Here is a 57,671-nt window from a genome sequence, read left to right as displayed (position 1 = left end):
CGGTAATAGTTGCACCAAAATCTAAGAGGTGTAATTGTTTTCCAGCAGCTTTAAATTTTTGTATGGCAAGTTTATGATCAATCTCTATAAATCCAAAAGTATCAAAATGATACCCCAATACCGTATCACAGGCTACAAAATTAGAGGCTATAATAGCATCGTCAACACCCATTGTAAAATTATCGCCAATAGGTAAAATTGCCAAATCTAATTTTGCAAACATAGGAATCAATTTCATATCCATTGTCAGCGCCGTATCCCCTGCTATATAGATACTTTTCTCTTTTGTGGAAAGTACAAAACCACCAGGGACACCACCATTTGAACCATCGGCAAAAGTAGAGGTATGAATTGCATTTACGTATTTCACCACTCCAAAATCGAATGCCCAGCTGCCCCCGTGATTCATTGGGTGCACTGTAAGTCCTTTATTTTCATAATGAGTTGCGATTTCATAATTACTAACAATGGTTGCCTTTGTCCTTTTCGCAATGTCTTCTACATCTAAAACATGGTCTTGATGGGCGTGGGTAATTAAAATGTAGTCAGGATGCAAAGTGTCTTTGTCAATTTTACCATTATTTTTTGGATTACCAGAAATAAATGGATCCACTAAGATAACTTTATCATTGATTTCTAACAGTAATGAAGCGTGACCAAGAAATGTAATTTTCATAATAAGTTGTTTTAATTCAAATTTATTTAAAATTGAACCAAAAACGAACTCCTTCCGTAGTTTTATCTATATTTAATGTGGATTGTAATTGATTAACCAAACGATTCATTAAACGTATGCCCATTGAAGAATTGGTTCTTTCGTCGGTGTCATCGGGTAAACCAACACCATTGTCCGTATATTCAAAAAAACCGCCAGTTTCTGTATTTCTCAAATGAATGTAAATTTTCCCATCGTCATCATTATCTGGAAAAGCATACTTAAAAGAATTGGATACTAATTCATTTAGAATTAATCCAAAAGGAATGGCTCTATCAATATCCAATTCAACCGCCTCAGCATCTATGGTAATTGTTATATTATGACCTCCCTTTTTAAACACGGATTGCACACTATTGACCAAACTTTCAATATACCCTTGCATTTCAATAACAGAAAGGTCATCATTCTGATACAGTTTTTGATGAATTAACGCCATAGCCTTAACCCTACTCTTACCCTCTTCTAAGGCCATAATAGCTGCTTTACTTTTGGTATTCTTAGTTTGTAAACTTAATAAACTAGAAACCATTTGAAGATTGTTTTTTACCCGGTGGTGAATCTCTTTTAATAAGGAATCTTTTTCTGTTAATTGGCTCTCTATTATAAGGTTCTGTTTTGTAATAACTCTCTGGTTATTAATACTTTTAATATAAGCAAATACAAGTCCACCTAAACCTAACAAAGTAAAAATTAAGGATATTAAAATTAAGCTCATTCGCTCATCTTTTGCCTGACCCTCTACCCTAGCATTTTCTAGTTCAATAAGTTTTTCATCAAGCATACCTTCAGAATTTTCTAACTCTTTTTCAAATACTGTAGCTATTTGCTGTTGCTTAATTAATGTCTCATTAACCTTTATAGAATCATTGAATCTTTCATTCTTTTTAAGATAAAAATTGGCAGTTTCGAAATCACCTTTTTTTTCATAATAAACGGCTAAAAGTTGATTTTTACGTAAGGTGTTTGATGCCTTTACAGTTCTAAAATCATTACCGATGAGCTTTATCACTTCATCAAAGTTACCTATCTGTAGATGACAATTGGCGAGGTCCAAAGAATTTTCTACGGCATCCTGAGAATATTTACCAACATTGTACTTTTTTATTTTGACCAGGCTAGAATCAAGAAGTGATATAGCATCTTCATATCTTTTTAGGATCATATAACTTTTACCAATATTTCCTTCAATAATCCCCAATAAGAGTATGCCTTTAATTAATTCATCTTGAGTTTTGGGTCTTGTAATTGTATCCAAATAGGTGTTAATGTATTTCCTTGCAACGGTATATTGCTCTATGGCCACCTGAATAGATTTATCTAGTCGCAAGAAATTACCAATATTATTATTGTATAATGCTTGACCGTAATAATCTTGTTCATTTATAGAATTATTCTTTTCATGAATATATTCACTTCTAGCTTTTTGGTAAAGGCCTTGATCTGCATAAATATCATAAAAAGAAACATTACTTGTTAAGCCAAGTTCCTTTTTCTCTTTCCGAATATCTATTTGTTTTTCATATAATTTTAATTGTGAATAATTTTCATCCATTATATCCAACAATGTACTTTTAAGCGTATCATCCAATTCCTTCTTTTCGATATAAAGCTCGTTTGTAATTGCGATACTTTTGTCGTATTCTACAAAATCTTGATAAATATTGGCCTTAAGCAGTTTATAGTATTGTATAGAAACATTGTCTTGTGACGACTTTGCTTTAACAATCATAGAGTCAATGTTTTTTAACCATTCAAAGTTTGAATTTTCTTTGTACCTATTGGAGGTTTTAAAAAAGTATTCAAACTTCTCTTCTGCAGTGGGTATTTTAACAAAACTATCCAACGCACTTTCTTGAAGAACTATATCTTGTGCATTAACATTGTTGGCTGTTATGAGAAAAACCACAACAAAAATTTTATAGAACATCTTGTTTCTTAAATTACCCAAAATGAAATGAAGTTTATTTTTCATATAATTTTATTCCCTATTCTTTTCGCAATTGTGCTATTAATCTTGTAAAAGTAGTCTACGCTATAGTCTATTGACTTAAAATTTAAACTAAAGAAGCATTCCTTTTATCGTATCACTTAAATCTAGGGGCAAGTTATGATTTTATTGATAATTATATATTTTAATTCTTGTTTTTTAGAATTAAAATATAAGAATTAAAATTGAACCAAATAAACAAAACCCTTTGAAAGTTATACTTGCAGAGGGTTTTGTTACGAGAACACTATATGAAAATGAAAAAATTTAATTCTTATTATACCTCTAAAATAGATCATAGTCCCAAATCCATAAAATAAATGTTGCCAAACTCAACAAAAACGATGTAAAGCCCTTCTATCTGTATATGTAAAAATGCCTTGCCCCCAAATAAAGCAGGGCAAGGCATTAAAAGTTGTGTAATTAGACCGGTGTTTATGAATTCATGGATGAAATAATAAATTCTTTAAATTCTTTAGAAATTGGAATTAATTTATTGTTGATCATCACGTCCTTAGAATTAACAGCGCCAATATGGTCCACATTAACAATATATGATTTATGAGCTCTGTAAAACTTATCTCTAGGGAGCTTCTCCAAATAATCTTTTAAAGGAGATCTTACAAGGTACTTTTTATCCACCGTATTTACCTCTAAATAAACATTGTCTGCCTTAATAAATTGAATGTCTGTAAAGTTAATTCTGTAGTACAAATGCTGCTTCTTCACAAATATGGAATCCTTTAACACCGAACTAGCCATAGGTGCTTCTACATCATCTTCAGAAAGACCTTGCTTATCTAAATAATTAAAATTAGATAAGGCAATTTCTATCGAAGTGTATAAATCCTGTTGTTCAAAAGGTTTTACCAAATAACCATTTGGTTTTACAACTTTAGCTTTTTCAACCGTTGCTCTATCAGAGTTAGAGGTTACAAATATAAATGGAATGTTATAGTTCTTTCTAATATGCTTTCCTAAATCTATACCTGTCTTATCTGAAGCTAAAATAATGTCTATAAGAACCAAATCTACATCGGTAGTTCTTAAAACTTCCTCCGCTTGCTCGTAAACAATTACATTACCGACTATTTCATAGCCTATTTCTTCTAGCATAGATTGCATATCATCCGCTATGATTACGTTGTCTTCTACTATTAGTATTTTGATGGGTTTTTCCAATTTGTTGGTTTTAGGATGGACTTAATATACGCTAAATTACGAAAAATTATTAAAACTAAAATAAAAGAAAATAGCAAATAAAAATGTGCTTAAGGCTACTACTTTTAACTCTGGATCTACCGAAGTTGAATTTTTAATTTTTAAAATTCGTTTTACATGTAATACTACGGGTATATAAGCCAATAACCAAATAAAACTATAGCCATTTTGGTAGTTAAAACTTGTATAAACAAGAGTACTAACCAAGCTGAAAAACAATAATAAATAATGATATTTTTTACCATTTGCAAAACCCATTTTTACGATAATGGTGTTCTTTCCAGAGGATCTATCAGACTCTATATCCCTTAAGTTATTTAGGTTTAGCACGGCTACACTAAGTAAACCTACAGTAACCGCTGGCAAAACAGCTAAAATAGTAAGTTGTTTTGTAAACAAAAACAGAGATCCTACAACGCTGATTAATCCAAAAAACACAAAGACAAAAATATCTCCCAAACCCTTGTAGCCATAGGCAGATTTACCTACAGTATATTTAATTGCTGCCCAAATAGAAAAAACACCTAGGCTTAAAAATAATAAAATATGGAGTAGATTGTTGGTGCCAAAGGCATAGAAAATTAACAATAGTACAAGCAACAAACAAACTAGTATTGAAAGTACAATCCCCTTCTTCAGCTCTTTTCTCGTTAGAATTCCGCTTTGGTATGCCCTTTTAGGTCCTATTCTAGCATCATTGTCTGTTCCCTTAACACCGTCTCCATAATCATTCGCAAAATTAGAGGTAACTTGTAATGCTATTGTGGTGCATAAGGCAAGAATAAAAACACAACTATTCGCAAACCCTAACCTAGACGCCAGCGCAAAGCCAACTATAATTCCAGAAATAGATAAAGGCAGTGTTCTTAACCTGGCAGCGTTAATCCAAGCTTTTAACTTCATTCTTAATAAGGATCTTCTATTTGTATACGTTTACCATCTTGATAAGAGGCAACAAAGGCATCATCAAAGCCCATTTTAACCAATTGATACCTAAATGATCTAGCTTCTTCTATGGTTTCAAAATTACCTATAGAATAGGAATAAAATGGATTGTTTTTAACAAATAGCGTATTTGCGAGAGATTCAGATGACAAGGTAATATTGTTATCTACAAAAGTTTTAATCTGAACAGAATATATTTTCTCTTTATTTAAAATACTCTTTGCCAAATAAAACTCACTAACTAAACTTAATTCCTGATTTTGTTCCTTTAAATTATTGATACGCGACTTAATTACATCTAAGCTATCTATAGAAACCAGTAAATTAGTGTTCGTACTTGAGTCAAATGCTTTGGATTTACTTAACCCTAAAGTGAACGAAGTCAATGCAATGGTCCCCAATAAGAAAACCCCCGTTATTAAACCTAAAATATTACGTTGTGTTTTTTTATTTTTTAATTCCTTGTTCTTTATTTTCACCTGATCCAATAAACGCTCATTCATTTGCTGAGCTTTATCAATATCTTTATGAAGTTCTAAGAGATCTGATTCTTCTATAAATGGCATAATCTTATATTTTAGGAGGCATTATAATACTCAGTTAAGGAATAGAGTGCAATGTAAACTTTTTTATACTAAAAAAAAACGATACAAAGGGAATATTCTCTAATAAATTACTTCCCTTTTAAAAAAAGAATAATCAACGCTTTAAATTAAATAAATGCCATCATCCTTGATTTCAATTTTACGTTCCCTATACAATGTTCCTACTCCTTTTTTAAAGGCTTTTTTACTTATTTTTAGCTTGGCTTTAATGTCCTCCGGATTCGACTTATCATGAAGATCTAAATATCCACCAGCTAATTTTAACTCATCGTAGATAAGATTAGCATTGGGCTCCAAGCTTAAGAAGCCTAAAGGTTGTAAAGAAACATCTATTTTATTGTCTGGTCTAATATTCTTAATATATCCAATTTGCTTATCTCCAATAGAAACTTCCTTAAATACTTCATTAGCATATACAAGTCCCTTGTGCAAATTATTTATGATTACCTCCCAACCTAGATCTGTTTTCCGTGTAAAAATAAGGTTTACCTCATCATTATTATCCACTGTTAATTCTTCATTATCCAAGAACCTATCTAACTTATTAGAGGCCACCAAACGATCTGTTTTTTCGTCCAAATAACAAAATACAATATACCATTGCCCATCTACCATTTTGGTACGTTGCTCTCTAAATGGAACCAACAAATGCTTTTCTAAACCCCACTCCATAAAAGCACCAAAGTTATTAACCTCAGCTACCCTTAACAAATGAAAATCATCTCGTACAATATATGGTTTTAAGGTTGTTGCAACTGGTCTTTCATCATAATCTAAATAGCAGAAAACAGTTAACATATCTCCTATTTCAAAATTCTCAGGCACATACTTATTTGGCAACAAGACATCATTACCTTCTACATCGCCCAAAAATAAGCCGACGCTAGTATCTCTTAATATTTCTAATGTATTATACTTACCTAATTCCATTTTTTTAATTATAAAGCACAAAAATACAGTAAAAAAAAGAGGCTACCCTAGTTAAGGCAGCCTCTTTTTTATTTTTCTTATGAAAGATTCTATTTGTATACAGACTCTTTTCCAAAGTGTTGCGTTAATTTATAATAAACAACAGCTCTATGTTTATTTTTATTTGATGAACCATAAGCATCCATAACCTTTTTAACGCCTTCCATTAGTTTTGGGCTATCGCTCATTCCTAATTTTTTAAGTAAAAAATTCTTCTTTACTGTTTCTAATTCTTTTTCATCAGAACCAGATACCAATGAAGAATCTTTGTTATAAATTGAAGGGCCTAAACCAATAGTAACTTTCGTTAATAAATCCATATTTGCAGACTCTCCAAATTTATCTTTTATGTCAGCTGCATATTTTGCAATTAAATCGTCTCTTTGGCTCATAATTTTAGTTTTGTAATTGATAGTTAATGTTAATAATGCTTCTAAGATATAAAATCAAAATAACTAAGCAAAATTTTATTGTTTATAATTCGCGGTGTTTTTATTTCCAATAACCTAGGCATCTGAGAATTTTCGTAAAAACTTTCTAATTGTGTATTTAGGGTATTTTCATCTTCGGCTAACCTATATTCCATACCATACATAGCACATAAATTGGAAATCTCTAAATTGTGCGTTGTTTCAAAATAAGTCTGATAGTTTTCTGTCTCCTCTTGCCCAGGAAGTATTCTAAAAATGCCACCTCCACTATTATTTAGCACTACAATCCTAAAATTAGAATTTACATAATTGTTCCACAAGGCGTTACTGTCATATAAAAAGCTTAAATCTCCTGTAATTAATAGGGTTGGTTCTGTATTGTATATAGATGCCCCTATGGCTGTAGATGTACTTCCGTCTATACCACTGGTACCTCGATTACAAAACACCTTTACACCACTTTTAAGCGGAAATAATTGTGCATAACGAACCGTAGAACTGTTCGATAAATGCAATTGATACCCTTCTGGGATACTTGGCAATAGCTTAGAAAAAGCGTACATGTCTGAAAAGGGAATCTCCTTTACATACGCGGCTCGCTTTTTCTCATACCCTAATTTTACAGCTGACCAATAGTTGCGGTACGAACTTTTAATTGACTTTGTTTCTTTTAAAAATGTATTAAAAAAAGCGTTAACATTACATTTAAAATGATGCGTTAGACAGAAAAATGTATCATTAGCCTTTGTAGCGTCTATGTGCCAATGATGCTTTGGTTGGTAATTACGTAAAAAACTTTTAATTTTTTTTGAAACAACCAAGCCACCGAAAGTTACTAAAATATCAGGTTGCAAGTCACTAAACAGAGCCTCTTTGTTCACTGATTTTTCAATAGGTGCTAAAATGCTATCTATACTATTGAAAAATTTAACATGATGTATATTGGAAGTAGTCTCTGTAAAAACAAGGACAGAATCGTCTTCTGCTATTTTCTCCAAAAATTGTTGCTCCAAAGCATCTGGCTTGTTTACCCCTACCAAAATCATTTTCTTATTGGACTTGTTCCAAATTGAACTAAATTCCTCTAACCCCAGGCATGGTACTGTTCCAGAATCTTTACTTTTCTTCTTTAACTCCGGAAACACATAGGCTTGTTCCTGGGTAGTGTACAAAGGTTCTTCTAAGGGAACGTTAATATGAACGGGAGTACGCTCTTCTAAGGCATAATCAATACCTTTCTGAAGGACAAGGCTATTGTGTGCGTCAATGCTGGCTTGTTGCGCCTCTATATGCATTTGAGTAGACAATAATGAATTGGCAAACTTTTGAATAGTCTGGGTTGCATGTGAAACGTCTTGCTTCAGATTTGCTTCATAACCAATATGATTTTTAAAAACTCCCTGTTGACGAATGGTTTGTCCGTCACCGATATCTATGCTGTACTTTGGTCTATCTGCCGAAATTACAAGAAGTGGAATATCACTGTAAAACGCTTCGGCAACTGCAGGGTAATAATTGAGCAATGCACTCCCCGAAGTGCAAAGCACAGCAACACCCTTCCCTGTATTCTGAGCAATTCCCAGGGCAAAAAAAGCAGCGCAACGTTCGTCAACAATGCTATAACATTTAAAATATGGATCCTCTGTAAAGCCAATTGTAAGTGGAGCATTTCTTGAACCCGGCGAAATAACTATATCTTTAATACCCTTTTCTTTGCAATGTAAAACAACAGATTGAGCAGTTGGTATATTGGAATATTTCAAATTTAAATGAGGTTTATATTTATTGTAGTATCAAAAATACATCGGAAAGATTTCTTTACCCAATTATTTTAATATAATCCGTAGTATGGTTTCACTTTTTGCCACTGTTTCTTCCCATTCTTTTTCTGGATTTGAGTCAATTGTTATTCCCCCTCCCACATACACAAAGGCCTTGTTCTCTTTTAATTCTGCACAACGCAAGTTGGCATAAATGTTTGTAGTCTTCTTGTTAACCGTATATGCTCTATTCTCTATGTTGCGCCTTGCGTTAGCCCTATGGTTTTCTTCTGAATAATTGAGTTCACCTAAAAAGCCTGTATAAAAAGTTCTATCGTAATTTTCATTTTTTAAAATAAACGCTTGAGCTTCCTTTTTTGGCAACCCGCAAGTTGCTGGAGTAGGATGTAATGCCAGTAAAATTTCTTTTAAGTTATTGGACATTAGACCTGTTATTCTAGTTCTTAAATGCCATAAATTACCAGCCTTTATGGAGGTAACCGTAGATAACTTTAAATTAGATACTTTATTTTCTAAGGCATTTACTATAAAATCCGTAACTACTTTTTGTTCATACTTCTCTTTACTCTTCCACTCCGGCACTTCATCCTTTGTCCAAACTTGTGTGCCTGCCAAGGAGGAGGTTTCTATTCTTTGGTTTTCCGTTTTTAACAAAACCTCTGGCGTTGCACCCAACCACATCCCTACCTTGGGATGGTACCATAAATAACAAAAAGCTGTTGGGTATTTATCCAACATAGCTTTAAACATGGGCAGGGATTTTTTAGAACATCCAACTTCAATTTTACGGGAAACAACGACTTTCTGTAGTTTTCCTTTTGCAAGATTCGTAATGGCACTGGTAACTAACTTGGTATGAAATTCTTTCGCTATTGGTGTGGCGAAAGTATTCAGTGGAAGAGCCGTATTCTCATTGGAATTTCCCTCGGGTGTATAGGGAGCGGTTAAAAGCGTATCCAAAGGAATTAAGACGGTATCATTTTTAGCGTTAAAAGGTGCAAAAACAAAACCTGTTTCTTTGTAATCCCATGTATAATGTAAATCATCGCTATTTTGCAAAACAGCTTTAACAACAAAGTCGTTCGGCTTTCTATAGGCTACAAATGGTTTTTTATCAACCAACTGAGATTTTAACTGCTCAAAAAAATGCTTCATTCCTTATTTATCTCTTGGCAGGGAAATGGTTGTTAATTTACATAAGGAAACTAACGCCCCTTCATCATTTGTAATTTTAATTTCCCAAAGTTGCGTTGTTCTTCCTTTGTGTATAATTGTAGCTTTTGCAAACACATTACCGTCTCTTACACTCTTTACATGATTGGCGGTAATTTCTAAACCACGTACAAAAAATTTTTGTCCATCTAAAAAAACATAAGAAGCTGCACTACCAATACTTTCCGCTAATGCAGCTGTGGCTCCACCGTGTAAAACACCATCTGGCTGGTGCACTTTTGAAGTTACAGGCATTTTCCCAACTAAAAAATTTTCACCTACTTCTATATACTCTATATCCAAAGTTTCCATTAAGGTGTTCTTGGAGTTTTCATTACAAATACGAAGTATTTTTTCCTGAATTTCGTTCATCATTCAATTTTTTGTAAAATTAATCAATCCATTTACAACTAATAGTATAACTTTCACTTTTGATTTTTATTCTACAAACGTACGGTATGCAACCCACTGAAAAACAAGTTACTTATACAACCACCAACTCCTATTCTACCTTAAACACCTTAACTTCAGAAACTAAAAATGTTTGGATTGTTTGTCACGGAATAGGTTATTTAAGTCGGTTTTTCTTGCGGTACTTTAAGGATTTACCAGCAAATGAAAATTATATTATTGCACCACAGGCGCCTTCAAAATATTATCTAAATGACAAATACACGCATATTGGCGCTAGTTGGCTAACTCGAGAAAATACACGGAATGAAATAGATAATATCATCACCTATTTAAATTCAGTTTGCGTTCAGGAAAACATCCCTTCAAAACACAACCTAATTATTATGGGGTATTCACAGGGTGTATCTATAGTTTCGCGATGGTTGGCTAAACAAAAAATAAAATGCCAGCAGTTTGTGTTATATGCAGGCACTATTCCTAACGAGCTAACCACAGAAGATTTTTTATTCTTAAAGGATAACAATACCAAAACCACTGTAATCGTTGGGGAAAACGATGAATATTTAGATGAAAAAAGAAGGGCTATTGAAAAAGAACGAGTTACAAGCATAATAGGAGAAGCAACTCGTTTTATCACCTTTGAAGGCGGACATGAAGTACAAAAAAAAATCATAAACGCTCTTGTGGAATGATTGAAAATATAAAACTATTAGAGAACGATTTTTTAAAACTTGAACGGCTACAAATAGCGCATTATAAAGAGCTTTGGCCAATAGCGCAACAAATAGATTTATACCAATACAGCTCAAGCGATGTATCTACTTTAGAAAATCTAAAAGCCTATCTAACGAGTGCACTACTAGACAAAAATGCAGTTGCTTTTATTATCTATGACAAACGCATCAATACCTATGTTGGATCTACCCGATTTGGAAACATTGATTTAAAAAACAAGGTTTTGCATATAGGATGGACATGGATCTCAACAGAAACCCAAGGCACGGGCTTAAACCACAGTATGAAGTTTCTAATGTTGCGTTATGTTTTTGAAGAACTCAATTTTGAAAAGGTAGAATTTAGAATCGACGAAAGAAATATAAAATCTAGAAAGGCAATTGAAAAATTAGGCGCCACTTTAGAAGGGGTTCTAAGAAAAAATGTCACAACCAAAAATAATTTTAGAAGGAGTTCTTGTTGTTATGGTATTCTAAAAGAAGAATGGAGTAGTCTTAAAGAAAGTCATTTTAACACCTAAGTACTTACTCTTCTAATGGTTTTTCTTGGGATGGATAATATTCTATTTTTCTAGTTGTATAGGTGTTATCTGGAGAAATCACTTGTTTTATCCAGTTGCCATGGTCTCCATCAAACTGATGCAAATAGGAAACCTCATAACTATTTTTTTTAGTTTTCACCTGTATCTTATCAACAACAGCTTTGTCTTCCCTATAGGTGTAAAATTCCTTCTTATCGGAAATAAACTTGGTGTCATATTCGTCTGTTCCAAAATATTCTTTAGAAAACAAAGTGCCATCTTCCCTATAGACAAGCTCTTCTGCCTTTATAGGACTGCCTTTAGAAAATTCTTTTGTAAGGATGTATTTTAATTTTTCCTTCGCTTGGTTTTTCTTTAAATACGTCCGAATAGACTTTACAAGCAACCCATTAAAGACATAGGATTGCAATGTTTCATCTGTCTTTTCTTCATAAACAATTGCGGTTTCATCTATTTCCTCATCATTAATACGTTTTATATTAACCAGTCTATTGATAGAGTCGTACCTATATTCATATTGATCTAAAAACCTTTTCCCGTAGGTAATGATCTTTTCAGTAATCCGTTTGTTCCCCGTGGTGTCAATTGCATAAAAGTGCGCTATGGATGTACTTTTATCGAACACACCTTCTCTGTAATTTTCTAAACGCTTTTCTAAAATCTCATTGCCGCTATACTTATAGTAGGTTATACTATAATCTTCATCAGTATAACGGGTAACAGACTTAGTAAGTTGACCTTCAGCATTAAAATTAAATTCTTCTTTCCCATAATTTGTAATTACGGTACACTTTTTTACATTTCCTATTAAATCAAAATCTGAAACAGTGAGAATATGTGGTTCCTGGCCTACCAAAGAAACAGGCAAAGCAAAAATTAAGATATAGCAAAAGGTATAGAAAAAATGTCTGTTTTTTATCATACTACAAAATTAGGGTATTATATTTATAGGGAACAAAATACATCCCAAAATTACATAAAAATACATTGGTACAACAATATTGTATCGTTAAACAAAATTAAAAATGAAAAACATAATACTTCTTATTTTGCTCTGTATTGGATGTAAAACAAACACCAAAAAGAACATTGAAACAGCCTTTGAAATAGGCATAATAGCCGATTGTCAATACTGCAATTGTGATGCTTCAAATACCCGGTTTTATACGGGATCCCTAGCAAAACTTAAAACTGCCGTTGATACATTAAACACCAAAGAATTGGCGTACACCATTCACTTAGGAGATTTTATTGACCGTGATTATGAAAGTTTTGATAGTGTACTTCCCATTTGGAATAGGCTTACCTCTAAAAAACAACAGGTTTTAGGAAATCACGACTTTAGTGTTGCCGATTCTTTAAAGAAATTGGTACCAGGAAAAATGGGGTTAAAAAGTAGGTATTATAGTTTTTTAAAAAATAACTGGCGTTTTATTGTCCTAGATGGAAATGACCTTAGTTTTTACGGTGCTATTTCGGATAAAAAAAGACAACAAACCGACTCCCTTTTTAATGAACTCAAGGATAAAAAAATTCCTAATTTACAAACTTGGAATGGCGGTATTAGTTTAGCCCAGTTAAATTGGGTAAAAGAAGAATTAGAAATAGCCGTTGTTCAAAATGAAAAGGTTGGCTTTTATTGCCACTTTCCTGCTGTAAAAGAAGGGGAAGTTCATAATCTTTGGAATTACAAACAGCTATTACAGTTAATTGATAACTACGAGCAAGTAAAATTCTACTTCAATGGTCACAACCATCATGGAGCTTATGAAGAAAAAAACGGAGTTCATCACTTAACCTTTAAAGGAATGGTAGACACAGAAAAGAGTACGGCATTTTCCACAGCGACCATTACCAAGGATTCCATTTTTATTACCGGCTATGGTCGGGAAAAATCCAGAAGGCTAAAAATTAAATAAGGGTATCTATACCAAAGAAAAATCCCATTGAAAATTAATTTTCAATGGGATTTTATCATTCTTATAAGGAAGTCTTATTTTACTTCTTCAAAATCTACATCTTCTACATCATCACCTTCTTTAGCGGTATCACCAGCTGCTGCTTCACCATTTGCAGATGGATCTGCCTGGGCTGCATCGGCTTGTGCCTTGTACATTTCTTCTGAAGCTACTTTCCAAGCTTCATTAATCTTGTCTAAAGCTGGAGTGATTACTGCTAAATCTTTAGTTTCATAAGCTTTCTTCAATTCCTCTAAAGCCTCTTCAACTGGCTTTTTCTTATCATCAGAAATCTTATCACCAAATTCTTTAAGTTGTTTTTCGGTTTGGAAAATCATTCCGTCAGCCTCATTCAACTTATCAGCAGTTTCTTTCGCTTTTTTATCAGATTCAGCATTCGCTTCTGCTTCTGCCTTCATTTTCTTGATTTCTTCTTCTGTTAATCCAGATGAAGCTTCAATTCTAATATCCTGCGATTTGTTTGTAGCCTTATCCGTTGCAGATACTTTAATAATACCATTAGCATCAATATCAAAAGTTACTTCAATTTGTGGTGTTCCTCTTTGTGCTGGTGGAATACCATCTAAATGAAAACGTCCAATATTTTTGTTATCCGCTGCCATTGGTCTTTCACCTTGTAAAACATGAATTTCCACTGATGGCTGATTGTCTGCTGCCGTTGAGAATACTTGCGATTTCTTAGTTGGAATCGTTGTATTTGATTCGATCAACTTTGTCATTACCCCACCCATAGTTTCAATACCTAAAGATAATGGCGTAACATCTAATAACAATACATCTTTTACATCACCGGTTAATACACCACCTTGAATTGCAGCACCTACAGCTACAACTTCATCAGGGTTTACACCTTTGGATGGTTTTTTACCGAAGAATTTCTCTACAGCTTCCTGTACTGCTGGTATTCTTGTAGAACCACCTACCAAAATAATCTCATCAATATCGCTCTTAGACAATCCTGCTGCTTTTAAAGCAGTCTGACATGGCTCTATTGTTCTTTTAACTAAATCGTCAATCAATTGGTTAAACTTCGCCAATGTAAGTGAACGAACCAAGTGCTTAGGACCAGAAGCCGTAGCTGTTACATATGGCAAGTTAATTTCAGTTGTTGCTGAAGAAGATAATTCTATCTTCGCTTTTTCAGCAGCTTCACGTAAACGTTGTAATGCCATAGCATCATCACGCAAATCTATACTTTCTTCACTTTTAAATTCATCAGCCAACCAATCAATGATTTTTTGATCAACATCATCACCACCTAAATGAGTATCCCCATCTGTAGCTAATACTTCAAAAACACCATCACCTAATTCTAAGATAGATACATCATGCGTACCACCACCAAAATCAAATACTACTATTTTTTGATCCGTATCTTTTTTATCCATACCGTAAGCTAAAGATGCAGCGGTAGGCTCATTTATAATACGTTCTACTGTAAGTCCTGCAATTTCACCAGCTTCTTTTGTAGCTTGTCTTTGTGCATCATTAAAGTATGCTGGAACTGTAATTACAGCTCTAGTTACATCTTGCCCAAGATAATCTTCTGCGGTTTTCTTCATTTTTTGAAGAATCATTGCAGATAGTTCTTGTGGCGAGTATAAACGACCATCTATATCAACTCTAGGTGTATCGTTATCTCCTTTTACAACCTTATAAGGTACTCTTTTAGCCTCTTTACTAGACTCCGAATACTTATTACCCATAAAACGTTTTATAGAATATATGGTTTTAGTAGGATTAGTAACGGCCTGTCTTTTTGCAGGGTCACCAACTTTAATTTCACCACCTTCTACAAATGCAATTACAGATGGCGTTGTTCTCTTACCTTCTGCGTTTGGAATTACAACCGCTTCGTTACCCTCCATTACAGAAACACAAGAGTTGGTTGTTCCTAAATCTATACCAATAATTTTACTCATATTATATTACTTAAATAAATTAACTTTTTGTTTTTTGTTTTACTGTGAAATGACAAACAATATGCCAAGGGTACAAAATATGACAAGGTGGCAGTTGATATTTCTATATTTTTCTGTAGATATCCAATAAAACTAGAAACTGACATCTAAAACTAATCCCGCAAAAAATTATAAAATACCATTCCAAAATGTATCTTTGTCTCTTTTAATATAACGTTTTCGTACATGGAATGTATTAGTATTTTTGATATGCTTAAAATTGGTGTTGGACCATCGAGCTCACACACCCTTGGCCCATGGCGAGCTGCCCAGCGTTTTTTGCTAGAATTACAACAAACACACCCAATTAGCAGTATAAAAACAATACAAACCGAGTTATATGGTTCTCTTTCGTTAACAGGGAAAGGCCACGCAACCGATGTTGCAGTAATGCTAGGTCTTTCTGGGGAAGACCCCGTTACTATGCAGGTAGAAAACATCGGTACTATTATAGATGGTATCAAACAAAATAAAACACTTTTCCTCCTAGGAAATCATGCAATACCTTATATTCCTACTGAAAATATTATTTTTTTAAAAACATCCTTACCCTTCCATGCAAACGGAATTAAATTTTCTGCCACCTTACAAGACAATACTTGTTATGAAGAAACTTTTTATTCCATTGGAGGTGGCTTTGTGGTTACAGAAGAACGTGTAAATGCAAAAGAAAATATTCAAGTATTTAAAACCTTTCCATTTCCGACAGATTCAGGCCGTATTCTATTGGAACACTGCACAACAGAAAATAAATCCATTTCTGAAATTGTCTTGGAAAATGAATTGTCTTTACGAAGTCATGAGGAAATAGACACCCAACTAAAGGCCATATGGGAAACAATGCTAGAATGTATGCATATTGGCTGTCATACCCAAGGCACATTACCAGGCGGTTTAAATGTGCATAGGCGTGCCTTTGATATTCATGAAAAATTAATTGGAGATTTTTCCTATAATTCTCCTCAAGAATGGTTGGAAACCATTCGGAAAACAGAGGTTAAATTTAGACAAATTTTAAAATGGGTAAGTTGTTTTGCCCTAAGCGTAAACGAAGTAAACGCATCATTAGGCCGTGTTGTCACCGCTCCTACCAATGGAAGTGCAGGTGTTATTCCTGCGGTACTAATGTATTATATGGTCATAGAAAATCATTCGGCTGATTTTAAAGACATAAAAAAATTCTTATTAGTAGCCGGCGAAATTGGCAGTCTCTTTAAAAAAGGGGCAACAATCTCTGCGGCAATGGGTGGTTGTCAGGCAGAAATAGGGGTGTCATCAGCTATGGCAGCAGGGGCTCTAACAGAATTACTTGGAGGCACAGCAGAACAGGTGTTGATTGCAGCTGAAATAGCTATGGAACACCATCTTGGATTAACCTGTGACCCAATAGGTGGTTTGGTACAAATACCATGTATTGAACGAAATTCATTTGGTGCCATTAAAGCTATTAGCGCGGCTGAACTAGCGCTAGATACCGATCCAAAAAATGTAAAAGTGCCTCTAGACAAAGTAATTAATACGATGTGGGAAACTGCAAAGGATATGAATTCTAAGTACAAAGAAACATCAACTGGCGGACTTGCCATTGGTGTATTCCTCAGTGATTGTTAAAAGTAGATCTATATTAAAATTACCATTATGAAAAACAGAATTAGTGCAAAATTAAAAGTAGTACCCTCCTTAAAAATAGTAAGCTCCCTATGTATTTTTTTACTTGCTATTGGAAGTTATGCACAAAATGAAAAGTCCATTCCCATTTTTAAAGATGGAGAAGCACAAATAGTAGCAGGATTTAATGATTCAGAAAAATGGATACGTCACGATCTTTTTGTAGAAACCAGCTTTGATACTGATGGTGATGGCAAATTAGACCGCGTTCATGTTGCCGTAACAAGACCAGAACAAACAAATACAGAAGGCTTAAAACTTCCTGTTATTTACGTTTCTAGCCCTTATTTTGCTGGTACAGCTGGGAATGCTGATGGGCTTTTTTGGGATGTTAAACATGAATTAGGGGCAGCAGCCCCTAGGCCACGTACGCATGTAGAAGTTGTTCGCAGAGGAGAGCGACCAATTATCTCGAACTCACATATTAAAAAATGGGTCCCAAGAGGGTATATCGTAGTGCACTCCTCCTCTCCTGGAACTGGGTTTTCTCAAGGAGCACCAACAGTTGGCGGCGCCAATGAATCCTTAGCTCCAAAAGCGGTTATCGATTGGCTTTGTGGTCGTGGTAAAGGATTTACATCTCCAACAGGCTCGGATAAAGTTGAAGCCTTTTGGTCTACTGGAAAAGTAGGGATGACAGGGACTTCATACAACGGAACCATCCCATTGGCCGCAGCGACAACAGGCGTAGAAGGCCTGGAAGCTATAATTCCTATTGCACCCAATACATCGTATTACCATTATTACCGTTCCAATGGGTTGGTAAGAAGTCCTGGCGGCTATTTGGGAGAAGATATAGATGTATTGTATGATTTTATTCATAGCGGTGACCAAAGTAAACGCGCTCATAACAATGCAGTTGTTAGAGATACAGAAATGGTGAATGGGATGGACAGATTAACCGGTGATTTCAATGAATTTTGGGCCGGTCGTGATTACCTAAACCAAATGAAACCTATGAAAGCCGCCTTGTTAATGTCGCACGGTTTTAATGATTGGAATGTAATGCCAGAACACAGTTATAGAATATATAAGGCTGCAAGTGAAAAAGGCCTACCGACACAAATTTATTACCATCAAAATGGCCATGGAGGTCCACCACCAATGACCCTAATGAACAGATGGTTTACCCATTACCTACACGGAATTGAAAATGGGGTGGAAAAGGACAAAAAAGCATGGATTGTACGAGAAGATGACGAAAGAGACAATCCTACTGCTTATGATGAATATCCCAATCCAAAAGCCCAACCGGTGGTACTACATCTGCAAAATGGAGCGCCAAATATTGGGCAATTGACAGCTAAAGAAATCAAGAACAAATCCACAGAAACACTCCAAGACGATTATAATTTTTCTGGTTCAGAATTGGCACAAGCACATAGTTCTGAACATAGGCTGTTGTATGTAACCCCAACCCTAACGAAAGATGTTCATATTTCTGGAACTGCCGAAATTACAATTAAACTAGCAAGTAGTAAACCAGCCGCCAACCTATCTGTTTGGTTGGTTTCTTTACCATGGAATACGGAGGGTGATGCCAAAATCACAGAAAACATTATCACACGCGGATGGGCCGATCCTCAAAACCATAAGTCGATAACAAAAAGTAAACCATTGAAACCTGGTAAGTTTTATGAAGTAACTTTTGAATTACAACCAGATGATCAAATAATTCCAGCCGGACAACAAATAGGTCTGTTGATTTTTTCTAGTGATAGTGAGTTCACACTATTGCCTAAACCAGGTACGGAACTAACTATAGATACCAACAAAACAAAGTTAACACTTCCTATTGTTAATGGAGAAGAAGCACTCCTTGAGGCAATAACAAAATAAAAAAAACAAGCAATGGCAGATCGCAATGAATTAACTTTTAAAAGTTTTTTACAAACCATAACCATTATACATATTGCATTTATTGGCGGTTTATTGGTATTCTCTGCCATTGCTTATTTTCAATTTACAGATTGGGTTTTTATCCTTCCTACAAATGATTTGTTTTTTATTATTACCCCAACCCTTGCATTGGCAAGTATCTACCTTGGTAATTTCCTTTTTCGGAAGAAAATAAGCGCTATTCTCGGAAAAAAATCATTGCGACAACGTTTAACAACATACCAATCTGCCATCCTAATTAAATTTGCTTTTACGGAAGGTGCAGCCTTTGTCTGTATTATGATTGCTTTGTTAAAAGGAAATTTGTTCTATTTGGGCCTTGCCCTACTTTGTATTGTATACTTTATTAGCTTAAAACCAACACAAGCTAAAATAGAACAACAACTAGCACTCAAAGGTGAGTTAAAAGAGCAAATGGATAAGGGTAATATAAACTAGCGTTTATTTAAATGCATCCAATTTTTCTTCGCGTATTAGTAAGGTATATAATTTTCCACACACCACCCTCCTTAAATAACTGGAAAGAATTAACACCACAGTGACTAAACTCGCCATTGTACCAAAACTCATAGGTTGACCATACATTTGTCGTAGGCCCATCAATTTTAATGGTGTAACTCTTAATTTTTTCTTCAAAAGAAGATGTTTGTGGAATACTGGCAATGCTTTCTAAAAAAGCACGGAATTCCTTGGTTCTAACAACCGTTTTGTTCTCTTTATCTGTGCCGATTGTTTGCAATACCATTGTGTTAGCGATGGTACTTTTAATCAGAATTGAGTCTTGTTTATGAAACCCTTCAAAAAAAGTTTCTATAGTTTTTTGTACGTCAGCAGCTTCATTTTGTGCAAAAACACCCATACAAGTCACAACTATCAATAAAAACGGATATATTTTCATTATAGTTATTTTTCATAATTAATGGAATTTCTTTTAGCGAGATAAAGATTTATACTCTTAATCTTTTTCCCTAATTTTATCGCACCAAAACAAACTAAAATGTCAGCTGCCAAAAAAGAATACAAAAGAGTAACTGTTAAGTCGCTCGTAGAAATGAAAAGAAACGGAGAGCGTATCTCTATGCTAACCGCATATGATTATTCTATGGCAAAGGTGATAGACGATGCCAATATCGATGTAATTTTGGTTGGTGATTCTGCTAGTAATGTAATGGCTGGTCATGAAACAACACTTCCTATTACCTTAGATCAAATGATATACCATGCATCTTCAGTAATTAGAGCAATCTCAAGGTCCTTAGTAGTTGTTGATATTCCTTTTGGGAGCTATCAAAGCGATCCAAAGGAGGCCTTACGTTCTGCTATACGTATAATGAAAGAAAGTGGAGCTCACGCCATTAAAGTTGAGGGAGGCTTAGAAATAAAAGATTCTGTTAAAAGAATTTTGAATGCGGGTATTCCTGTTATGGGACACTTAGGATTAACACCACAATCTATTTACAAATTTGGCACATATACAGTTAGAGCCAAAGAAGATGAAGAAGCAGAAAAATTAAAACAAGATGCTTTATTGTTACAAAAATTAGGCTGTTTTGCCATAGTCTTGGAGAAAATTCCTGCAAAATTAGCAAAGGAAGTAGCCGAAAGCTTAACGATCCCTGTAATTGGAATTGGAGCTGGCGGTGACGTAGACGGACAAGTTTTAGTAATACACGACCTGTTGGGAATGACAAAAGAATTTAATCCTCGATTTTTAAGAAGGTATATGAATCTTTATGAAGAAATGGGAAAAGCCATATCACAATATGTAACCGATGTGAAAACTAGGGATTTCCCTAATGAAGAAGAACAGTATTAGTCAATTTAGCCATATGGATTGTTCGATGAATTAGATTTATAGATATATGCATAGATACAAAGTCCTTCAAATATGGTAATTAAGTAGGGAATTTTGTGCAGACATTTAGAGAATCACCAATAGCTTTCCTGATTCGGAAAAGTATGGTTTAACAAATCAGCTAAGAAGGGCATCCGTTTCTGTTCCTTCCAATATTTCTGAAAGCTGTTCCAGAAAATCCAATAAAGATTTTGGAAGATTCTTAGAAATAGCCATTGGTTCCTTGTATGAAATTGAAACTCAAAGTTTAAATCTACATTTAAATTAATTTAGATTAGAAAAAATCCAACTATCTAACAATCAAAATATTTAATTTGTCTATTAAAGAAATTTCAACCCCAAAAAATCTTCAAGTTTTGTTTGAAGACAACCACCTAATTGCTATAAATAAACGAGTGGGTGATATTGTTCAAGGAGATAAAACAGGAGATGCCCCACTCAGCGATATTGTTAAAGCTTATATCAAAGAAAAATACAATAAACCCGGCAATGTATACTTAGGTGTTGCCCATAGATTAGATCGGCCTACAACCGGTATTGTTGTTTTTGCCAAAACCTCGAAAGCCCTACCTCGTTTAAATAAATTATTTGCGGAGAAAGACGCTAAAAAGACCTATTGGGCCATTGTAAAACAAAAACCAAAAAATACCAAAGAGACACTAACCCATTGGCTGAAGCGAAATCCCAAACAAAATAAATCTTACGCACATATCAATGAAGTCCCAGATAGCAAGCAAGCCATTCTAGAGTATACCCTCTTAAAGAAATTAGATTCTTACTTTTTGCTAGAAATTGATTTAAAAACCGGAAGACATCATCAAATTAGATCCCAATTAACGGCTATAGGGTGCCCTATAAAAGGCGATTTAAAATATGGATTTGACCGAAGTAATAAAGATGGAGGCATACACTTACATGCTCGGAAACTCTCCTTTATTCATCCAGTGAAAAAGGAGCCCTTAGAACTAATAGCTCCCCTACCTAAAGATCCTGTATGGGATGCCTGTTTGTAATTTTCACAACGTTTAGATAAAACAAATCCAAATAAAAAATCTACTAATACTTTATTCGTATTTGTTTTCTTCCAGTAGATCCTATAATTCTATGGATACCTATTACGAAACCGATAAAAAAGGACATTGAAGTAATTGCTGTACGCGTAAGTCAGTTTATGGTAACCTATTACGTAATGTTATTCCAGAAGTACATTCTTTTGCAATCACTATCAAGGACTTGAGGTATATGAGTTGCCCTAATGCCCCCATACAACCCTATTTTTCAATTCTCAATTAAATCCGAATAGATCTCCCAAGTCTAGCGACTGAGTTTCATTGCTTTTTCGCGGACGATCTCCCCTACCGGTTTACCTTGTAAATGACTTTCTAACCAGGAAATAATATCCAAATATAAAAATGCTCTTTTCTCATAAGGGTGATTTTCATATTTCTTCAGTTCTGTATGTAATTTTTTAAATTCATTATGCAGGTCCGTAGGATAAATATCTCTTAGGTTTCTTAAAAACTTAATCATTTCTTTCTGCACTTCGTGGAGGTCGTTCATCTTTATTAAGAACTTATAAGTGCTTTTAAGCTGTACCTCTAGATGGTAATCCATTCCAGCTTCATAATGAGCAACAAGACTTAGAACACGTGCAAAACACATTAGGTCTTCTCGCATTTTTAAATTCTTATTATTTATAATTTTCTTTAGGTATTGAATACAAGTTTTATTATCTCCCACACCAAAATATAAACAAGCACACTTATAATATAACAACATGATATGATGTTCGTCTATCCTATCTTTGTGTTTATTTATACCATATTCTACAATCCGAACCAAATACAATCCCTTTTTAAAAGTACCTTCTAAAAAATGTAGGTTTAGTTTGTTTGAATTTAAATAGATAAAGGCTAGAGAAGCTATATTGTCATTCTTAGGAAAGTTTTTACTCTCTATCATGTTTTCTAACTTCAGTAAGTTAGATTTAAACTGAGAGTTGTATTTTACGTAAAATAAAGATTCTAACAAATAATTATTTCCCTTTAAAAAGAAAACTGGATTCAGGTAGATCATTTCCTTATTTTCATAAAAAAGATCTACCCATTTGTTAGCATATTTATAGCATGACAAGAAATCTTGCGTTAAAAAACTGTACCACAAATAGGCTTTATACAACCACAATTTTTCTCGAAAACCTAAATCTTCAATATTGTAAATAGGCAAATGATCATTAAAGTAAGTACGCACTTTCTTTAAATCTTCATCACTGCGCACATAACCTACTTTCAGCATCATTCCGTACAATTGCAAAGACAAATTACTCAGTTTACTTGTCATTACATTATGTGCAGAAAGTTCTTTGGCCTGAATCGCCAATTCATCGGCCCTATCGGGGATACTCCGTGTAATGTATTGGGTTTCAATTATTTTTTCGAGCTCAACAATTTCATACGCTATATTCTTCTCTTCATTTTCTATAGCTAATGTTTTAACCTTGTCTAGAATTTTTAAACTTTGCTTGTACAAGCCTTTGTGGTATAAAATGGTTGCAAAATCTAGCTGTTCTCGTATTTGCACACGAATATTCTGATTTACGGGGTTTAATCGCAAACTAACCAAAATCTGTTTGTACAAATGCGCTTTTAAATTAGACAGTTGGGCTTTTTTAACAATGCCACTATCTAAAATAATTCTTTCACTATAGGTTTTTGTTTTATCTAAAAGATTGAAAAGTGCTAAAAATTTGGCATCAGTATTCACCCCCAATCGACCAACGTACAATTTAAATTGACGTTTTTCTGATTTTGAAAGTGACTTAACCAATACAAATAAGGCATCTTTATGCTGAGTTGTCATCGTAAAAAAATGAATTTAAATATTTGATTTTAAGCATTTTAACATAGTCAAAAACTGCTTAAACGTTGTAAATGCTTTTTCTTAATCCTAAGTTTAACAATAGTAGACTATATATTCGTATAGCATCCCAAAATTAGACAAATAAAATGAGTAAAGATAAAGTTCAAATTTTCGATACCACATTAAGAGATGGTGAACAGGTTCCAGGCTGTAAATTAGATGTAGAACAAAAACTAATCATAGCCGAACGCTTAGATCTTTTGGGCGTTGATGTTATTGAAGCAGGCTTCCCAATCTCTAGTCCTGGTGATTTTAATTCTGTTATGCAAATTTCAAAATTAATAAAGAACGCCACGGTTTGCGGACTAACAAGGGCAGTAAAAAAAGATATAGAAGTTGCCGCAGAAGCATTAAAATATGCAAAAAGACCTCGAATACACACGGGTATTGGTACTTCGGACTCACATATAAAGCATAAATTCAACTCTAATAGAGAACTCATTATAGAAAGAGCGGTTGCTGCTGTTACTTATGCAAAGACATTTGTAGAGGATGTGGAATTTTATGCGGAGGATGCAGGAAGAACAGATAACGAATTTTTAGCCAAAATATGCTCGGCAGTAGTAAAAGCAGGTGCAACAGTATTGAACATCCCAGATACTACGGGGTATTGCTTGCCCGATGAATACGGCGCAAAAATAAAATATTTATATGAAAATGTAAGCGGCATAGAAAAAGCCGTTTTATCTTGTCATTGCCACAATGATTTAGGGTTAGCCACAGCAAACTCTATTGCAGGTGTAATTAATGGTGCAAGACAAATTGAATGTACCATAAATGGTATTGGAGAACGCGCTGGCAACACTTCTCTAGAAGAGGTGGTGATGATATTAAGACAGCACCCTAACCTTAATTTAGATACCGATATCAATAGCAAATTATTATACGATACCAGCTTAATGGTTTCTAGTAAAATGGGAATGCCGGTACAACCAAACAAAGCTATTGTTGGCTCTAATGCTTTTGCGCATAGCTCTGGCATACACCAAGATGGTGTTATTAAAAATCGTGAGACTTACGAAATAATTGATCCTGCTGATGTAGGTGTAAATGAGTCTTCTATTGTCCTTACAGCCAGAAGCGGTAGAGCTGCATTGGCTTATAGATCAAAAAATATAGGCTATGAACTTACCAAAGTACAGCTGGATATTGTTTACAAAGAGTTTTTAAATTTTGCTGACAGGAAAAAAGAAATTGTAGATGAAGACATCCATGAAATTATCAATGTTTGCGGTATTAAAATTGAAATAACAGCATAAATGAACTTAAAAATAGCCCTTCTTGGTGGTGATGGTGTTGGACCAGAAGTTCTAGCTCAAGCTGTAAAGTGCCTTCAATCTGTAGAGGTAACTTTTAATCATCATTTTACATACACAGCTGCCATTGTTGGGGCACATGCTATTGAAAAAACCGGAGATTCATTACCAGATAGCACTTTAGCCATCTGTAAAAATTCAGATGCCATCCTTTTCGGTGCCATCGGTTCTCCAAAATATGATAACGACCCTAGTGCTAAAGTAAGACCTGAACAGGGCCTGCTTAAGCTTAGAAAAGAATTAGGGCTTTTTAGCAACATAAGACCCGTTCGCGTCTATCAAAGTTTAATAGACAGATCTCCATTAAAAAAAGAAATTATCTCTGGGGTTGATTTTATCATTTACAGAGAGTTAACAGGCGGAATTTATTTTGGAGAAAAGAAATTAAGTGAAGACGGCACAGTGGCTTCCGATCTCTGCGAATATTCTGAAAAAGAAATTAGTAGAATTACCCACTTAGCTTTTAAGGCCGCAAAAAGTAGAAGCGGGAAGCTAACGTTAATTGATAAAGCCAATGTCTTAGAGTCCTCTAGATTATGGCGAAAAGTAGTAACCCGAATTAGTGCAAGTTACCCTGAAGTTGCTTTAAATTTTCTATTTATAGATAATGCCGCTATGCAAATGATTTTAAATCCTTCTCAATTTGATGTTATCCTAACAAGCAACATGTTTGGGGATATTATTTCTGATGAAGCCAGCGTTATTGGTGGATCTATAGGGCTGCTAGCCTCTGCATCTATTGGGGCAGACAAAGCGATGTTTGAACCTATTCACGGATCTTATCCACAGGCAGCTGGTAAAAATATAGCCAACCCAATCGCATCCATATTGTCAGCCGCTATGCTTTTAGAACATTTTGGTTTAGATGAAGAGGCACAAGCCATTCATTTAGCTGTAGAAAACGCAATAAATAATAAGGTGGTAACTCCAGATTTAAATCCTAAAAGTAATTTTGGAACCAATTATGTTGGCGACTATATTGCAAATAGTATTGTAGATACCGATGAATTTTTAAATCTAAATGATGAAAATATTGGCTTAGGAAAATCTACTATTATTTAAGAGTTATGTACTTTAAACATAAATAGATATTGCCCATTTTAATTGTTTTAATTTTACGGGCTGCAAAGTAAAAGAAAGTGTTTTAAAACAGTTGCAACAAAAATTACTTCACCCAACAGCCGTTGCACAGAAAAGGTGTTACCCCCTACCACTATTCCTTAAATATTTGAATGAATTACCAGCTATTTCCTAACTCCAACACCAAACTCGGTCTTGGGCTTCACAAATCATTTATAAATTGATTAAAATATCTGTTGAAACTCTATGTTCATTGTTCTATCTTTGGCGTCTTAAATTTCAAGAATGAAAATATCATACAACTGGTTAAAACAGTTTTTAAATATTGATTGGGACCCAAACAAGACAGGGGAACTACTAACAGATTTAGGTTTGGAAGTAGAGGGAATTACTGCCTTCGAAACCATTACAGGTGGATTAAAAGGTATCGTTGTTGGTCACGTATTAAATTGTGAAAAACATCCTAATGCAGATAAACTTAAAATAACCACCGTTGATATTGGAACAACTACACCTTTACAAATAGTATGTGGCGCACCAAATGTTGCTGAAGGACAAAAAGTACCTGTTGCAACTATTGGCACAACACTTTATACAGAGGATGGTGAGGCCTGGAAAATTAAGAAAGGGAAAATTCGTGGCGAAGAAAGCTATGGGATGATTTGTGCTGAAGACGAACTAGGACTAGGAACTAACCACGATGGTATTATGATTCTAGACCAAGATTTAACTCCGGGAACTCCTTGTGCCGACGTATTTGAAATTGAAAATGATTTTATTTTTGAAATTGGACTTACACCCAATCGCGCAGATGCTATGAGCCATTTTGGTGTAGCCAGAGATTTGAGAGCAGGTTTAATACAGCAGGAAATTAAAAAGGAATTAATTACACCACCGGTTACCAATTTCAATGTTGAAAATAGATCGCTAAAAATTACGGTAGATGTTAAAAATAATGAATCAGCACCGAGATATTGCGGCCTAACAATAAGCAACATTATTGTACAGGAATCTCCGGACTGGCTAAAGAACAGATTGCGCTCTATAGGACTTACACCACTTAACAATGTTGTAGATGTTACCAATTATGTATTGCATGAATTAGGGCAACCTCTACATGCTTTTGATGCCAATAAAATTAAAGGCAATAAAATTGAAGTAAAAACGATTGCTGAAGGAACAAAATTTACAACCTTAGACGGTGTAGAAAGAGAAATTCATGCAGAAGACCTAATGATCTGTGATGAAGACAAACCATTATGCATTGCAGGTGTATATGGCGGAATAAGCTCTGGTGTTACTGAAAATACCACAGCTATTTTCTTAGAAAGCGCCTACTTTAATCCCGTATCAATTCGTAAAACAGCGAAAAGACACGGAATAAACACCGATGCCTCCTTTAGGTTTGAAAGAGGTATTGATATCCAAAATGTAGAATTTGCATTGCGCCGAGCCGCTTCTCTTATCCGAGAAATTACGGGTGGTGATATCACATCTGACATCGTTGATATTTATCCTAAAAAGGTGGAAGATCATGAGGTATTCTTAACCTATGAAAAAATAAACAAACTTATAGGGCAGAACATATCTGGAGAAACTATTAAATCTATATTAACATCCTTAGACATCAAAGTTAAAAATGTATCTGAATCGGGAATGGGATTAGCTATTCCGTTTTACCGTATAGATGTAAAACGGCAGGTAGATGTCATAGAGGAGATATTACGGGTATATGGCTACAATAACATTAACTTCTCTACAAAGTTAAACGCGTCCATAGCCACAACGTCCAAATTTGAGGATTATAAGTTACAAAATGTCATTGGTAACCATTTAGCAAGCCAAGGCTTTTTCGAAATAATGGCCAATAGCCTAACGACTATAGCGTATAACAACTATTCAGAAAACATTAAAGACGAACACTCTGTTAAGATCATAAATCCGCTTAGTTCAGATTTATCTGTCTTGAGACAATCTATGTTATTTGGTGGTCTAGAAGCCATATCGCACAACATTAACAGGAAAAAATTAAATCTGAAGTTTTTCGAGTTTGGAAAAACATATCACCAGTATTCAGAAGAAAAAAAGGAAGACAAACACTTGTCTCTCTTTGTAACAGGACAGCAAGAGGATGCCAATTGGTTGCTAAAACCAAATAAATCAGAATTCTTTTACTTAAAATCTTCTATTGAGAATATTTTAAGTCGACTTGGTATCGATAAGACTACTTCTGCCCCTTTAAATAATACTATTTTTCAAGAAGGCTTATCTTTAAAAGTTGGCAAACAAACTATTGTTGATTTTGGGATAGTACAATCATCCATAACGAATGACTTTGATATAAAACAAGAAGTTTTATATGCAGATTTTAATTGGGAAACTGTAATTCAATTAGCTGCAGAAAACGCCATAGTCTTTAAAGAGATTTCTAAGTATCCAACGGTTAAAAGAGATTTTGCATTGTTACTAAACAACAAAACTACATTTAAGGAGCTGTATGATATTGCATTTGAAACGGAGAAAAAATTACTAAAAGAAGTGAGTCTATTTGATGTTTTTACAGGGAAAAATTTAGCGGAAGGCAAAAAATCTTACGCAGTAAGTTTCACCTTAGCTGATGAAAACAACACACTTAAGGACAAGCAGATAGACAAGATAATGGCTAAATTAAGAAGCAATTACGAAACTAAATTGGGAGCAGAATTACGTTAAATTTGTTTGGGTAAAATTACGGAGTCAATAATATGCATAACCCCATTGCATTGTTCTGCATCTGCACCAATAATTTTAGCTGAATTCCCCAAAGAATCGGTTAGTATAATATCAGTACCATTCATTGTGGCTATTAATTTATTCCCTTGAACAGTGGTATAAGAAGCTTTTCCGCTACCGTTGCACATGGCCTTTAAAATCTTAGAAGCAGAAATTTTACCTGCAATAATATGATACGTTAATAAAGTGCTTAATTGCTTTTTATTTTCACTCTTGAGAAGCTCTGTTATCTTTGCAGAAGAAATTTTACCAAAGGCCTTATCAGAAGGCGCAAATACCGTAAAGGGTCCATCATTACGCAACAAATCTTCCAGACCTGCACCCTTCATAGCCGCTAAGAGCGTTGTGTGAGTTGTAGATTCTTGTGTGTTTTCAACTATTGAAAAATTAGGGTTCATTCCCTGATTCTTGGTCGTTTTCTTTTGTTCTTGTGCGCTTAAGGTTCCACAACTAAACAGCACAATAAGTAGGTATAATGAGGGGGATTTCATAGATATCCTTCGTAAATTATTGTTATTTTTTCGATGAAATGCATTGATTTATCGACAATATACAATAATCACGAAATTAAACAAGAGAAAATAAACCTTTTGTTTGAAATTTAACAATTAAACTTCTGAACCATATAATTTTTGGCGTTGTTCCTTGATACTTTTATCAGACATATATTCATCAAAAGTGATATACCTATCTATGCTTCCGTTTGGTGTTAACTCAATAATTCTATTGGCCACTGTATTCGCAAACTCGTGATCATGTGTCGTAAACAATACAGTACCCTTAAAGTTTTTAAGTGAATTATTAAAAGCAGTAATACTTTCTAGATCCAAGTGGTTTGTGGGCTCATCTAACATCACCACATTAGCTCTTAGCATCATCATTCTACTCAACATACATCTCACCTTTTCACCACCAGAAAGAACGGTAGCTTTTTTTAAGCCTTCTTCACCACTAAACAACATTTTTCCCAAAAACCCTCTAATATGAACTTCTTCTCTTTCCTCTTCTGTTTTTGCCCATTGGCGTAACCAATCTACCAAATTGATCCCTTTCTCAAAATATTCAGAATTATCTGCTGGTAAATAAGACTGTGTTGTTGTAATTCCCCATTGAAATTCACCAGATGTAGCCTTCTTTTTATTGTTTACAATCTCATAAAAAGCAGTGGTTGCCCTAGAGTCTTTTGAGATAATAGCAACCTTATCGCCTTTGGCTAAATTAATGTTGACGTCCTTAAATAGTAAATCACCATCTTCAGAAGTTGCAGATAGATTTTCAATATTTAATATTTGATCACCCGCTTCTCTATCTCTTTCAAAGATTATAGCTGGATACCTTCTACTCGATGGCTTAATGTCATCTATCTTTAATTTGGAAAGCATCTTTTTTCTAGATGTTGCTTGCTTACTCTTTGCCACGTTTGCGCTAAAACGCATAATAAATTCTTGTAATTCTTTTGCTTTATCCTCTGCTTTCTTATTCTGTTGCGCTCTTTGTCTTGCGGCAAGTTGACTGCTCTCATACCAAAATGTATAATTCCCAGAATAAACGTTTAATTTTCCAAAATCAATATCACCGATCGAAGTACATACAGCATCTAAAAAGTGTCTATCATGCGATACAACGATAACGGTATTATCATAACCTGCCAAAAAGCGTTCCAACCAATTGATAGTCTCGTAATCCAAGTCGTTTGTTGGCTCATCCATAATTAATACATCTGGACTGCCAAAAAGTGCTTGAGCCAACAGTACTCGCACCTTAAGCTTAGAATCTAAATCGCCCATATTGGTATGATGAAATTCATCAGAAATTCCTAGGTTAGACAACATGGTAGCAGCAGCACTATCGGTATTCCACCCATCCATTTCTTCAAAAAGAACTTGCAACTCCCCTATTCTATCTGCATTACTATCGTCGTAATCTGCATACAAGGCATCTATTTCCTTTTTAATCGTATACAGTGGTTTATTCCCCATTACCACAGTTTCCAATACAGAAATGTCATCGTAAGCATTGTGGTTTTGCTCTAAAATAGACATTCTTTTACCCGGCTCTAAGTGCACATGTCCAGAGGTTGCATCTATTTGCCCTGAAAGAATTTTTAAAAAGGTAGATTTCCCAGCACCATTGGCACCAATAATACCATAACAATTTCCTTGAGTAAAAGTTACGTTTACATCATCAAAAAGAATTCTTTTACCGAATTGAACAGATAAATTAGATACAGATAGCATAGTCTTATTTTAAATTTTGTGCAAAAATAGTGAATTTTAACACCTTATACCAATACATTTCAATCATTAAAAAAGTGTTTTAACTAATTGTAAAGTTATTTTAACTACACATTAACATGGACACACTAGAAGGTTTCCTAAATTTGAATGGAATGATAGCTAGAATTATATGAACAAATTTTTACTCTTTCTCTCAATTACCGTTTTAATTGGTTGTAGTGGGAAGCAAAAAAAATCCCACTCTATCTATTTTGCAGGTGAAATTGTGAACCCAAAAAATGATAGTGTTATCTTGTATAAAGATGACGTTAAGATTTGTTCTTCAAAATTAGACAGTCGCAATAGGTTTGTAATTGAATTAGACGCTTCTGCTGAAGAGGGCTTATATCATTTTGGACACAGTCCTGAAGTACAATATGTATATTTAGAAAAAGGAGATAGCCTCTTAATTAGGGTAAATACAGCCGACTTTGATGAGTCTCTTGTTTTTGAAGGCATTGGACAAGAAATAAATAATTTTTTACTGGAAATGTTCTTAGTTCAAGAGAATGAAGAAAGAGATTTTATTCAAAAAATATATCGGTTAAATCCAGAGGAATTTAGCACAAAAGTTGACTCTATAAATGCTATAAAATTACAATTACTGGATAATTTACAGCATGAAGCTGTACTCTCCGATAATGCAGTTGCCATTGCAAAAACAAATATTGACTACACTACCTATTTGTATAAGGAACGCTACCCCTTTAAACACAGAGAAATTTATAAGAAGAATTCTTTTGAAGAATTACCGAAAAGCTTTTACGATTATAGAAAGGAGTTAACCTTTAACAATCCTAACTTTACCTATATTGCACCCTACTATAACTTTATGAAAGAACATTTTTACGGTGTTTCTTATATGAATTGTAAAAAAGATTGCAAGAAAAATGGTGTCAATTACGTTAATCAACTTCACTTTAATGAGCATCAATTAAAACTTATAGACAGTGCTGTTAGTGAAAAGAATTTAAAGGATAACCTAATTCGTTTTGTGGCACTTAAATATTTACTTCGCTCTAATGTTAGCTACAAAAACAATACTGCGTTTATTGAAAAATTTCATGAAGTTGCAAATGATAATAAACATTTAGCAGAAATAAACTCCTTATATACGAGCATTAATAACTTACAGCCCAATATGCCAATACCCGCTGTGTGGGTGGTTGACTTTAATGGCAAACAAGTATCTCTAGCAGAAATTAGCGCTACTAAAAAAGATGTTGTTTTTTACTTTTGGATGGGAGAACACAATAGGCATTTTAAAAACATTATCAATCGGGTGAATACGCTAAACAATACTAAAAAAAATAAATACACTTATATTGGTATTAGCCTGCGAACCGATGAACAAAAATGGAAAGACGTTGTTACCTCTAACAAGCTACAGGCAGAAAATCAATTTAGAGCAGCAGAATTAAAAGAAATAAATAACGCTTTAATAATTAATGGAAGAATAAATAGAGCTATTGTTACCAAAAACGGAACAATTACCAATGCGTTTGCAGACATTTATAGTTCCTTTTAAATGCTGTATACCCATTAAAAGGATATAAAAAAACCCTTAGCTATATGAATAGCTAAGGGTTTTTTTATATTAGGTGGAAAAATTAATTTCCTTTGTTATAATCCTCTAAGAATTTAGCCAAGCCACTATCTGTTAACGGGTGCTTTAATAATCCTTCTATTGAAGACAAAGGACCTGTCATAACATCTGCTCCTAGTTTAGCGCAATCAATCACATGCATTGTATGTCTAACAGATGCAGCTAAAATTTGAGTTTCAAAAGCATAGTTATCATAAATATGTCTAATTTCCGCAATTAAGTTTAAACCATCTGTAGAAATATCGTCTAATCTACCAATAAAAGGAGATACATAGGTAGCTCCAGCCTTAGCTGCTAATAATGCTTGTCCGCAAGAGAAAACTAAAGTACAATTGGTACGTATTCCTTTATCTGAGAAATATTTTATAGCTTTGATACCGTCTTTAATCATCGGTACTTTAACAACGATCTGTTCGTGTAATTCTGCTAATTCCTCACCTTCTTTTATCATTGCCTCGTAGTCCGTTGCAATTACTTCAGCAGATACATCACCTTCAACAATATTACAAATGTCAACATAATGTTTTAAAATATTATTTCTACCAGTAATACCTTCTTTGGCCATTAAAGAAGGGTTAGTGGTTACACCGTCCAAAACACCTAGTTCTTGTGCTTCTTTGATTTGTGCCAAATTTGCTGTGTCAATAAAAAATTTCATCCTTTTGTTATTTTAAAAATTATGTTCTACATCTCATTCCTAATGCTAATTGTTACACAACAATTAACACGAGTATACAAAATTACAACTTGTAATGGTTCAATAATAATTTTTCGTAAACTTTATCTGGTAAAATTTTCTTTAAAAACAACGAAAATTTTTGCATAAAAGCTCCTACCCTATAATGTACCTTAGGTTTTTTAGTGTGTATAATTGCCAATACTTTTTCAGCTACTTGGATGGGATCTTCACCAGAATCAACGTGTTCATCCATCATACTTAATGAATTACCATATGCTTTTTTATAAGCAGAATCTTCTAAGACAGGCGCATGATACCTCCCTGAAGCTATATTGGTAGCAAAATCTCCAGGAGCCACTGTTGTTATTTGCACCCCAAAATCTTTAACTTCCATACGCATGGCCTCTGTAACCAATTCTAATGCTCCTTTACTAGCAGAATAAATGCCTCTATAGGGCAATCCCATATATCCTGCAATTGAAGTTATGTTAATAATTAAACCTGCCTTTTGTTTTCTCATCTGAGGCAATACTGCCTTCATAACGCTGATAGGCCCATTAAAATTCACCATAAAAGCATTTACTATTTCTTCATTAGGTGTTTCCTCTATTGGTCCTGTAATTCCAACCCCAGCATTATTAATTAACACATCAATACGTCCTTCAATACTTAATACCGTAGCTATTGCTTGCGCAATAGTTTCTGTGTTCCGTACATCTAACTCTACCAGGTTAAAGGCATCAAAGTTTGGATATTTAGCCTTGCTACGTGTAGTACCGTAAACGGTAAACCCTCTTGCTGCTAAATAACTACCAATAGATTTTCCAATACCAGAAGATCCTCCGGTAATTAATACAACTTTCCGCATCATATGTTAAAAATTAACTGATGCAAATAAACAAATAAATAAAAGAGAAAAGAAATATAAGTCGTGTTGACTTTAGGGTATAAAAAAAGGCAAGCTACCTACATCGCACCGCTCAACCGTGTACCCTTGCTGCGTTCCCACCCTGGGGGATTAAACAGGAGCTGGTCGTGTAGGACTTGCCAGCTGCAAATATACAATCTTTTAAATTTGACGCAATCATTTTTCATTCTAATTTTAATTAAATACCTTGCCTTATATCAACATAAAAATCATGAAGTCACTTAAGTTTTTAACATACAGCCTACTAACCCTTTTAATAGTATCGTGCGGAGGAGCAAATACATCGCCTTCTAGCCTATTTGAATTACAAATAAAGGGTGCCGGTGAGAAAATACACCTCAATGAAATTGTAACTATCAATTTAATAAATAAAAAAAACAAGCCTATTAGTAAAGTAACCTATGCAATTGATGGACAAGAGATAGAAGTAACTAACAATAAAATGGCCTTACAGATCCCTAAAGTTGGTAGCAAAACTATAGCAGCTGAAATTGAGTATGAAGAAGAAACTGTAACGATCACTAAAAAGGTCATTGTTTTTGCTCCCAAAGCACCGCAAGTATACACCTATGAAATAATAAATGAATACCCACACAACAAAGCATATTTCACCCAAGGTTTAGAATTCTATAGAGACACCCTATACGAGGGAACCGGAAAACTAGAAAAATCCAAATTATTAAAACTAGATTATAAAACGGGAACAGTTATAAAGGAACACTCCTTAAAAAACACCCAATTTGGTGAAGGCATTACAATTTTAAACAACAAAATATATCAACTTACGTGGCAAAGCAATATTGGCTTTGTTTACAACGTTGATACTTTAGAAGAAATAGATCAATTTACCTATGGAAAAAGCAAAGAAGGCTGGGGACTATGTAATGATGGTTTCAATTTATTGAAAAGTGATGGCTCTGAAAAAATATGGACCTTAAATGCCGAAACCTTAGTAGAGGAAAGTTTTATTGAAGTCTATACGAATAGTAAAAAATTAATTAAGATTAATGAACTGGAATATGTCGATGGAAAAATTTACGCAAACACCTGGCAATCCGGGCAAGATGTTGCCGTTATAATTGATCCAAATAGCGGTATTGTAGAAGGTATTATAAATTTTAATGGTTTAAAAGATAATGTGACTAATGAAAATATCGATGTCCTTAATGGTATTGCATATAACCCAACCCGAGAAACATTTTTTGTAACTGGAAAATTCTGGGACAAAATATTTGAGGTGAAAATCATTAAAAAATAAGTGTGAAGTTTTACAAAAAGACAATTACTGTAAGCCAAGATGACCTGGATGACTTAAACCACGTTAACAATGTGCGTTATTTGCAATGGGTACAAGATATTTCTAAAGAGCACTGGGTTTCTTCTGCACCCAAAGAAATGCGAGAAAATATCATGTGGGTCGTTACCACTCACTTTTTAGAATATAAATCTGCCGCCCTTTTACATGATGTTTTAGATATTAAGACCTTTATTAAAAAATCTGAAGGAGCAAGATCTATACGTATCGTAGAAATGCACAATGCCAAGAATAAAAAACTTGTTGTTAGCGCAAAAACAGAATGGTGTTTATTAAACGCCAAAAGTTTACGTCCCATTAGAATTTCTGATGAAATAAAAAAAGTGTTTCTAGATGAGTCCCCTAAACTATGAAATACTCCTTATTATATATAGCACTACTTATTTTCATTATCCTAGGCAGTTCTTGTCGCAAAGATTTTAATTACCAAGCCAGCACGGGCAATCTATCCTTTTCTAAGGATACCATCTATTTAGATACTGTTTTTGCTTCTCTGAGCAGTAGTACCTATGGCTTTAAAGTTTACAACAAAAGTAATAGTGATGTAGAAATACCTACCATAAAGTTAGCCAAAGGATTAAAAAGTAATTACAGACTTAACGTTGATGGGTTGTCAGGAAAAAGTTTTAGCAATATTCCACTTTTTGCGAAAGACAGCCTTTATATCTTTATTGAGATTACACCTATTACCGAAGATTCTGATGATAATGAATTTTTAGATACAGACGCCATTTTATTTGATACAGGGATGTACGAACAAAGTGTAGCCCTGGTTACTTTAATTAAGGATGCAGTTTTCCTATACCCTGCCCTACTCCCTAATGGCAACAGCCAAACAATAGTTTTAGAAAGTGATACGAATGGAGTAGCAATACGTTCGGAAGGATTTGAGTTAACCGAGGAGCAGCTGCATTTTACGAATAACAAACCCTATGTAATTTATGGTTACGCTCTTGTTCCAAAAAACAAAACATTACAAATGGATCCAGGAACACGGGTGCATTTTCATGAAAATTCAGGGATTTTAGTACAAAAAGAAGGAACATTACTAATTAATGGTGCTGTTAGTGCCAGTAGTACCCTATTAGAAAAGGAAGTAATTTTTGAAGGTGACAGGCTAGAACCAACCTACAGCAATATTCCTGGACAATGGGGAACAATATGGATTGCAGAGGGAAGCATTAACAATACTATAAACCATGCAACCATAAAAAATGCTACGATTGGATTAATCGTAGAAGGTATGAACAATTTAACAGCGCCAACGTTAACGCTTCAAAATTCTCAGATTTACAACAGTCAACAACTAAATCTATTGGCTATACACGCAAAAATGGAAGTTTCAAATTCAGTGATAGCTAATGCAGGGCATACTTCGGTTCATTTAAATAAAGGTGGTGCCTATAGTTTTAAGCACAATACCATTGCAAATTATTGGGCTTCTGGATTTAGAACAGGGGTAGCACTAAAAATTGACAATCTAGCAACCACCGAAGATAACACCCTTAAAGAAGCAAATTTTATTAATTGTATTATAGATGGGAATAACACACATGAATTACAATTATTAGCCAGTCCTAGCAGTACTTTCCAGTTTAAATTCACCAATTGTTTGCTGAAATTTGCTACAATGGATGGGACCAATGAATTCTACGATTTTGAAAATGATACTTATTATTCTTCCATCATTTTAAATGGTGCTACCAATTTTCAGAATCCATTTAAAAATGGATTTCGGTTAACAAATACTTCTGCAGCACTAAACAATGCCGAAATATTAACAGCCCAAGAAATTCCATTCGATATACATGGAAATGATAGAACAAATGCTCCAGATATTGGTGCACACGAATATGTGCTAAACAATTAATGTAAGTTTTTACCGTTATATTTGTAGGTTTTTACTTATTATATAGTAAGTTTGTTGTAAATTGGACTACGTAAACCTCAGAAATATTGCGGTTTACGTGCAATTATATCTCACAATCTATCTGTATTTTTATAATCAAATAAATAGGGTGAATTATTCATACGTCATAATAGGATCTAACACAACTTCAAATTTGCAATTACAGCATTTTTTGGAGGCTTATGATGACTTTGTATGTGCAGATATCGCGGAAAACCCAAATGATGGACTTAACCACACACTTAAATATAGTCCAGATATTCTATTTATCGATTTACAGAATGAGCCCACCGAATATTTTCAAATGGTTTCTGATTTGCACCAATACATAAATCATATTCCTCTGGTTATAGGTATGAGTAAGACCAAAGACAATGCCTACGAAGCCATTAAATGTGGTTTTTTCGATTATTGGATATTACCTTACAATGAATTTGATATTAGAAAGTCTATTTATAAATTAAGAAAACAAGTTCCAAAAAAAGAAACAACCCTCTCTACTTTATGTTTGCAGTCATACAAAGATTACAGGTACATAGACACTAAAGACATTCTATACTTAAAGGCAGACAACAATACAACGGATTTTTTCTTAAGTGATGGCACTAAGGTTAGTGCCTACAAAACCTTGAAAACTTTTGAAAATAAATTACCTCCTAATTTTACAAGGATTCATCAAAGTTATATTTTAAATAGCAATTATGTATCTCGAATAAACTATGGTAAAAACCTCTGTGATCTTAAAAAAACTGATACACAAGTCCCTTTTTCTAAATCCTATAAAGAAAACATAGACGTACTTAATAATAGAATGAGCAAAAATTCAATTTCCTCGCATAATTAGTAAAATTCTCACAAAAAGTGTTTAATTACTATCAGACACCTACAGAATACTCAAACACGCATAATTGTATTTCTATTTCCCGCTAGCTGATATACTTTAGCAGTGCAATAAAAATGAATTTAACCGTAAAAAAAATTAAGTATGAAAAAAGTAGGTAACATTTTGGGAATGGTAATTTGTAGTTTAATCTTATTCTCATGTAATGTAGATGGTAACGAAGCAGATGATGCATTATTTGAAAACATTCAAGCAACCGATGATGATGAAGTTGGTGAGCCACAACCAAGTAACGGAGAAGTAGCAACGGACGACGATGAAGTTGGTGAGCCACAACCAAGTAGTGGTGAAGTAGCAACGGACGACGATGAAGTTGGTGAGCCACAACCGAGCAACGGAGAAGTAGCAACTGATGACGACGAAGTTGGTGAGCCACAACCGAGCAACGGAGAAGTAGCAACTGATGACGACGAAGTTGGTGAGCCACAACCAAGTAGTGGTGAAGTAGATTAAATATAAAATAGTATAAAAAATCTGCCTTAAATCTATGATTTAAGGCTTTTTTTATACCTTGCAATCAGATAAGTCCTACTACGTGAAAAAAAATATTATATTCCTATTCGTTATATTATTTTTACTTTCTTGCAATCAGCAAAAAGAGAGCACTCTCCCTACCAAAAAAAACACAACTAAATCTAATACCAACAGTGATTCACAAGAAGACAGTGGGTATTTAGAAAGAAGACAACTGCATAAAGTCGCTAATGGATTACTGAGAAAGGATTCGCTTCAATTTAGGGAGACTAATAAAAAAGTTATTGAATTATCTACAATCGCTAAAGATTCTTCCTTACTTGCCTCTGCCTATTGGGATTTAGGGTACCATTTTTCAAGGCATTCCAAAATAGACAGTAGTTATTATTATTATTTAAATGCACAGAATATTTACCACAACCTTAAGGAAACAAAAACAGAAGGTACCTTACTCTATTATATTGCTTTATTACAATCTAAAGCCAAGGATTACCGGGGTAGTGAAGTTTCTACAATTAAAGCTATTGAATTATTTAAGCAGATTGATGATACTGAACTAGATCTTTTTTACGCTTATAATAATTTGGGGTCCGTTACCAATGCTCTTAATGAATTTGATAGGGCATTAGAATATTACAAAAAGGCATTAGAATATCAAAAAAAAATAAAAACAACAAACACCTACAACCTAAGTGTATTAAATAATATTGGTAATGCAAACAGGGATAAGAAAGATTATATTGAAGCCCTAAAATTTTATGAAAAAGTACTAGAAACAGACAGTTTAAAGGAAAAAAAACCAAGTTTTTACGCCAAAGTATTGGATAACTTAGCCTATACACAATTTAAAAAAGGGGACACTCTGAGTGTAGAATTTCACCTTTTAAAATCTTTACAATTACGCAATAATCTAAATGATATTTCTGGTTTATCTATTAGCCATTTCAATTTGGCTGAGTTTTATTTAAGCAAAAATGATTCTATTAAATCTTTACATCATGCAAAGCTATCTGAAGAATATTCGTTTCGTGACAAAAACAACAAACGATTACTACAAACCTATGATCTTCTAACAAAAGTAGATCCAACTCACGGCAGTAATTACGCCCACAAATACATTGTATTAAATGATAGCCTTGTTAATGAAGAACGTAGTTTACAAGAAAAATTTACACGTATAAAATTTGAAACAGACGAAGTAATTGGAGAAAAACAAGTCTTAGAAAAACAGAATCAATTATTAATTTCCTTGGTCATTGGTGCATTACTGCTAGCCTTTGCCGTTTTTATAATTGGCAGTCAGTATTTGAAAAACCAAAAACTAAAATTTGAACAAGAACAACAACAAATAAATTTAGAAACTTTTAATTTAATGTTAAGCCAAAAAGGCAAACTAATACAAGCTAGAAAAGAAGTTCAAGAAAAAATATCACAGGAACTACATGATGGTGTTATTGGAAGCCTAACCGGTATTGCTCTTATATTAAAAGCAACCAATAAAAAAGCGGATGAAGAAACCATTGTAGAGCGTCTAGAACTTATAAAACAGTTGCAAGAAACGTCTGAAGAAATTAGAACTATTTCTCACACCTTAAGCGCGGCATCTTCAGAAAAACTACAAAATTTCATTAGTACAATTAAAGAATTACTCAACACCACTCAAAGGTCTTCTAATATAGAGACAAAACTCACGTATGATTCTAAAATAGAATGGGATCTCCTTAACGCCGACATAAAAATTAATCTATACAGGATCATTCAAGAAGGAGTTCAAAATTGTGTCAAATACGCACAGGCAAAGAATATTTTTCTTAATTTTAGTATACAAGAGTCCAATTTATCCGTAATTTTATCTGATAATGGAGAAGGCTTTAATGTCGCCAAAAAGAAAAAAGGTATTGGTCTTAAAAATATTTATTCCAGAGTGGCTAAAATAAATGCAACGATAGATATCAGCAGTGAAATTGGACAAGGCACTGAAATAAGTATAAGCATTCCATTACATTCAAGTGAAATAATAACTACTAACAAAGCGTAAGTTGCCCCACCTATGAAAACTCTAAATATACTAGCTGTTGATGATCATCAACTTATCCTAAAAGGATATAAATATACATTTGCTGATATTAATCCTGCCAAGTACAATATTAATTTAACTACTGCTAGCACATACCTAGATGCAAAACAACTCATTGAAACAAACGTTTATGATGTTGCTTTTTTAGACATTCAAATAGAAAAGCCAGATGCAGAAAATTTAGATGGGAATAAAACAGGGGAAAACATTGGGGTATTATTACGTGAAATTTCACCAAAAACCAAGATCATTTTTCAGTCTTCATTTAGCGATAGTCTACGAATTAGCAACATATTTTCTACCGTAAATCCCGATGGTTATATTGTAAAGACAGAAGTATCTGATGAAGTTTTAGAAAAGGCGCTGGATAATGTTTTAAGTGGTAGCACCTATTATTCTCGTTCAGCGGTAGATGTTTTTAGAAAAACAATGACCAATAATATTATGATTAACGAGGATGATAAGGAAATACTATATCGCTTATCACTAGGTATTAAAACAAAAGATTTGGTAGACTTTGTTAATCTTTCTGTTACTAGTATAGAAACAAGAAAGCGCAAACTAAAGTTTATCTTTGATATTGAAAATGAAAATGATTTAGCCTTAATCAACGAGGCTAAAAAAAGAGGATTTATTTAGTTTTAGCTATATTAATACTGTTTTAATTAAAAATTTAACAATAATTATTTAACAAAACACCAAAACCTCAGGAAAAGAGAGGTTTTCATGTAATCTAAATCAAGAAATTCATCATAATTTTGTTAGTGAGTAACCTACTAAGAATTATTATGATGTCTAGCTCATCAAATTTTAACACAATACGCTATTCAAGCACCATCCCAAATGAGGTGTTAGAACAGCTTGATATCTTTAGAAATGAATTAGAAAAAGCCTATTTTTCTAAGGTATTACTAAGAGTGATAGAACATTCCAATGGAACTATTGAATTAGGTATTGAGATTCAATCCAATTTTTGGTTGGCAGAAAGTATCCGCTATTACAACGATCACAATTGGCTCAAAGAAAAAACCAATCACAGTGCTTTTAGGGTTCAACAATTTTACAATAGCTTTTCTAAATTAAGAAGAAATTCACCGGTCTCCATTGATCTTTCTGAGTTTTCACTTTATCTATTAGACACGGCATTAATAATTAGTAAAATTGCACCGAACAGTATTGTAAATCAGTTGGAAGAAATACTATCAACCGTACTTACAAATATGGATAATTTAGTAGCTGAAAATTTAGAACTCCCAACAGAAATATACTTACCACTATTTCAAGAAAATAATGCAAGTACAAACCATCATGCGCTAGAAAAATCTTATTTCAGACTCTGGGGACTTTATTATGAGTCTGAAGAAGACCCCGTAATTTATGACGTTAATACTAATACCAACTTTAAGAGGGACTTATTCTTGGTAAATCATATTGATATTATGGAAAACCTATAATAGGTTTTCCATAATTCGGGTGTCTTTCTATTAATTAAACAATGCTCTACCTTTCATAAGCGCATTTACTTTTTCTTTAACGGAAACCAAAACATTTTCATCTTCTGGATTCTTTAGTACAGAATCTACAAAATCTACTATTGTTTCCATGTCTGCCTCTTTAAGACCACGAGTGGTAATCGCTGCAGTCCCAAAACGTATGCCTGAAGTTATAAAAGGAGATTTATCGTCAAAAGGTACCATGTTTTTATTGGCGGTAATATCTGCTTTTACCAAAGCGTTTTCCGCGTCTTTCCCTGTTATATTTTTGTTTCTAAGGTCAATTAACATCATGTGATTATCTGTACCTCCAGAAATAATTTTATAGTCTTTCTTTACAAATGCCGCGGCCATAGCTGCTGCATTTTTTTTCACCTGAATCATATAATGCAAATAATCATCAGTTAAGGCCTCGCCAAAAGCAACTGCTTTGGCAGCTATAATATGCTCTAAAGGTCCTCCTTGATTGCCAGGAAAAACTGCAAGATCTAATAAAGCCGACATTTTACGTAGTTTTCCATTTTTAAGCGTAATACCAAATGGGTTGTCAAAATCCTCGCCCATCATAATCATTCCTCCTCTTGGTCCACGTAATGTTTTATGCGTAGTTGTTGTTACAATATGGCAATGTGGCATTGGATCATTTAAAATACCTTTAGCAATAAATCCAGCCGGATGTGAAATATCGGCTAATAGTAAAGCACCAACACTATCTGCTATTACTCTAAAACGTTCAAAATCTATATCTCTAGAGTAAGCAGAAGCACCAGCAATAATCATTTTTGGTTTTTCTTTAGTTGCTATCTCTTGTATTTTATCATAATTTAAAACTCCCGTTTCTTCATCAACACCATAAAAAACTGGATTGTACAAGCGTCCTGAAAAATTTACAGGAGAACCATGTGTTAAATGCCCTCCGTGCGACAAATCGAATCCCAAAATAGTATCCCCAACTTGCAAACAAGCATGGTACACAGAAGCATTTGCTTGCGATCCAGAATGTGGTTGCACATTTACATACGCAGCACCAAAAAGTTCTTTTGCTCGGTCTATTGCTAATTGCTCTACTTTATCAACAACTTCACAACCTCCGTAGTAACGCTTTCCGGGATACCCTTCTGCATATTTATTGGTAAGCACAGATCCTGATGCCTCCATAACTTGCGGACTGGTGAAATTCTCAGAAGCTATTAATTCTACCCCCTCTAATTGACGCTCTTTCTCGTCATTAATTAAATCAAAAATTTGGTTATCGCGTTGCATATTCATTTTATTGCGTTAGTAAAGCGTAAAAATACAAATTGAGAATCTTTAATCAGAAGAAAATAATATATTTGAAAAGAAATTTATCAAATAATCATTAACAATATACATTATGCCTATAAAAACAAATGATCCAACAAAAAAATCTTGGATTTCTGTGGATGCAAATTCTGATTTCCCTATCCAGAATATTCCATTCGGAGTTTTTTTAACTAGGGACGATATTATTACCATCGGTACACGTATCGGTAATTATGCTATCGATTTAGGAGCACTGCACCAATTGGGGTATTTTGATGGTATTCCGCTTACTGATGATATATTTTTACAAGATTCATTGAATGATTTTATTTCTGATGGTAAAAAAACTTGGCGCCTAGTGCGCAATAGAATCGGTGAAATTTTTGAAATCGGCAATACAAGCCTTCAACAAAATGAAGCCCATAAAAAAATAGTTCTTTTTACTATGGATGAGGTTGAAATGCAATTGCCAGTGCTTATTGGCGATTATACCGATTTTTATTCAAGCAAAGAACACGCCACCAATGTAGGTACAATGTTTAGAGACCCTAGCAATGCACTTTTACCCAATTGGTTGCACATTCCTGTTGGCTACCACGGGAGAAGTTCAACTATAATTCCAAGCGGCACACCAATACACAGGCCCAACGGACAAACTTTTCCAAAAGGAGCAGAAACACCAGTATTTGGACCTTCCAAACTGGTAGATTTTGAATTGGAAACTGCTTTTATAACTACAGATGCCAATGTATTAGGAGAACCTATTCCTATTGATGAAGCGGAAGATTATATTTTTGGAATGGTCATTTTTAATGACTGGAGTGCTAGAGACATTCAAAAATGGGAATATGTTCCATTGGGTCCATTTCTTGCAAAGAATTTTGCGTCTTCCATCTCTCCTTGGATTGTAACCTTAGATGCCTTGGAACCATATAGGACTAAAAGCCCGGTCCAAAACCCAAAACCCCTACCCTATTTGCAACAAACAGGGGCAAAAGCCTTTGATATAAATTTAGAAGTAGACATTACTCCAGAAGCAGGGGAACCTACTACGGTGACCAAGTCTAATTTTAAGTACATGTACTGGACTATGGCGCAGCAATTAACCCATCACACCATTAATGGTTGTAAGGTAAATAGCGGCGATATGATGGGTAGTGGCACCATTTCTGGTCCAACACCAGACTCCTACGGCTCTATGTTAGAATTATCATGGCAAGGCACAAAACCTGTTCCCTTAGGAAACGGAGAAACACGCAAGTTTATTGAAGATAACGATACCGTAACCTTAAGAGGTTATTGTAGTAAAGATGGCATACGCATTGGTTTTGGCGAAGTGTCTACAAAACTATTACCCGCAATAACTGTAAAATAAATATTTGATATGCACAATACGCTTTGCTATAAAGGATTATTAAGTCTATTTTTTTTGTTGTCGCTCGCAACAACAAAAGCCCAAAATAATATAACAAAAACTGATGCAGTTGCTATTACTAATAAAGCCATTGCACAAGTAACCGAAAACAATAAAGAACGTGCAGCTATCGAATGGAAAAACAAAGAGATCAATATCAAGGATAAATCGCTCAGGTTTACCTATCGTGTATTAGGTGAAAAACCAATAGCGGGTCGAAGCCTATACATTTCTATGCATGGTGGTGGAAACACACGACCAGAGATGAATGATCGGCAATGGAAAAATCAGCTACACTTATACACCCCTAAGGAAGGTGTTTATGTTGCCCCTAGAGCGCCTACAAATACATGGAATCTTTGGCATGAAAACCATATTGATGATTTTTTAGAACAACTCATTAAGAATGCCATCATTATGGAAGGGGTTAATCCAAACAAGGTGTATATTATGGGGTATTCTGCAGGGGGAGACGGAGTTTTTCAGCTTGCTCCAAGAATGGCAGACTATTGGGCCGCAGCCGCAATGATGGCAGGTCATCCCGGAGATGCAAGTATATTGAGCCTAAGAAATCTTCCCTTCGCAATTTATATGGGGGGCAAAGATGGCGCTTACCAAAGAAATGAACATGCAGCCACTTGGGGTGCAAAATTAGATAGCGTTCAAAAAATTGAACCTGGACATTATATCCATGATGTTCAAATTTACCCTGAAATGCCACATTGGATGAGCAAGAAAGATACCGTAGCTATGCCTTGGATGGCGAATTTCACCAGAAACCCGTTGCCTAAAAAGGTATCTTGGCATCAAGACGACCGCTTGCACAACAGATTCTATTGGCTAGGTGTTCCTAATGGCAATAAGGGATCGCATACAGAAGCTATCGTTTCAATTTCAGGAAATACGATCACTGTTGAAAAAAATGATAATCCCGAGCTTTATGTCTATCTCAACGATCAATTACTTAATCTGAATAAGAAAGTAAAAGTTATTTACCAAGGGAAACAAATTTTTCATAACAAAGTAAAACGCAGCGCATCCATAATTCAAGAAACTGCATCGCGTATGGATAACGACTTAGTATTTTACGCCAGACTCACCCTAAAAGAAGGGGAAATATTGTTTTAAACAATTCATATATAGTACCTCATAATTAAAGCGCAATAGTATTAGCTACCCTATAATTTGGATTGTTCGGATGGCTATAGGGGTAAGAAACGAAGGCTAGTAGTTCCTCCAAAACACCTTTCCTTAACCACGTGGTATTTAGAGAATGACCACAAAATGATACCCAATATTTACCACTCCCTGAAACAAAGGAGGATAAGAAAAATTCCCGACAAGGAATTTTTCTTATATTTATCAACTTGCAAATTTAAACTTGATTCATTGCTGTTGATTAATGAAAAAATTAACTCTTCTATTTTTAGTACTCTTTAACTATTCCTTTTCCCAATTTAGCATGTGTGAAGGTAGCAAGGGAGATCCTATATTTTTAGAAGATTTTGGCAGCGGCACCACCTATGGACCTCAATTACCTGCTGGCATCACCAATTATAGTTATGTTCCGGGAAGACCAAGTGATGGTAGCTATACCATTTACCATCAGAATGAATGGTATGGTTGGCACAACAATGAAGATCACACTCCTAATGATACCAACGGCAAACATTTAATTGTAAATGCTAGTCATACCGCCGGTGAATTTTACAAACGTACAGTAGCTGGTTTATGCGAGAACACAACCTATGAATTTTCGGCTTGGCTCATCAATTTATTACCATCAAATACAGGTTGTGCCAATGGTGGAATTCCAATAAACATCAAATTTCAGATTCTAAACGCAATAGATAATAGTGTGATTGTTTCTGCAGATACTGGAGAACTTAGAGGTACAAATAGCCCAGAATGGCTCCGTAGATCATTGACCTTTACAACACCTCCTGGACAGACAAATGTAATCCTTCAAATGATTAATAATGGTGCTGGTGGTTGTGGCAATGACCTAGGTATTGATGACATAATGTTTCGTAGTTGTGGCGATTTAACGCGTATAGCATCTAATTTAAACCAAGAAGAAAGTATTGCGCTTTGTGAAATAGACGGACCAGCAACAATGACCTTAACAGCCGCTCCAGACTTTTCCGTTTACAATACGCATGCATTTCAATGGCAAGAAAGTACGGACAATAGCAATTGGCAAAATATAGTAGGAGAAACCTCTGATACATACACTGCGACCAATATTACTGCTACAACCTATTTTCGTACAAAAATTGCAGAAGACAATGTAAACCTCCAAAACCCACTCTGTTATACCGTTTCTAACGTATACACCGTAATAATAGAACCTACACCAAATGCACCTTCTAGTAGTGGCAATGTAGATCTTTGCAGCAATGAACCCTTACAACCCCTAAGCGTTTCAGTACTTCCCCTCCAAACCGTAGATTGGTATACTACAGCCACTGGGGGCACCGCAATACAAGAAAACAACCCCATTTTTTTAGCCACGACCCCAGGAACCTATTATGCTGAGGCAAAAACTATAGCGGCTGGTTGTACCAGTCTAACTAGAACCGCTGTTACCCTAACGATTACCCCTGTGCCCGTGATAGGAGACGAAACTCACTTGTTTTGCAATGACACTCCATATCTTTTAAGCGCTGGCGTTGAAAATATGCAGTACTTGTGGAGCACAGGAGAAACCACAGAAAACATTTATATTGAAAATGATGGTGATTATGCTGTTACCATTACTACCCCTGAAGGGTGTAGCGTCACTAAAAATTTTAACACCACGGCATACCCAAAACCTGTGATAACTAAAATCATTTCAAAAAACAATAATGTAATCATATCCCTTGAAGAGTTAGAAGGATTTGAGTTTTCATTGGATGGAATAACTTATCAAAGTGATAATGTTTTCACTTTCATTCAAGGTGGCTCGTATACAGTTTATGTACGACATATTGAAGGGTGTTTTCCGATTACACAAGAATTCATTCACTTAGAAATTCCTTTATTTTTTACACCCAATGGCGATGGAATAAATGATTATTTAGTGTTTAACGGCATAGAAGCCTACACCTATTCAACAATTAGTGTGTATAATAGATTTGGAAAATTAATAGCTACAGACAACGGAAACAATTTTTCCTGGGATGGTAGGTTCAACGGACAACCGCTTCCCTCTTCCGATTATTGGTATACAATTAGTATCCCTAATAAATCACCCATTATTGGTCATTTTACTTTAAAAAGATAGGACTATTCTCAAGGTACCTAGTACTATTTGTTAAAAATAATTCAAACAAAAACCTTACTAAAATATACTACCGAGCCGCTTATGACGTTTGCTATCTTGTATGTTGGCACGACTATTGAAAACATACAAGAATAATTAAAACTAAACGTTATGAAAAAAATTCTACTATTAACCACAGTAACTATTTTTTTAATTTCCTGCGGAGGGGTTAAAAAAACACAGGAAGCTATAAATTCAGGAAATTATATTTCTGTAATTCAAACGTCTGTAAAAAACATTGCAGCCAATAAATCCAAAAAGAGCAATCAGCCATATATTGTATTGTTAGAAGATGCTTTTGCAAAATACACAGATAGAACATTAAATGATATTGCCTTTTTAAAGAAAGAAGGGAACCCTGCTAACTTGGAAAACATTTATAATGCCTACAACAGCATTAAAAATATTCAAGAACAGATTAAACCTTTGTTACCATTGAGAATTGAAGATGAAAATAGGAATGCAAAATTTTCCGTTAAAAATTACGATGATAAGATTTTAGCGTCAAAAACAGTATTGGCCGAATATTTATATAACAATGCTTCAAATTTATTGGTAAATGCCATTGATAAGTCTGACTATGTAAAAGCTTACGATGATTTTGCTTATTTAAGCGAGATCAGTCCAAACTATAAGGATAGTAGAATAAAAATTGAAGAAGCTCACGCTAAAGGTATTTCCTATGTAAAAGTGGGCTTGGTTAATAATTCTGATAAAATTATTCCAGTACGCTTAGAAGAAGAATTATTAAATTTCAACACATACGGTCTTAATAATATATGGACGGTTTATCATACAAAACCAACGAACTCCATTATATATGACTATGAGTTATTGGTAGATTTCACGGAAATAAACATTTCCCCAGAACAAATACGTGAAAAACAACTCATAAAAGAAAAACAAATTAAAGATGGTTTTACCTATGTCTTGGATGATGATGGGAATACTGTTCTTGACGCAGAAGGAAATAAGGTTAAAACAGATAAATTTAAAACTGTTAAATGTAATTTTTATCAATTTACACAAACCAAATCTGTACAAGTTGCTGGTAATGTTAATCTTATTAATTTAAGCACACAGCAACCAATGAATTCGTATCCATTATCAAGTCAGTTTGTTTTTGAGCATAACTATGCTAATTACCAAGGCGATAAAAGAGCATTAACCACTGAGTTTTTATCAATGGTACAGTTAAGGGCAGTGCCCTTTCCTAGTGACGAACAAATGGTTTATGACGCTGGAGAAGATTTAAAGGCAAAACTAAAAAATATAATTACAAGATAACAAACTAAAAACGCCCCAATTGGGGCGTTTTCTTTAGATGTATTGTTCTAAATTAAGTTCATTAATAGCGCCATGTGATTGGTGTCCTACTGCAATTCCATTCTTAATGACTAACAATTGAGGTGATTGGTGCATAACTTGAAATTTGTATCCCGTTTCATTGGAAACATTTCGGTATTGCAATAAATCCAAATAATATAGATCAACCTGCTCCTTAGTCAAGCTATAGCTACCCTTAAACATTTTTAACACCATTCTGCTGATACCGCAAGATGTTGAATGCTTAAAAATAATTTGAGTTTTTGTTTGCGATTTTTCCGCGATCTCGTTCAGTTGCGCTACATCGGTAAGTGCAATCCAAGGCAATTCATTTTCTTCCTTAGCATTCCCCTCTTTATTTCCTCCAAATAAACTCGTAAATATCCCCATTCTCTTTAATTTTGTAGTTAAGTCGATTTAATTACCCTACCTTACAACTGACTAATTGTCTTACTTATAACTTATTTAGCAGACAAAATGTCTGTTAAACCCATTTGGTAAGGTTGTTGACTTTAAGCTTGTAAAAGTAACAATACCTAAAAATATATACGACATATGAACATAAATAATTTCACCATAAAATCTCAGGAAATTCTGCAGCGTGCACAATTACTAGCTCAAGAACTTGGGCATCAACAAATAGAAAATGAACACATTTACAAGGCAATTACTGAAATTGATGAGAATGTAGTTCCTTTTATATTAAAGAAACTTAATGTCAACATAGCACTACTCAACCAAATTGTAGACAAAGAATTAAGCAGTCTCCCTAAAGTATCTGGAGGAGATATCATGATGTCTCGTGAAGCAGGTAAAACCGTGAATGAGGCTATTCTTGTTGCTAAGAAAATGAAAGATGAATATGTTTCTATTGAACATTTATTCTTAGCCATTTTTAAGTCTAAAAGTAAAATCTCTCAAATTCTAAAAGATCAGGGGGTAACAGAAAAAGACCTTACAGCTGCTATTATTGAATTGAGAAATGGCGCTAATGTAACCTCACAAAGTGCGGAAGACAATTACAATTCCTTAGAAAAATATGCAAGAAATCTAAATAAACTGGCCGATGAAGGAAAATTAGATCCTGTTATTGGGCGTGATGAAGAAATCCGTAGGGTTTTACAAATTTTATCGCGTAGAACAAAAAACAACCCTATGTTGGTTGGTGAGCCTGGCGTTGGTAAAACAGCCATTGCCGAAGGAATTGCACATCGTATCATTCAGGGTGATATTCCAGAGAACCTGAAAGGAAAAATTATCTATTCTTTAGATATGGGTGCTCTTATTGCCGGTGCAAAATACAAAGGAGAATTTGAAGAGCGATTAAAATCCGTCATAAAAGAAGTTACTTCTTCTGATGGAGATATAATACTGTTTATTGATGAAATCCACACCCTAGTAGGAGCTGGAGGTGGTGAAGGCGCAATGGATGCTGCCAATATTTTAAAACCTGCATTGGCACGTGGTGAACTGCGAGCCATTGGAGCAACCACGCTAGATGAATATCAAAAATACTTTGAGAAAGACAAAGCTTTGGAGCGTAGATTTCAAAAAATAATAGTGGCAGAGCCAAGTACAGAAAATTCAATTTCTATACTACGTGGTATTAAAGAAAAATACGAAGCTCACCATAAAGTACGTATTAAAGATGAAGCGGTTATTGGTGCAGTTGAATTATCGCAGCGTTATATTACCAACCGTTTTTTACCAGATAAAGCCATTGATTTAATGGATGAAGCTGCAGCCAAACTACGGATGGAAATAAACTCTAAGCCAGAAGAATTAGACGTTTTAGACCGCAAAGTTATGCAGTTAGAAATTGAAATTGAAGCGATCAAAAGAGAGAACGACAAAGACAAGCTAAAAATTTTAAATATAGACCTAGCAAACATTAAGGAAGAGCGCAATGAAATTTTCGCCCAATGGGAAAGTGAAAAATCGGTTGTAGATAATATACAACAACTAAAACAAGATATTGAACATTATAAGGTAGAAGCAGAACGTGCAGAGCGCAATGGTGATTATGGAACAGTGGCCGAATTGCGTTATGGAAAAATTAAGGAAGCCCAAGAGCAATTAGAAGAACTACAAAACACACTTGCAGCCCAACAAAATGATGGCACTTTAATTCAAGAAGAAGTGACCTATGAAGACATTGCAGATGTTGTTGCGAAATGGACCGGGATTCCAGTAACAAAAATGTTACAAAGCGAACGCGAAAAGCTACTAGACTTAGAAGCCGTTTTACACAAACGTGTTGTAGGGCAAGATGAAGCCATACAAGCGGTTTCGGATGCTATTAGAAGAAGTAGGTCTGGTTTGCAAGACACAAAGAGACCTGTTGGCTCGTTCCTGTTTTTAGGCACCACTGGTGTTGGTAAAACGGAACTCGCAAAAACTCTGGCCTCCTATTTATTTGACGATGAAAACGCCCTCACACGAATTGATATGAGTGAGTACCAAGAGCGTCATTCTGTAAGCCGACTAATAGGAGCACCTCCAGGATATGTAGGCTATGATGAAGGAGGACAGTTAACTGAAGCGGTTAGAAGAAGGCCCTATTCCGTGATCTTACTCGATGAAATTGAAAAAGCGCACCCAGACACTTTCAATATTTTATTACAAGTATTGGATGAAGGAAGATTAACCGACAATAAAGGTCGTGTTGCTGATTTTAAAAACACCATCATTATTATGACGAGTAATATGGGAAGTAGCATAATTCAAGAAAAATTTGAAACGCTGAAAGATGCCAATACAGCAACAGAAGCTGCTAAAACAGAGGTGCTAGAACTTTTACGTGCAAGCATTAGACCAGAATTCTTAAATAGAATTGATGACATTCTAATGTTTACACCTTTATCTAAGGCAGACATTGTTAAAATAGTTGGATTGCAATTGGATGGATTAAAAAAATTAGTCGCCAATCAGCAAATTACCTTAGATGCCACCGATGAAGCCATTGCCTTTTTAGCTAAAAAAGGATATGATCCGCAATACGGTGCGCGACCAGTAAAAAGGGTAATTCAAAAAGAGGTCCTAAACAATTTGTCTAAAGAAATATTATCTGGAAGAATTAAAACAGATAGTATTATTTTACTAGACAGTTTTGATGATAAATTAGTGTTTAGAAACGATAATTAATACTAATTAACAATTTTGTATAAAAAGCCTCCGTAATGGGGGCTTTTTTTAGTAAACTTTTTTCTATATTTAATATCTTCGTAAACCAATAACCAAGCATATGTCCACAAAGGCAGAAAAAACCAAAGAATACATTATTAAAACTTCTGCGCCTATTTTTAGCAAACAAGGCTATGTTGGGACTAGTATGAGTGATATCACCAAAGCTACAGGACTAACCAAGGGTGCATTATACGGTAATTTTAAAAACAAAGAAGATATTGCATTAGCCTCCTTTGAATATAATACGAATAAATTACTAGCTAAAATTGACGAACAACTCACTATTGAAGGAAATTCATTGGATAAAATTTATAGTTTAACCAATTTCTATAAAAATTATGCACTTTTTACAGCAGAAATGGGCGGTTGCCCCATTATTAATGTTGGTGTAGATGCTGAATACAACAACAAAATTCTCTCTAGCGCTTCTAAAGAAATGGTACGTACTATTGAGGGTAAAATTGCAGATGTATTAGAAAAAGGCGTGAACAACAATGAACTTAAAATTCCGATAAGTCCGCTACAATTTGCAAAACAATTATACACTATGCTCCAAGGTTCTGTTGCTATGGCAACAATAACGCAGGATAGAAAATATTTATTAAATACGGTAGCTTACATAAATCACTTAATAGATAAAGAAGTTAAAAAATAACGTAAGTAAGCCGTACTATTTTTGTAGAAAGTGAGTTATTAATAATAGCCTAAAATAAACATACAATGAATTTTTTAAAATCAATTTTTCTTGTAGTTCTATTTACAGCCCTAATGGGATGTAAAAACGACAAAACTGAAGATTCTAACCCAGCTCTGGGAAATGAAACAGTATCTACATTCTATTTTATAAGACATGCAGAAAAGGACAAATCTGACACTAAAAATCCAGATCCAGAATTAAACCAAGAAGGTTTAGGAAGGTCTATTTTTTGGGCAAAAGTATTTGAACCCATTGCCTTAGATGCTATTTATTCTACAGACTATGAGCGCACCAAAATGACAGCTGCCCCTACCTCTGTTCAAAAGGCTATTAAGGTTCAATATTACGACCCAAGAAATATTAATGCCTTGGATTTCTTAACAGAAAATCTTGGTAAAAAAGTGCTAATAGTTGGTCATAGCAACACGACCCCAGATTTTGTAAATCTAGTTTTAGGAGAAAAGAAGTATTCTCAAATGGATGAAAGTGATAATGGTAGCTTATATACCGTTACTATTATTGGGAATACAGCAACCTCTACAGTATTAAATATAGATATTAGTACAGATTAATAGTATTCAATTCAATTTTAGAAAGTAACTGCAACTGATTTGTATGGTACAAACTATCTAATTGCATCACAGAAACCTCATTGCTTTTAGGTGTATAGTTTTCATAATCTACAAATCGCACTCCACTTACATATCGTTCATTATAGGCGGCTCTAAAACGCATACCCCCCCCATCTGTATAGAATTTATAGGCTAAATAGTCGGGTAAATACGTGTTTTTATTAAACCAGTACACATAGACATCTTCAAAATCTTCTCCCCCATTTTCTTCGTAAAAGGTAACCTTTACCTTATAGTACTCCTTACCTTTGATACTAACTTCTCCTAGATATTCTTTTTTAACGGCAGCATCATTTAGACCATAGGGTAAGAGTGCAAAATAGAAAACCGAATTAATAGAATTGGTATATTTTATCGCCATAGAATCTGGGACAACAACATTCGTTTTATTTATGTAGCGTTTAAAATCCTGAGAAACAACATCTTCTATAACCAACGAATCATTTACAGTGGTTCTTCTCATCACTTTTTTCCCTTCATTTGGTTCTAATTGATACATTAAACCTCTAAAACCAAAGGCTACATTTTTCGTCTCATAAAGTGTTCCCCCAGCTGCTTTTATAGAGCTATTTATGATAGCTTGGGCTGTAATAGTTTCCTTCTTTGAATTCTTACAAGAAACCATTGTTATGAGTAATACTAACACTAAATTCTTCATATAGTTTTACGTTGTTTGTGTATTAGTTGTATTGCTATTCAAAACATTACAAAGTTGCAATAAAATATTCTATTTTTGCAGCCTATGATGCAGAAGAAAATCAATATTAAAAACAAAAGAGCACGGTTTGAATATGAACTTATAGATACCTATACAGCCGGTTTGGTATTGTCTGGCACAGAAATAAAATCTATTCGGGAAAGTAAGGCTTCAATTACGGAAAGCTTTTGTGAGTTTAATTATAAAGGCGAACTTTTTATAATTAATATGCAAATTGATGAATATTCTCACGGGTCTCACTACAATCATTTACCAAAGGCAGAGCGTAAATTACTACTCAACAAAGGTGAGCTTAAAAAGCTAGAAAAAGAAGTCAAGAATTCTGGCTTAACTATTGTCCCATTAAACCTTTTTTTAAATGAAAGGGGACTGGCAAAAATAAATATTGCCTTAGCTAGAGGTAAAAAATTATTTGACAAAAGAGACTCTATTAAGGATAGGGATAACAAAAGAGACTTAGATAGAATTAAAAAAAGTTTTAATAACTAATTAGTTTTTATTCTCTAACAAGGGTACAAATTTAAAGGAACCAAATTCTTGTTTTTCAAATTCTTTCTCAGACTTGCGAATAAAAAGAGTCATAATTTGATCAGCAACCCCTACTGGAATCACCAACCTACCTCCTATTTTTAACTGCGCTAATAAAGGCTTAGGCACAATGGGTGCACCTGCAGTAACTATAATACCATCATAAGGAGCCTCTTCCGGGTATCCTTTGTAACCATCACCCAGAATCGCCTTTTTAGGTCGAATTCCCATTTTTGGAAAAAACAATTTATTCTTTTTAAAAAGTTCAGATTGGCGTTCTATGGTAAAAACCCTGGCTCCTAATTGTAATAAAACTGCCGTTTGATATCCACTACCTGTTCCTATTTCTAGAATGACAGCATTTGGTTTAATCTCTAACAATTGTGATTGAAAAGCAACAGTGTACGGCTGTGAAATAGTTTGCTCTGCTCCAATAGGAAATGCTTTGTCTTGATAGGCGTGGTCCTCAAAACTACTATCAAGAAACAAATGTCTCGGTACTTTTTTAATTGCCTCTAATACAGATGTATCTGTAATGCCTTTGTTTACTAAGGTTTCTGCTAAAAGATTTCGTTTACCGCGATGTTTTAAGGTATCTTTCAAGGGTAATCTATCGGTTTGGTTTGTACTGCGAATTTAAGGATAAAAAATAGTTATCCCTATTTAAATTATAGCTGTCAGCTAAGTTAAAAAATAACTTTAAAACACAGTTGGTCTACCACAAACATTATGTGTATTTTTGAATTCTAATAAAATATAAAAACGCTATGAGCATTGAAAGAGAATTACGTAAACGAAGTGAAAACAAATGTGAACTTTGCTCCAACGAAGAAAACTTATCAGTTTACGTGGTTCAACCATCAAAAGATGATGAATTAAAAGAAAGTGTACTAGCATGTAATACATGTATAACTCAAATTGAGGATGGGGAACAAACAGAAGTCAATCATTGGCGTTGTTTAAATGACAGTATGTGGAGTGAGCAAGCTGCTGTGCAGGTAATTGCATGGCGTATGCTAAGTAGATTACGAAAAGAAGGCTGGCCGCAAGATTTACTAGATATGATGTATTTGGACGAAGACACCCTTGCTTGGGCACAAGCTACTGGCGAAGGAGAAGATCCTGAAGATAAAATCATCCACAGAGACAGTAATGGCGTAATACTGAACGCTGGAGATAGTGTAGTTCTAATCAAAGATCTCCCGGTAAAAGGGTCTAGTATGATTGCTAAAAGAGGAACAGCGGTTCGCAGGGTATCCTTAGACCATGAAAATGCGGAATATATAGAAGGTAAGGTAGATGGGCAGCAGATTGTTATCATCACAAAATACGTAAAGAAAATATAAGGCGCTTTTTAAGGCAATAGTTTGTTGCTAACTTGAAGTATTGGGAACGTTTCTTGCAAGGATAATTAGAAGTAGGAAAAGACTAATCTTAAGATTCTGATTTGTTCTTTTAAACTGTATAGTCTAAAGTTGAAAGTGAAAAACTAATTCAGAACAATCGAGGCCTAAGCGGAGTCGAAGGCCTAAAATAGGGCCATCGAGAAGCATTAGCACTTACATTGTTCTGTATACACTATCTCATACTTTGATAGCACTCGCCCCGAATGTTCGGAGGACAACTAGGTACAGCGTATTTCTTAGGCATCATGTCACTTCGAGTGAATTATTTTATAGCGCTAGCGGAGAAATAATTAGTATCGAGAAGCTTTAAGGTTATTATTGTTCTCGATACACTATTTCATTCTTCAATAGCACTCGAACTGACATTGCCTAAAAACCATCAACCTTCAACCAACAACAGTCAACCATTATAAAGCATTTAGATTTCAAAAGTTCTCGATACAATTTTTCGTACCTCAAAATCACTCGAACTGACATTATCCCAAAATCATAAAGCGTTTAGACAAA

The 57,671-nt window shown here is 34.4% G+C and carries 52 protein-coding genes and 1 other RNA gene (1 of these 53 running past the window's edge); 30 read left to right on the top strand and 23 right to left on the bottom strand.

Annotated features, from left to right (window positions below):
- The 10 genes from MWU65_RS05580 to MWU65_RS05535 form a co-directional block, all read right to left on the bottom strand.
- Positions 1-676, bottom strand: partial view of a metal-dependent hydrolase gene (locus tag MWU65_RS05580; protein ID WP_247076195.1) — the 5' portion only. Its footprint begins 5 nt before the window's first position; the window shows 676 of its 681 coding nt (coding positions 1-676); the start codon lies at positions 674-676; its stop codon lies beyond the left edge, outside the window.
- Between the two features lie 22 nt (positions 677-698).
- Positions 699-2,690, bottom strand: a complete 1,992-nt coding sequence (locus MWU65_RS05575) for a histidine kinase dimerization/phosphoacceptor domain -containing protein (RefSeq protein WP_247076194.1) — start codon at positions 2,688-2,690, stop codon at positions 699-701.
- 450 nt (positions 2,691-3,140) lie between these two features.
- Positions 3,141-3,887 carry a response regulator gene (locus MWU65_RS05570; protein ID WP_247076193.1) on the bottom strand — a complete coding sequence of 249 codons (747 nt, stop codon included), beginning with the start codon at positions 3,885-3,887 and terminating at the stop codon, positions 3,141-3,143.
- A gap of 36 nt (positions 3,888-3,923) precedes the next feature.
- Positions 3,924-4,829 (bottom strand): 1,4-dihydroxy-2-naphthoate octaprenyltransferase, encoded by a 906-nt coding sequence (gene menA, locus MWU65_RS05565; RefSeq protein WP_247076192.1) that lies wholly within the window; start codon positions 4,827-4,829, stop codon positions 3,924-3,926.
- Positions 4,830-4,831: 2 nt separating this feature from the next.
- Positions 4,832-5,437 (bottom strand): SPOR domain-containing protein, encoded by a 606-nt coding sequence (locus tag MWU65_RS05560; protein WP_247076191.1) that lies wholly within the window; start codon positions 5,435-5,437, stop codon positions 4,832-4,834.
- A 141-nt stretch (positions 5,438-5,578) separates the two neighbouring features.
- The gene (locus MWU65_RS05555) at positions 5,579-6,406 is read right to left on the bottom strand and encodes a S1-like domain-containing RNA-binding protein (protein WP_247076190.1); all 828 of its coding nucleotides are present in this window, start codon (positions 6,404-6,406) and stop codon (positions 5,579-5,581) included.
- 89 nt (positions 6,407-6,495) lie between these two features.
- On the bottom strand, positions 6,496-6,837 hold the full coding sequence (locus tag MWU65_RS05550; RefSeq protein ID WP_247076189.1) for a DUF2853 family protein: 342 nt from the start codon (positions 6,835-6,837) through the stop codon (positions 6,496-6,498).
- A 41-nt stretch (positions 6,838-6,878) separates the two neighbouring features.
- Complete coding sequence (gene menD, locus MWU65_RS05545; RefSeq protein ID WP_247076188.1) at positions 6,879-8,639, bottom strand: 2-succinyl-5-enolpyruvyl-6-hydroxy-3-cyclohexene-1-carboxylic-acid synthase; 1,761 nt, start codon at positions 8,637-8,639, stop codon at positions 6,879-6,881.
- Between the two features lie 63 nt (positions 8,640-8,702).
- Complete coding sequence (locus MWU65_RS05540; protein ID WP_247076187.1) at positions 8,703-9,812, bottom strand: chorismate-binding protein; 1,110 nt, start codon at positions 9,810-9,812, stop codon at positions 8,703-8,705.
- Between the two features lie 3 nt (positions 9,813-9,815).
- A complete protein-coding gene (locus MWU65_RS05535) occupies positions 9,816-10,241 on the bottom strand; it encodes a hotdog fold thioesterase (RefSeq protein WP_247076398.1) in 426 nt (141 codons plus the stop codon).
- Positions 10,242-10,327: 86 nt separating this feature from the next.
- Between MWU65_RS05535 and MWU65_RS05530 the strand changes: the two genes are divergently transcribed.
- Together MWU65_RS05530 and MWU65_RS05525 are read left to right on the top strand one after the other, a co-directional pair.
- On the top strand, positions 10,328-10,975 hold the full coding sequence (locus MWU65_RS05530; RefSeq protein WP_247076186.1) for a serine hydrolase family protein: 648 nt from the start codon (positions 10,328-10,330) through the stop codon (positions 10,973-10,975).
- Entirely contained in the window at positions 10,972-11,538 is a 567-nt protein-coding gene (locus tag MWU65_RS05525) for a GNAT family protein (RefSeq protein WP_247076185.1), read from the top strand. Before MWU65_RS05530 ends, MWU65_RS05525 begins: the two co-directional genes overlap by 4 nt.
- 4 nt (positions 11,539-11,542) lie before the next feature.
- Here MWU65_RS05525 and MWU65_RS05520 read toward each other — a convergent pair whose 3' ends face one another.
- Entirely contained in the window at positions 11,543-12,481 is a 939-nt protein-coding gene (locus tag MWU65_RS05520) for a hypothetical protein (protein WP_247076184.1), read from the bottom strand.
- A 103-nt stretch (positions 12,482-12,584) separates the two neighbouring features.
- On the opposite strand from MWU65_RS05520, the gene MWU65_RS05515 reads away from it, so the two are divergent.
- Entirely contained in the window at positions 12,585-13,478 is an 894-nt protein-coding gene (locus MWU65_RS05515) for a metallophosphoesterase (protein ID WP_247076183.1), read from the top strand.
- Positions 13,479-13,552: 74 nt separating this feature from the next.
- Here the strand turns inward: MWU65_RS05515 and dnaK are convergent, their stop codons facing one another.
- The gene (dnaK, locus tag MWU65_RS05510) at positions 13,553-15,460 is read right to left on the bottom strand and encodes a molecular chaperone DnaK (protein ID WP_247076182.1); all 1,908 of its coding nucleotides are present in this window, start codon (positions 15,458-15,460) and stop codon (positions 13,553-13,555) included.
- A gap of 225 nt (positions 15,461-15,685) precedes the next feature.
- Between dnaK and MWU65_RS05505 the strand changes: the two genes are divergently transcribed.
- The 3 genes from MWU65_RS05505 to MWU65_RS05495 are packed head-to-tail and all read left to right on the top strand — an operon-like array spanning position 15,686 to position 19,504.
- Positions 15,686-17,110: an L-serine ammonia-lyase gene (locus MWU65_RS05505; RefSeq protein ID WP_247076181.1), complete on the top strand. Its 1,425-nt coding sequence runs from the start codon at positions 15,686-15,688 to the stop codon at positions 17,108-17,110.
- Between the two features lie 27 nt (positions 17,111-17,137).
- On the top strand, positions 17,138-19,006 hold the full coding sequence (locus MWU65_RS05500) for a Xaa-Pro dipeptidyl-peptidase (protein WP_247076180.1): 1,869 nt from the start codon (positions 17,138-17,140) through the stop codon (positions 19,004-19,006).
- A gap of 12 nt (positions 19,007-19,018) precedes the next feature.
- Entirely contained in the window at positions 19,019-19,504 is a 486-nt protein-coding gene (locus tag MWU65_RS05495; protein ID WP_247076179.1) for a hypothetical protein, read from the top strand.
- A gap of 7 nt (positions 19,505-19,511) precedes the next feature.
- Here the strand turns inward: MWU65_RS05495 and MWU65_RS05490 are convergent, their stop codons facing one another.
- Complete coding sequence (locus tag MWU65_RS05490) at positions 19,512-19,964, bottom strand: nuclear transport factor 2 family protein (protein ID WP_247076178.1); 453 nt, start codon at positions 19,962-19,964, stop codon at positions 19,512-19,514.
- 99 nt (positions 19,965-20,063) lie between these two features.
- Between MWU65_RS05490 and panB the strand changes: the two genes are divergently transcribed.
- The 3 genes from panB to MWU65_RS05475 all read left to right on the top strand — a co-directional run bounded on the left by panB (position 20,064) and on the right by MWU65_RS05475 (position 21,934).
- A complete protein-coding gene (gene panB / locus MWU65_RS05485; protein WP_247076177.1) occupies positions 20,064-20,882 on the top strand; it encodes a 3-methyl-2-oxobutanoate hydroxymethyltransferase in 819 nt (272 codons plus the stop codon).
- A 112-nt stretch (positions 20,883-20,994) separates the two neighbouring features.
- Entirely contained in the window at positions 20,995-21,189 is a 195-nt protein-coding gene (locus tag MWU65_RS05480) for a four helix bundle protein (RefSeq protein WP_247076397.1), read from the top strand.
- A 46-nt stretch (positions 21,190-21,235) separates the two neighbouring features.
- The gene (locus MWU65_RS05475) at positions 21,236-21,934 is read left to right on the top strand and encodes an RluA family pseudouridine synthase (protein ID WP_247076176.1); all 699 of its coding nucleotides are present in this window, start codon (positions 21,236-21,238) and stop codon (positions 21,932-21,934) included.
- 301 nt (positions 21,935-22,235) lie between these two features.
- On the opposite strand, the gene MWU65_RS05470 is transcribed toward MWU65_RS05475, so the two are convergent.
- The gene (locus MWU65_RS05470; RefSeq protein WP_247076175.1) at positions 22,236-23,780 is read right to left on the bottom strand and encodes a hypothetical protein; all 1,545 of its coding nucleotides are present in this window, start codon (positions 23,778-23,780) and stop codon (positions 22,236-22,238) included.
- Positions 23,781-23,926: 146 nt separating this feature from the next.
- Here MWU65_RS05470 and MWU65_RS05465 point away from each other — a divergent pair, with 146 nt between their 5' ends.
- From MWU65_RS05465 to pheT, 3 genes are all read left to right on the top strand, one after another.
- A complete protein-coding gene (locus MWU65_RS05465; RefSeq protein ID WP_247076174.1) occupies positions 23,927-25,099 on the top strand; it encodes a 2-isopropylmalate synthase in 1,173 nt (390 codons plus the stop codon).
- Positions 25,100-26,218, top strand: coding sequence for a 3-isopropylmalate dehydrogenase (gene leuB / locus MWU65_RS05460; RefSeq protein WP_247076173.1), 1,119 nt, complete (start codon positions 25,100-25,102; stop codon positions 26,216-26,218).
- A 303-nt stretch (positions 26,219-26,521) separates the two neighbouring features.
- Positions 26,522-28,948 carry a phenylalanine--tRNA ligase subunit beta gene (pheT, locus tag MWU65_RS05455; protein WP_247076172.1) on the top strand — a complete coding sequence of 809 codons (2,427 nt, stop codon included), beginning with the start codon at positions 26,522-26,524 and terminating at the stop codon, positions 28,946-28,948.
- On the opposite strand, the gene MWU65_RS05450 is transcribed toward pheT, so the two are convergent.
- Together MWU65_RS05450 and MWU65_RS05445 are read right to left on the bottom strand one after the other, a co-directional pair.
- A complete protein-coding gene (locus MWU65_RS05450; RefSeq protein ID WP_247076171.1) occupies positions 28,945-29,499 on the bottom strand; it encodes a fasciclin domain-containing protein in 555 nt (184 codons plus the stop codon). The two genes, pheT and MWU65_RS05450, sit on opposite strands and share 4 nt — an antisense overlap.
- A 117-nt stretch (positions 29,500-29,616) precedes the next feature.
- A complete protein-coding gene (locus MWU65_RS05445) occupies positions 29,617-31,245 on the bottom strand; it encodes an ATP-binding cassette domain-containing protein (protein WP_247076170.1) in 1,629 nt (542 codons plus the stop codon).
- 169 nt (positions 31,246-31,414) lie between these two features.
- Between MWU65_RS05445 and MWU65_RS05440 the strand changes: the two genes are divergently transcribed.
- Positions 31,415-32,812, top strand: coding sequence for a transaldolase (locus tag MWU65_RS05440; RefSeq protein ID WP_247076169.1), 1,398 nt, complete (start codon positions 31,415-31,417; stop codon positions 32,810-32,812).
- Positions 32,813-32,894: 82 nt separating this feature from the next.
- Here the strand turns inward: MWU65_RS05440 and fsa are convergent, their stop codons facing one another.
- From fsa to ffs, 3 genes are all read right to left on the bottom strand, one after another.
- Positions 32,895-33,548, bottom strand: coding sequence for a fructose-6-phosphate aldolase (gene fsa / locus MWU65_RS05435; RefSeq protein WP_247076168.1), 654 nt, complete (start codon positions 33,546-33,548; stop codon positions 32,895-32,897).
- 82 nt (positions 33,549-33,630) lie between these two features.
- Positions 33,631-34,437: an SDR family oxidoreductase gene (locus MWU65_RS05430; protein ID WP_247076396.1), complete on the bottom strand. Its 807-nt coding sequence runs from the start codon at positions 34,435-34,437 to the stop codon at positions 33,631-33,633.
- Between the two features lie 84 nt (positions 34,438-34,521).
- An RNA gene (gene ffs / locus MWU65_RS05425) (signal recognition particle sRNA small type) lies at positions 34,522-34,619 on the bottom strand.
- Between the two features lie 89 nt (positions 34,620-34,708).
- On the opposite strand from ffs, the gene MWU65_RS05420 reads away from it, so the two are divergent.
- The 8 genes from MWU65_RS05420 to MWU65_RS05385 all read left to right on the top strand — a co-directional run bounded on the left by MWU65_RS05420 (position 34,709) and on the right by MWU65_RS05385 (position 42,627).
- Positions 34,709-35,755, top strand: a complete 1,047-nt coding sequence (locus MWU65_RS05420) for a glutaminyl-peptide cyclotransferase (RefSeq protein ID WP_247076167.1) — start codon at positions 34,709-34,711, stop codon at positions 35,753-35,755.
- 2 nt (positions 35,756-35,757) lie between these two features.
- Positions 35,758-36,165: an acyl-ACP thioesterase domain-containing protein gene (locus MWU65_RS05415; RefSeq protein WP_247076166.1), complete on the top strand. Its 408-nt coding sequence runs from the start codon at positions 35,758-35,760 to the stop codon at positions 36,163-36,165.
- Entirely contained in the window at positions 36,162-37,682 is a 1,521-nt protein-coding gene (locus MWU65_RS05410; RefSeq protein ID WP_247076165.1) for a hypothetical protein, read from the top strand. Before MWU65_RS05415 ends, MWU65_RS05410 begins: the two co-directional genes overlap by 4 nt.
- Before the next feature lie 148 nt (positions 37,683-37,830).
- Complete coding sequence (locus tag MWU65_RS05405; RefSeq protein ID WP_247076164.1) at positions 37,831-38,565, top strand: LytTR family DNA-binding domain-containing protein; 735 nt, start codon at positions 37,831-37,833, stop codon at positions 38,563-38,565.
- A gap of 141 nt (positions 38,566-38,706) precedes the next feature.
- Complete coding sequence (locus tag MWU65_RS05400) at positions 38,707-39,075, top strand: hypothetical protein (RefSeq protein ID WP_247076163.1); 369 nt, start codon at positions 38,707-38,709, stop codon at positions 39,073-39,075.
- Between the two features lie 82 nt (positions 39,076-39,157).
- Positions 39,158-41,134: a sensor histidine kinase gene (locus MWU65_RS05395; protein ID WP_247076162.1), complete on the top strand. Its 1,977-nt coding sequence runs from the start codon at positions 39,158-39,160 to the stop codon at positions 41,132-41,134.
- Positions 41,135-41,146: 12 nt separating this feature from the next.
- Positions 41,147-41,812, top strand: coding sequence for a response regulator (locus MWU65_RS05390; protein ID WP_247076161.1), 666 nt, complete (start codon positions 41,147-41,149; stop codon positions 41,810-41,812).
- A gap of 125 nt (positions 41,813-41,937) precedes the next feature.
- Complete coding sequence (locus MWU65_RS05385; protein ID WP_247076160.1) at positions 41,938-42,627, top strand: hypothetical protein; 690 nt, start codon at positions 41,938-41,940, stop codon at positions 42,625-42,627.
- 30 nt (positions 42,628-42,657) lie between these two features.
- Here MWU65_RS05385 and glyA read toward each other — a convergent pair whose 3' ends face one another.
- Positions 42,658-43,929, bottom strand: coding sequence for a serine hydroxymethyltransferase (gene glyA, locus MWU65_RS05380; protein WP_281501014.1), 1,272 nt, complete (start codon positions 43,927-43,929; stop codon positions 42,658-42,660).
- Between the two features lie 112 nt (positions 43,930-44,041).
- Here glyA and fahA point away from each other — a divergent pair, with 112 nt between their 5' ends.
- The 4 genes from fahA (at position 44,042) to MWU65_RS05360 (ending at position 49,958) form a co-directional block, all read left to right on the top strand.
- Positions 44,042-45,325 carry a fumarylacetoacetase gene (fahA, locus tag MWU65_RS05375; RefSeq protein ID WP_247076158.1) on the top strand — a complete coding sequence of 428 codons (1,284 nt, stop codon included), beginning with the start codon at positions 44,042-44,044 and terminating at the stop codon, positions 45,323-45,325.
- Between the two features lie 9 nt (positions 45,326-45,334).
- Positions 45,335-46,492, top strand: coding sequence for a dienelactone hydrolase family protein (locus tag MWU65_RS05370; RefSeq protein WP_247076157.1), 1,158 nt, complete (start codon positions 45,335-45,337; stop codon positions 46,490-46,492).
- 274 nt (positions 46,493-46,766) lie between these two features.
- On the top strand, positions 46,767-48,632 hold the full coding sequence (locus MWU65_RS05365; protein ID WP_247076156.1) for a T9SS type B sorting domain-containing protein: 1,866 nt from the start codon (positions 46,767-46,769) through the stop codon (positions 48,630-48,632).
- Positions 48,633-48,782: 150 nt separating this feature from the next.
- A complete protein-coding gene (locus MWU65_RS05360) occupies positions 48,783-49,958 on the top strand; it encodes a hypothetical protein (protein WP_247076155.1) in 1,176 nt (391 codons plus the stop codon).
- A gap of 33 nt (positions 49,959-49,991) precedes the next feature.
- Here the strand turns inward: MWU65_RS05360 and ytxJ are convergent, their stop codons facing one another.
- Complete coding sequence (gene ytxJ, locus MWU65_RS05355; RefSeq protein ID WP_247076154.1) at positions 49,992-50,387, bottom strand: bacillithiol system redox-active protein YtxJ; 396 nt, start codon at positions 50,385-50,387, stop codon at positions 49,992-49,994.
- Between the two features lie 165 nt (positions 50,388-50,552).
- Between ytxJ and clpB the strand changes: the two genes are divergently transcribed.
- The 3 genes from clpB to MWU65_RS05340 all read left to right on the top strand — a co-directional run bounded on the left by clpB (position 50,553) and on the right by MWU65_RS05340 (position 54,452).
- Positions 50,553-53,141, top strand: coding sequence for an ATP-dependent chaperone ClpB (clpB, locus tag MWU65_RS05350; protein WP_247076153.1), 2,589 nt, complete (start codon positions 50,553-50,555; stop codon positions 53,139-53,141).
- A 100-nt stretch (positions 53,142-53,241) separates the two neighbouring features.
- Positions 53,242-53,838, top strand: a complete 597-nt coding sequence (locus MWU65_RS05345; protein WP_247076152.1) for a TetR/AcrR family transcriptional regulator — start codon at positions 53,242-53,244, stop codon at positions 53,836-53,838.
- A gap of 65 nt (positions 53,839-53,903) precedes the next feature.
- A complete protein-coding gene (locus tag MWU65_RS05340) occupies positions 53,904-54,452 on the top strand; it encodes a phosphoglycerate mutase family protein (protein ID WP_247076151.1) in 549 nt (182 codons plus the stop codon).
- On the opposite strand, the gene MWU65_RS05335 is transcribed toward MWU65_RS05340, so the two are convergent.
- Complete coding sequence (locus tag MWU65_RS05335; RefSeq protein WP_247076150.1) at positions 54,439-55,170, bottom strand: DUF6503 family protein; 732 nt, start codon at positions 55,168-55,170, stop codon at positions 54,439-54,441. The genes MWU65_RS05340 and MWU65_RS05335 overlap by 14 nt on opposite strands.
- Positions 55,171-55,257: 87 nt before the next feature.
- Here MWU65_RS05335 and smpB point away from each other — a divergent pair, with 87 nt between their 5' ends.
- Positions 55,258-55,719 (top strand): SsrA-binding protein SmpB, encoded by a 462-nt coding sequence (gene smpB, locus MWU65_RS05330; protein ID WP_247076395.1) that lies wholly within the window; start codon positions 55,258-55,260, stop codon positions 55,717-55,719.
- Here the strand turns inward: smpB and MWU65_RS05325 are convergent, their stop codons facing one another.
- Complete coding sequence (locus tag MWU65_RS05325; RefSeq protein WP_247076149.1) at positions 55,720-56,361, bottom strand: protein-L-isoaspartate(D-aspartate) O-methyltransferase; 642 nt, start codon at positions 56,359-56,361, stop codon at positions 55,720-55,722.
- A 164-nt stretch (positions 56,362-56,525) separates the two neighbouring features.
- Here MWU65_RS05325 and MWU65_RS05320 point away from each other — a divergent pair, with 164 nt between their 5' ends.
- Positions 56,526-57,104: an alkylphosphonate utilization protein gene (locus MWU65_RS05320; RefSeq protein ID WP_247076148.1), complete on the top strand. Its 579-nt coding sequence runs from the start codon at positions 56,526-56,528 to the stop codon at positions 57,102-57,104.
- Positions 57,105-57,671: the final 567 nt, after the last annotated feature.

It is taken from the genome of Cellulophaga sp. F20128 (assembly GCF_023015805.1).
Lineage (GTDB): Bacteria > Bacteroidota > Bacteroidia > Flavobacteriales > Flavobacteriaceae > Cellulophaga.
The sequence above is the reverse complement of the archived record's forward strand: the minus strand, read 5'-3'. Positions and strand labels throughout refer to the sequence as shown.

Coding starts and splice junctions, on each gene's coding strand:
- clpB (WP_247076153.1), top strand. CDS start 50,553: ATGAACATAAATAATTTCACCATAAAATCTCAGGAAATTCTGCAGCGT.
- MWU65_RS05535 (WP_247076398.1), bottom strand. CDS start 10,241: ATGAACGAAATTCAGGAAAAAATACTTCGTATTTGTAATGAAAACTCC.
- MWU65_RS05370 (WP_247076157.1), top strand. CDS start 45,335: ATGCACAATACGCTTTGCTATAAAGGATTATTAAGTCTATTTTTTTTG.
- MWU65_RS05340 (WP_247076151.1), top strand. CDS start 53,904: ATGAATTTTTTAAAATCAATTTTTCTTGTAGTTCTATTTACAGCCCTA.
- glyA (WP_281501014.1), bottom strand. CDS start 43,929: ATGCAACGCGATAACCAAATTTTTGATTTAATTAATGACGAGAAAGAG.
- MWU65_RS05515 (WP_247076183.1), top strand. CDS start 12,585: ATGAAAAACATAATACTTCTTATTTTGCTCTGTATTGGATGTAAAACA.
- MWU65_RS05575 (WP_247076194.1), bottom strand. CDS start 2,690: ATGAAAAATAAACTTCATTTCATTTTGGGTAATTTAAGAAACAAGATG.
- MWU65_RS05550 (WP_247076189.1), bottom strand. CDS start 6,837: ATGAGCCAAAGAGACGATTTAATTGCAAAATATGCAGCTGACATAAAA.
- MWU65_RS05430 (WP_247076396.1), bottom strand. CDS start 34,437: ATGCGGAAAGTTGTATTAATTACCGGAGGATCTTCTGGTATTGGAAAA.
- MWU65_RS05345 (WP_247076152.1), top strand. CDS start 53,242: ATGTCCACAAAGGCAGAAAAAACCAAAGAATACATTATTAAAACTTCT.
- MWU65_RS05530 (WP_247076186.1), top strand. CDS start 10,328: ATGCAACCCACTGAAAAACAAGTTACTTATACAACCACCAACTCCTAT.
- ytxJ (WP_247076154.1), bottom strand. CDS start 50,387: ATGGGGATATTTACGAGTTTATTTGGAGGAAATAAAGAGGGGAATGCT.
- leuB (WP_247076173.1), top strand. CDS start 25,100: ATGAACTTAAAAATAGCCCTTCTTGGTGGTGATGGTGTTGGACCAGAA.
- MWU65_RS05390 (WP_247076161.1), top strand. CDS start 41,147: ATGAAAACTCTAAATATACTAGCTGTTGATGATCATCAACTTATCCTA.
- MWU65_RS05365 (WP_247076156.1), top strand. CDS start 46,767: ATGAAAAAATTAACTCTTCTATTTTTAGTACTCTTTAACTATTCCTTT.
- panB (WP_247076177.1), top strand. CDS start 20,064: ATGTCAGCTGCCAAAAAAGAATACAAAAGAGTAACTGTTAAGTCGCTC.
- menA (WP_247076192.1), bottom strand. CDS start 4,829: ATGAAGTTAAAAGCTTGGATTAACGCTGCCAGGTTAAGAACACTGCCT.
- smpB (WP_247076395.1), top strand. CDS start 55,258: ATGCAGAAGAAAATCAATATTAAAAACAAAAGAGCACGGTTTGAATAT.
- MWU65_RS05420 (WP_247076167.1), top strand. CDS start 34,709: ATGAAGTCACTTAAGTTTTTAACATACAGCCTACTAACCCTTTTAATA.
- MWU65_RS05335 (WP_247076150.1), bottom strand. CDS start 55,170: ATGAAGAATTTAGTGTTAGTATTACTCATAACAATGGTTTCTTGTAAG.
- MWU65_RS05410 (WP_247076165.1), top strand. CDS start 36,162: ATGAAATACTCCTTATTATATATAGCACTACTTATTTTCATTATCCTA.
- MWU65_RS05440 (WP_247076169.1), top strand. CDS start 31,415: ATGAACAAATTTTTACTCTTTCTCTCAATTACCGTTTTAATTGGTTGT.
- MWU65_RS05470 (WP_247076175.1), bottom strand. CDS start 23,780: ATGACAACTCAGCATAAAGATGCCTTATTTGTATTGGTTAAGTCACTT.
- MWU65_RS05525 (WP_247076185.1), top strand. CDS start 10,972: ATGATTGAAAATATAAAACTATTAGAGAACGATTTTTTAAAACTTGAA.
- MWU65_RS05560 (WP_247076191.1), bottom strand. CDS start 5,437: ATGCCATTTATAGAAGAATCAGATCTCTTAGAACTTCATAAAGATATT.
- MWU65_RS05520 (WP_247076184.1), bottom strand. CDS start 12,481: ATGATAAAAAACAGACATTTTTTCTATACCTTTTGCTATATCTTAATT.
- fsa (WP_247076168.1), bottom strand. CDS start 33,548: ATGAAATTTTTTATTGACACAGCAAATTTGGCACAAATCAAAGAAGCA.
- dnaK (WP_247076182.1), bottom strand. CDS start 15,460: ATGAGTAAAATTATTGGTATAGATTTAGGAACAACCAACTCTTGTGTT.
- MWU65_RS05320 (WP_247076148.1), top strand. CDS start 56,526: ATGAGCATTGAAAGAGAATTACGTAAACGAAGTGAAAACAAATGTGAA.
- MWU65_RS05490 (WP_247076178.1), bottom strand. CDS start 19,964: ATGAAAATATATCCGTTTTTATTGATAGTTGTGACTTGTATGGGTGTT.
- MWU65_RS05500 (WP_247076180.1), top strand. CDS start 17,138: ATGAAAAACAGAATTAGTGCAAAATTAAAAGTAGTACCCTCCTTAAAA.
- MWU65_RS05505 (WP_247076181.1), top strand. CDS start 15,686: ATGGAATGTATTAGTATTTTTGATATGCTTAAAATTGGTGTTGGACCA.
- pheT (WP_247076172.1), top strand. CDS start 26,522: ATGAAAATATCATACAACTGGTTAAAACAGTTTTTAAATATTGATTGG.
- MWU65_RS05450 (WP_247076171.1), bottom strand. CDS start 29,499: ATGAAATCCCCCTCATTATACCTACTTATTGTGCTGTTTAGTTGTGGA.
- MWU65_RS05360 (WP_247076155.1), top strand. CDS start 48,783: ATGAAAAAAATTCTACTATTAACCACAGTAACTATTTTTTTAATTTCC.
- MWU65_RS05555 (WP_247076190.1), bottom strand. CDS start 6,406: ATGGAATTAGGTAAGTATAATACATTAGAAATATTAAGAGATACTAGC.
- MWU65_RS05540 (WP_247076187.1), bottom strand. CDS start 9,812: ATGAAGCATTTTTTTGAGCAGTTAAAATCTCAGTTGGTTGATAAAAAA.
- MWU65_RS05445 (WP_247076170.1), bottom strand. CDS start 31,245: ATGCTATCTGTATCTAATTTATCTGTTCAATTCGGTAAAAGAATTCTT.
- MWU65_RS05465 (WP_247076174.1), top strand. CDS start 23,927: ATGAGTAAAGATAAAGTTCAAATTTTCGATACCACATTAAGAGATGGT.
- MWU65_RS05495 (WP_247076179.1), top strand. CDS start 19,019: ATGGCAGATCGCAATGAATTAACTTTTAAAAGTTTTTTACAAACCATA.
- MWU65_RS05400 (WP_247076163.1), top strand. CDS start 38,707: ATGAAAAAAGTAGGTAACATTTTGGGAATGGTAATTTGTAGTTTAATC.
- fahA (WP_247076158.1), top strand. CDS start 44,042: ATGCCTATAAAAACAAATGATCCAACAAAAAAATCTTGGATTTCTGTG.